Origin of the sequence: [Clostridium] ultunense DSM 10521, assembly GCF_000511955.1 — a bacterium.
GTDB lineage: Bacteria > Bacillota > Clostridia > Tissierellales > Tepidimicrobiaceae > Schnuerera > Schnuerera ultunensis.
Genome location: NZ_AZSU01000006.1, coordinates 135561 through 183775, shown reverse-complemented (window position 1 = coordinate 183775; position 48215 = coordinate 135561). Strand labels below are relative to the sequence as shown.

General features: G+C 32.7%; 43 protein-coding genes, 1 pseudogene and 1 riboswitch. Of the genes and pseudogenes, 2 read left to right on the top strand and 42 right to left on the bottom strand.

Annotated features, from left to right (window positions below; all coding sequences use genetic code 11):
* Window positions 1-40: 40 nt before the first annotated feature.
* The 41 genes from hcp to CUL_RS18995 all read right to left on the bottom strand — a co-directional run bounded on the left by hcp (window position 41) and on the right by CUL_RS18995 (window position 44689).
* A complete protein-coding gene (hcp, locus tag CUL_RS0113980) occupies window positions 41-1699 on the bottom strand; it encodes a hydroxylamine reductase (RefSeq protein WP_025642290.1) in 1659 nt (552 codons plus the stop codon).
* Window positions 1700-1771: 72 nt separating this feature from the next.
* A complete protein-coding gene (locus CUL_RS0113975) occupies window positions 1772-2806 on the bottom strand; it encodes an ATP-binding cassette domain-containing protein (RefSeq protein ID WP_005585605.1) in 1035 nt (344 codons plus the stop codon).
* A complete protein-coding gene (locus tag CUL_RS0113970; RefSeq protein ID WP_005585604.1) occupies window positions 2799-3500 on the bottom strand; it encodes a GTP-binding protein in 702 nt (233 codons plus the stop codon). Before CUL_RS0113970 ends, CUL_RS0113975 begins: the two co-directional genes overlap by 8 nt.
* Window positions 3501-3511: 11 nt before the next feature.
* A complete protein-coding gene (locus CUL_RS17500) occupies window positions 3512-4738 on the bottom strand; it encodes an ABC transporter substrate-binding protein (RefSeq protein ID WP_005585603.1) in 1227 nt (408 codons plus the stop codon).
* Window positions 4739-4834: 96 nt separating this feature from the next.
* Window positions 4835-6691: an ABC transporter ATP-binding protein gene (locus tag CUL_RS0113960; protein ID WP_005585602.1), complete on the bottom strand. Its 1857-nt coding sequence runs from the start codon at window positions 6689-6691 to the stop codon at window positions 4835-4837.
* Complete coding sequence (locus CUL_RS0113955) at window positions 6688-8907, bottom strand: ABC transporter ATP-binding protein (protein ID WP_005585601.1); 2220 nt, start codon at window positions 8905-8907, stop codon at window positions 6688-6690. The genes CUL_RS0113960 and CUL_RS0113955 overlap by 4 nt, the downstream gene beginning before the upstream one ends.
* A gap of 133 nt (window positions 8908-9040) precedes the next feature.
* Window positions 9041-10162 (bottom strand): chromate transporter, encoded by a 1122-nt coding sequence (locus CUL_RS0113950; RefSeq protein ID WP_025642285.1) that lies wholly within the window; start codon window positions 10160-10162, stop codon window positions 9041-9043.
* A gap of 101 nt (window positions 10163-10263) precedes the next feature.
* Window positions 10264-12084, bottom strand: a complete 1821-nt coding sequence (locus CUL_RS0113945) for an ABC transporter ATP-binding protein (RefSeq protein ID WP_005585597.1) — start codon at window positions 12082-12084, stop codon at window positions 10264-10266.
* Window positions 12074-13816 (bottom strand): ABC transporter ATP-binding protein, encoded by a 1743-nt coding sequence (locus tag CUL_RS0113940; protein WP_005585595.1) that lies wholly within the window; start codon window positions 13814-13816, stop codon window positions 12074-12076. Before CUL_RS0113940 ends, CUL_RS0113945 begins: the two co-directional genes overlap by 11 nt.
* 131 nt (window positions 13817-13947) lie before the next feature.
* Window positions 13948-14175, bottom strand: coding sequence for a MoaD/ThiS family protein (locus CUL_RS0113935; RefSeq protein WP_005585593.1), 228 nt, complete (start codon window positions 14173-14175; stop codon window positions 13948-13950).
* A gap of 80 nt (window positions 14176-14255) precedes the next feature.
* A complete protein-coding gene (locus CUL_RS0113930; RefSeq protein ID WP_005585592.1) occupies window positions 14256-16088 on the bottom strand; it encodes an aldehyde ferredoxin oxidoreductase family protein in 1833 nt (610 codons plus the stop codon).
* A 174-nt stretch (window positions 16089-16262) separates the two neighbouring features.
* Window positions 16263-17609 carry a sigma-54 interaction domain-containing protein gene (locus tag CUL_RS0113925; protein ID WP_109840705.1) on the bottom strand — a complete coding sequence of 449 codons (1347 nt, stop codon included), beginning with the start codon at window positions 17607-17609 and terminating at the stop codon, window positions 16263-16265.
* 5 nt (window positions 17610-17614) lie between these two features.
* Window positions 17615-18073 carry an MOSC domain-containing protein gene (locus tag CUL_RS0113920; protein ID WP_005585589.1) on the bottom strand — a complete coding sequence of 153 codons (459 nt, stop codon included), beginning with the start codon at window positions 18071-18073 and terminating at the stop codon, window positions 17615-17617.
* Window positions 18074-18514 carry an MOSC domain-containing protein gene (locus tag CUL_RS0113915; RefSeq protein WP_005585588.1) on the bottom strand — a complete coding sequence of 147 codons (441 nt, stop codon included), beginning with the start codon at window positions 18512-18514 and terminating at the stop codon, window positions 18074-18076.
* 17 nt (window positions 18515-18531) lie between these two features.
* Complete coding sequence (moaC, locus tag CUL_RS0113910; protein ID WP_005585587.1) at window positions 18532-19005, bottom strand: cyclic pyranopterin monophosphate synthase MoaC; 474 nt, start codon at window positions 19003-19005, stop codon at window positions 18532-18534.
* A 1-nt stretch (window position 19006) separates the two neighbouring features.
* On the bottom strand, window positions 19007-19963 hold the full coding sequence (gene moaA, locus CUL_RS0113905) for a GTP 3',8-cyclase MoaA (RefSeq protein WP_005585586.1): 957 nt from the start codon (window positions 19961-19963) through the stop codon (window positions 19007-19009).
* 102 nt (window positions 19964-20065) lie between these two features.
* Window positions 20066-20359: a hypothetical protein gene (locus CUL_RS0113900; protein ID WP_005585585.1), complete on the bottom strand. Its 294-nt coding sequence runs from the start codon at window positions 20357-20359 to the stop codon at window positions 20066-20068.
* 238 nt (window positions 20360-20597) lie between these two features.
* Window positions 20598-21977, bottom strand: coding sequence for a dihydrolipoyl dehydrogenase (gene lpdA, locus CUL_RS0113895; protein WP_005585584.1), 1380 nt, complete (start codon window positions 21975-21977; stop codon window positions 20598-20600).
* A gap of 20 nt (window positions 21978-21997) precedes the next feature.
* Window positions 21998-23293 (bottom strand): dihydrolipoamide acetyltransferase family protein, encoded by a 1296-nt coding sequence (locus CUL_RS0113890; RefSeq protein ID WP_005585583.1) that lies wholly within the window; start codon window positions 23291-23293, stop codon window positions 21998-22000.
* A gap of 15 nt (window positions 23294-23308) precedes the next feature.
* The gene (locus CUL_RS0113885) at window positions 23309-24289 is read right to left on the bottom strand and encodes an alpha-ketoacid dehydrogenase subunit beta (RefSeq protein ID WP_005585581.1); all 981 of its coding nucleotides are present in this window, start codon (window positions 24287-24289) and stop codon (window positions 23309-23311) included.
* 1 nt (window position 24290) lies between these two features.
* On the bottom strand, window positions 24291-25373 hold the full coding sequence (pdhA, locus tag CUL_RS0113880; RefSeq protein WP_005585579.1) for a pyruvate dehydrogenase (acetyl-transferring) E1 component subunit alpha: 1083 nt from the start codon (window positions 25371-25373) through the stop codon (window positions 24291-24293).
* 370 nt (window positions 25374-25743) lie between these two features.
* The gene (locus CUL_RS0113875) at window positions 25744-26445 is read right to left on the bottom strand and encodes a hypothetical protein (protein ID WP_005585578.1); all 702 of its coding nucleotides are present in this window, start codon (window positions 26443-26445) and stop codon (window positions 25744-25746) included.
* A 131-nt stretch (window positions 26446-26576) separates the two neighbouring features.
* Window positions 26577-27914, bottom strand: coding sequence for a sensor histidine kinase (locus CUL_RS0113870; protein WP_005585577.1), 1338 nt, complete (start codon window positions 27912-27914; stop codon window positions 26577-26579).
* A gap of 2 nt (window positions 27915-27916) precedes the next feature.
* Window positions 27917-28627, bottom strand: coding sequence for a LytR/AlgR family response regulator transcription factor (locus tag CUL_RS0113865; RefSeq protein ID WP_005585576.1), 711 nt, complete (start codon window positions 28625-28627; stop codon window positions 27917-27919).
* Window positions 28628-28788: 161 nt separating this feature from the next.
* Window positions 28789-28914 carry a hypothetical protein gene (locus CUL_RS19970; protein WP_269077336.1) on the bottom strand — a complete coding sequence of 42 codons (126 nt, stop codon included), beginning with the start codon at window positions 28912-28914 and terminating at the stop codon, window positions 28789-28791.
* Entirely contained in the window at window positions 28874-29500 is a 627-nt protein-coding gene (locus CUL_RS0113855) for an accessory gene regulator ArgB-like protein (RefSeq protein WP_005585575.1), read from the bottom strand. The genes CUL_RS19970 and CUL_RS0113855 overlap by 41 nt, the downstream gene beginning before the upstream one ends.
* 191 nt (window positions 29501-29691) lie before the next feature.
* Entirely contained in the window at window positions 29692-31587 is a 1896-nt protein-coding gene (locus tag CUL_RS0113850) for a molybdopterin biosynthesis protein (RefSeq protein ID WP_025642273.1), read from the bottom strand.
* A 174-nt stretch (window positions 31588-31761) separates the two neighbouring features.
* Window positions 31762-32988 (bottom strand): molybdopterin molybdotransferase MoeA, encoded by a 1227-nt coding sequence (locus CUL_RS0113845; protein WP_005586328.1) that lies wholly within the window; start codon window positions 32986-32988, stop codon window positions 31762-31764.
* Between the two features lie 2 nt (window positions 32989-32990).
* On the bottom strand, window positions 32991-33623 hold the full coding sequence (locus tag CUL_RS0113840) for an ABC transporter ATP-binding protein (RefSeq protein WP_005586329.1): 633 nt from the start codon (window positions 33621-33623) through the stop codon (window positions 32991-32993).
* A 1-nt stretch (window position 33624) separates the two neighbouring features.
* Window positions 33625-34323: an ABC transporter permease gene (locus CUL_RS0113835; protein ID WP_005586330.1), complete on the bottom strand. Its 699-nt coding sequence runs from the start codon at window positions 34321-34323 to the stop codon at window positions 33625-33627.
* A 68-nt stretch (window positions 34324-34391) separates the two neighbouring features.
* Window positions 34392-35303, bottom strand: coding sequence for an ABC transporter substrate-binding protein (locus tag CUL_RS0113830; protein ID WP_025642267.1), 912 nt, complete (start codon window positions 35301-35303; stop codon window positions 34392-34394).
* Window positions 35304-35395: 92 nt separating this feature from the next.
* Window positions 35396-35515: riboswitch (molybdenum cofactor riboswitch) on the bottom strand.
* Entirely contained in the window at window positions 35484-36266 is a 783-nt protein-coding gene (fdhD, locus tag CUL_RS0113825) for a formate dehydrogenase accessory sulfurtransferase FdhD (RefSeq protein WP_025642265.1), read from the bottom strand. (Overlaps the previous riboswitch by 32 nt.)
* 10 nt (window positions 36267-36276) lie before the next feature.
* Window positions 36277-36882: a molybdenum cofactor guanylyltransferase gene (gene mobA, locus CUL_RS0113820; protein WP_025642264.1), complete on the bottom strand. Its 606-nt coding sequence runs from the start codon at window positions 36880-36882 to the stop codon at window positions 36277-36279.
* An 8-nt stretch (window positions 36883-36890) separates the two neighbouring features.
* The gene (locus tag CUL_RS0113815; protein WP_025642263.1) at window positions 36891-37379 is read right to left on the bottom strand and encodes a MogA/MoaB family molybdenum cofactor biosynthesis protein; all 489 of its coding nucleotides are present in this window, start codon (window positions 37377-37379) and stop codon (window positions 36891-36893) included.
* A gap of 4 nt (window positions 37380-37383) precedes the next feature.
* Entirely contained in the window at window positions 37384-40062 is a 2679-nt protein-coding gene (gene fdhF, locus CUL_RS18500) for a formate dehydrogenase subunit alpha (RefSeq protein ID WP_081722870.1), read from the bottom strand.
* Between the two features lie 12 nt (window positions 40063-40074).
* Complete coding sequence (locus tag CUL_RS0113800) at window positions 40075-41010, bottom strand: NADH-quinone oxidoreductase subunit G (protein WP_005586339.1); 936 nt, start codon at window positions 41008-41010, stop codon at window positions 40075-40077.
* A gap of 16 nt (window positions 41011-41026) precedes the next feature.
* Window positions 41027-42814, bottom strand: coding sequence for an NADH-quinone oxidoreductase subunit NuoF (locus CUL_RS0113795; protein ID WP_025642258.1), 1788 nt, complete (start codon window positions 42812-42814; stop codon window positions 41027-41029).
* 117 nt (window positions 42815-42931) lie between these two features.
* A complete protein-coding gene (locus CUL_RS0113790; protein ID WP_005586340.1) occupies window positions 42932-43417 on the bottom strand; it encodes an NADH-quinone oxidoreductase subunit NuoE family protein in 486 nt (161 codons plus the stop codon).
* Between the two features lie 283 nt (window positions 43418-43700).
* Window positions 43701-44132, bottom strand: coding sequence for a hypothetical protein (locus tag CUL_RS17495; protein WP_005586341.1), 432 nt, complete (start codon window positions 44130-44132; stop codon window positions 43701-43703).
* Window positions 44133-44144: 12 nt separating this feature from the next.
* On the bottom strand, window positions 44145-44492 hold the full coding sequence (locus CUL_RS0113780) for a hypothetical protein (protein WP_005586342.1): 348 nt from the start codon (window positions 44490-44492) through the stop codon (window positions 44145-44147).
* A 29-nt stretch (window positions 44493-44521) separates the two neighbouring features.
* On the bottom strand, window positions 44522-44689 hold the full coding sequence (locus CUL_RS18995) for a hypothetical protein (protein WP_157752670.1): 168 nt from the start codon (window positions 44687-44689) through the stop codon (window positions 44522-44524).
* An 824-nt stretch (window positions 44690-45513) separates the two neighbouring features.
* Here CUL_RS18995 and CUL_RS0113765 point away from each other — a divergent pair.
* The gene (locus CUL_RS0113765; RefSeq protein WP_025640462.1) at window positions 45514-45765 is read left to right on the top strand and encodes a hypothetical protein; all 252 of its coding nucleotides are present in this window, start codon (window positions 45514-45516) and stop codon (window positions 45763-45765) included.
* Between the two features lie 511 nt (window positions 45766-46276).
* Window positions 46277-47518 (top strand): IS110 family RNA-guided transposase, encoded by a 1242-nt coding sequence (locus CUL_RS0113760; RefSeq protein WP_025642256.1) that lies wholly within the window; start codon window positions 46277-46279, stop codon window positions 47516-47518.
* Between the two features lie 516 nt (window positions 47519-48034).
* Here the strand turns inward: CUL_RS0113760 and CUL_RS19190 are convergent.
* Window positions 48035-48215: pseudogene (locus CUL_RS19190) on the bottom strand (ATPase); the annotation flags it as partial.

The window sequence follows — 48215 nt, the reverse complement described above, 5'->3', positions numbered from 1 at the left end:
CCCTATTACTTATTACTTACTATAGATGGGGTTTTATAGATTAAGCTTCCATAAACATCTTTATATCATCTTCGACATTTGAAATCGTTCCAATTCCAAAGTTTTCTACCAGTACATTAGCCACATTTGGTGATAGGAAAGCTGGTAGTGTTGGTCCTAGGTGGATATTCTTTACCCCTAAGGACAATAAAGCTAATAATACTATTACCGCTTTTTGTTCATACCAAGCAATATTATATGCAATTGGTAGTTCGTTTATGTCATTTAGTTCAAAGATTTCTTTTAATTTTAACGCTATAACTGCTAATGAATAAGAGTCGTTACATTGTCCTGCATCTAATACTCTTGGAATTCCTCCAATGTCTCCTAAATTCAATTTATTGTATTTATATTTAGCACATCCTGCAGTTAATATTACTGTATCTTTTGGAAGAGCAGCTGCAAAATCTGTATAGTAGTTTCTTGATTTCATTCTTCCATCACAGCCTGCCATTACGAAGAATTTCTTAATAGCTCCTGACTTTACTGCATCTACTATCTTGTCAGCTAAAGCAAATACTTGAGCATGAGCAAATCCTCCAACGATTGTTCCTCTTTCTATTTCAGTAGGTGCTGGCAATCTCTTAGCATGTTCTATAATTTCTGAGAAATCTTTAGGTTGCCCATCTACTCTGTCTGGAATATGTTTAAATCCAGGGTATCCAGTGGAACCTGTAGTATATACTCTATCTGCATAGGATTCCTTTGGTGGTACTATACAGTTAGTTGTAAATAGTATTGCTCCATTGAACTTTTCAAATTCTTCTTTTTGTTTCCACCAAGCATTACCATAGTTTCCAACAAAATGGTCGTATTTTTTGAATGCTGGATAATAGTTTGCTGGTAACATTTCACTATGGGTATACACGTCTACTCCTGTTCCTTCTGTTTGTTTCAATAGCTCTTCAAAATCCTTTAAATCATGTCCTGAGACAAGAATTGCAGGGTTATTTCTTACTCCTATATTTACTTCCGTTATTTCTGGGTTTCCATAGGTTGAAGTATTGGCTTCATCTAACAATGCCATTACTTTAACTCCATATTCTCCTGTTTTTAAAGTTAAAGCCACTAAATCATCTACAGTTAAACTATCATCCATTGTAGCTGCTAAAGTTTTTCTCATGAATTTAGCAATCTCTGGGTCATTATATCCTAGGTTATCTGCATGTTCTGCATAGGCAGCCATACCTTTTAATCCGTAAGTAATAAGCTCTCTTAATGAACGAATATCTTCATCTTTTGTAGCTAATACTCCTACTCTATCTTTATCGTTATTTGCTTTATATACTATATCATCATCAGAGTTCACTGAAAAAGTAGCAGCATCTTTCAAATCATCTAAGTTTACTCCTTTTTCCCTTAAGTTTGCTTTTAGCTCATCCCTTATCTTAAGCCCTTCCTTAATCTTTGCTAAAAATCTCTCTTTATCGAAGTTTGCATTTGTAATTGTCATAAATAGACCATCCATGATAAATCTATCTAGACCTTCTACTTCATATCCTATTTCATCTGCTTTAACTCCTAATTTTGAAATACCTTTTAAGGTATAAATCATCAAGTCTTGTAAATTGGCTAAATCTGCTGTTTTACCACAGACTCCCACTTTTGTACAGCCCTTTCCTCCAGCTGTTTCTTGACATTGATAACAAAACATAGACATATTATTAACCCCCTTGTTTATTGTTGATGAATCTATTTTAATATACAATCCCTACTATTTCGGTAACCTATGTTACAAAACGAAAAATAATTGATAATATTTATCATTATTAATTGACAAACCATTTCTCAGATCATTTCTCATATTTTGCATTATGTGATCCATCTTTTCTAATTCTGCTAATACTTCCTTTTCTTCTTCACTGGTCTCAATGACCTTATCTATTCCACCATTTTTTATTACAATTCTTTTGTCTGCCATAAGAGCTAAAATAGGGTCATGAGTTGCCATTAGGACAATCTTGTCACTACTTACCAATAGATTTAATGCCTTCTTCCTATCAATTCCCGCATTTTCAATTTCATCTATTAAAACTATAGGTGAAGAACTTAAAATTGCAGTATCGGCTATCATCAAGGCTCTAGATTGTCCACCGCTAAGGCTAGTTATGGGCGTAGTTAATTTAAATTCTTCACCTGCTAGATTATTAGCCTCTTCTATTATCTCTTTTACTACTCTATCTACATCTTCTACCATTCTGCTTTCAGCATGGAGTTCTAAAAATTCTTCTACAGTTAAATCCATTACAAAATTCATATTTTGAGATAATTGAGCCACTAGTTTGTTATTAGATGAAAATCTCCATTTCATATCTGGAACTTCATTATTTATAAGGATTGTCCTTCCCGTAGGCGTATCTTCTTGTGCAGTCCACTCTATATCAGCTAAAAGTCTACTTTTACCAGAACCTGTAGGCCCTACTATGGACACTATCTCCGATTTATAAATTGTCAACTTTTCAAATCCTTCCTTGTTCCCATTTTTATCAGTACCAGCTATTATGGATAAGGATTCTATTCCAGCTTCGTCTTCCAACCCTAAAAATTCTACCATTTGTATAATATATGAGGATAAATCTTCTATTAATTTTCTAGTATCAATAGCCCATTCTTCTTTTTCCTCTTCAGTAAAATGATTTAGATATTCTTCAAAGGTTTTATCTTCATATCCTTCTATATCTAATCTATTTTCCTCAAAATAATTTATAATAAAGGGGTATTTTTGTTGTAATTCTTTTATTGTCATAGTATCTAATATATTATTCATCTTCATCACCTAGTTTTATCTTTCTTACATTCCCCATTTGATAGTCTTCTCCTATTCTAGTTTCTCCTAAACAATAAGAACATAAAGCAGAAGGCATAGGAAACCTAAGTTGTTTTCCTTGAACTGTTTCTATATTTTCATCTTCTCCATATAGTAAGGTACTAAGTTCAAAGGCTCCTTGACCAGTTAATCCGTTTATATGCATAGTCATAGCCCTTGGGTTTACAGAATTTACTCTAGAGGAGAAAACTTCCCTTTCCGCTTGGGACACTATATCCCCCTTAGTAATAACTACAATATCTGCCGATTTAAGCATAGGTCCAATTTTTTTAGGTGTATTTATGCCGGATAGATTATCTATTACACAGATGGATCTTATATCTTTAATATAAGGCGAACATCTATTACATAATCCTGCAGATTCAGTAATTAAAAGATCTAAATTTTCCTTTATTCCCCAATGTATCACCTCTTCAATATTGGATACGAAGAAATGATCTGGACAGAGAGAACCAGATAAACCTTTTTTTACAGGAACACCTGCTTTTTCATATAAAATATCATCATCTGTATAGAGACAATCAAATTTAACTACTCCTACAGTAATATCCCTTCGTTTCAATGCTTCTATTACTTTTAATATAATAGAGGTCTTCCCTGATGAAGGAGGACCTGAAACCGTAACTAAATTCATATATATTCCTCCTAAATTGATTCATTAAATATTCTTTCGCATTCTTTGATTGATCTTCCAATATCATTTTCTTTTATATAATCCCAACCGAGCCACATGTATTTTTGATCCTTTGGTATCTGATTGTCTACTTCTGGGTTAGTACTTGGAAATCTTCCATTGTGAGATAGAATTTCTCCTACTTCCTTGGAAGCAAATAGATTTACAAAGGGTTTCAATTTATCTTTTTTAGATCTTTTTGATAATAAAAATATAGGACTTACAATAGCACCATCCTTTGGCCAAATTGCCTTCATAGGTCCATCTTTTTTAGTCATCTTAGTAAAGAAATAAGGCATTATGGTAATTGCTGATCTTTCTATTTTCATATGGGATTTTACCATTTCTGAAGGATGCATCCCTTTAGACAAGGATTTCCCTAATTTTTTTATTCCATCTTCTCCATATCTTTTATATATATTTAATAAAATAGCATTAAATAAATCAAAATCTCCAATTGGCAAACTTACTCTATTCTCAAATTCCGGTTTTAATATATCTTCCCAACTCGTAGGAGCCTTTTGATCTTTTAATTCTTCCATATTTACTAGAAATACTGCAGGAACTACTCCTATAATGGAATACTCTTTATCTGGATCTTGTAAATTTATATCTTCATTTTGGAAATCTTCATTTAATTGTTCAAATCCTGTTATATCTTCAAAGGTTCCTTTAGATTTGAATTTCCCCATTAATCTGTTTTCAAAGAATAGATCGAATCCTGCAGATATGAATAAATCTGATAATTCTTTTTCTGTTTCTGCTTTTTCTATTTCTTCTTTCAACCAATCTACTCCTGCTGAAGCTGCTTTTAATTCATAATCTACAGTCATACCTAATTTACTTCCTTCCTCTTCCATCCATTCGTTAAAGGCATCCATTAAAGGTATCCTTACAGGGCAGGGAAGGACTCCATCTATTTTTACATCAGCCTCTTCTTTTTTATTTTCTAAAGTTAAAGTTTCATCTATGAAGTTTCTATTCTGTTCAATTACCTCTATTAATTTTTCAGTAAATAAATCTACATTAACCCTTTTACTTTTCAATGCCATTTCTAATGAAATAGTTTTTCCCATTAGTTTTCTCATCTTTTCATTGGCTAATTGAGTAAAACCATGGGTAACAAATACATCTATGGTTTCTGGATATTTTTCCGTTATATCATAAACTTTATCTTTTATATTAAAATATTTATTCACTATCAATTCCTCCTTATATAGATGCCGTTACTAATATATTTATTATAGTCTTAAATAACAAAAAAGTCGGTAACAATCGTTACCAACTCTAGTGTTTTAAGATGCTTCCGGTTCTTCAAACTGGCTATTATAAAGTTCTGCATAGAATCCATTTTTATCTAAAAGTTCTTTATGGTTACCTTGTTCTATTATATCTCCATCCCTCATCACAAGGATTAAATCTGCATCTCTTATAGTCGAAAGCCTATGGGCGATTACAAAGGAGGTTCTTCCTTTCATTAAGTTTTCCATAGCTTTTTGTATGAGTATTTCCGTCCTTGTATCTACAGAGGATGTGGCTTCATCTAATATTAATATTTTAGGGTCTGAGAGAATAGCCCTAGCAATGGTTAGTAATTGTTTTTGTCCTTGAGATATATTGTCTGCCTCTTCATTTATTACCATATTATATCCATTTGGTAAGGTTTGAATAAACCTATGAGCATAGGCTAGTTTTGCTGCATTTATAACCTCATCATCTGTTGCATCTAATCTTCCATACCTAATATTCTCCATTATAGTACCAGAAAAAAGCCATGTATCCTGTAAAACCATTCCAAAATTATTTCTTAAATCTTCTCTAGTAAAATCCTTTATATCCTGTCCATCAACTAATATTCTACCTTCATTTAATTCATAGAAGCGCATGAGAAGTTTAACTATTGTAGTTTTTCCTGCCCCTGTAGGTCCAACTATTGCAACCTTCTGACCTGGTTCAATATTAGCAGAAAAATTCTTAATGATTATTTTATCTTCATCATATCCAAATATCACATTTTCAAATTTAACCCTTCCCTCTATGTTCTTCAATTTTACGGGAGTTTCGCTCTCTTCAATTTCTTCATCTTCTTCTAAAAATTCAAATACCCTCTCAGCTGCAGCCACAGTAGATTGTAGTACATTACTTATTTGGGCTACTTGAGCTATAGGTTGAGTAAAGCTCCTTATATATTGAATAAAAGAAAGAATATCCCCTACTTCTATAGCCCCCCTAATGGCAAGCCATCCTCCAAGAATAGATACTACAACATAACCCAGATTACCTATAAACATCATAATAGGATGCATCATCCCTGATAAGAATTGAGCCTTCCAAGCTGAATTATAAAGATCTCCATTGATCCCTCTAAATTCTTCAATTTCTGTTTCCTCTGCATTAAAGGCCTTCATTATATTATGCCCACCGTATACTTCCTCTATATGACCATTTACCCGTCCTAATGATTCTTGCTGAACTTTAAAGTATTTTTGGGATCTTTTAACTATACTTAAAACTAAGAACATTGAAATAGGTAATATCAAAAGGGCTGCAATAGTCATTCTGATACTTATAGATATCATCATAATAAGTACCCCTATTAAAGTGGTAGCAGAGGTTATAATCTGACTCATACTTTGGTTTAATGTTTGACTTACCGTATCCACATCATTGGTAACCCTAGATAATACATCACCGTGAGTATTTGTGTCAAAATATTTAAGGGGCAGCCTGTTTATTTTCTTGGATATTTCCTTTCTTAAATTATAGGATATCCTTTGGGCTACTCCAGTAACTATGAATCCCTGAATATAGGAAAATAAAGCACTGATTAAATAAAGTCCTATAAGGATTGAAATAATATTTCCTATATATTGAAAATCTATACCAGAGCCGGGAATGCCAGATACCTTTCCTACAAGACCTTCAAATATCTTGGTAGTCCCTTTACCAAGTATTTTAGGACCTACTATTGAAAAGGCTGCGCTTCCTATTGCAAAGACTATTACTACAATAAGTTTTATTCTATAGGGTCTTAAATAATTGAGAAGTTTCCTAAAAGTTTCTCTAAAATTTTTAGGTTTATCAAACCTTCCCATCCCTCTCATAGGACCCTTAGGTCCTCTTCTATGATCTTGAATCTTTCTTTCACTCATATTGCAAGTTCCTCCTCTGATAGTTGTGATAGGGCAATTTGTCTATAAACATCAGAATTCTCTAGAAGTTCCTTATGGGTACCCATGCCTACTATCCTTCCTCTATCTAAAACGATAATCTTCTCAGCATTCTTTATAGTATTAATCCTTTGAGCTACTATAAGCACCGTCCTACCCTCTATTTCTTTATTCATAGCCCTTCTTAAAGCTGCATCAGTTTTAAAATCCAGAGCTGAAAAACTGTCATCAAATATAAATACCTCTGGTTTTTTAACCAATGCCCTAGCAATAGAAAGCCTTTGTCTCTGTCCTCCCGAAACATTAGTACCTCCTTGGGATATTTCAGATAAAATTCCTTTCTCTTTCTCTTCTACAAACCCCTTTGCTTGAGCTATTTCTATAGCCTTTATTATATCTTCATCCTTAGCATCAAAATTCTTTCCATACCTTAGATTGCTTTCAATATTTCCTGAAAATAATACACTCTTTTGAGGCACATATCCAATTTTCTCCCTTAAATCGTGAAGTTTTATATCCCTTATATCTATTCCATCAAGGGTAATTTGTCCTTCCGTAACATCATAAAATCTAGGTATTAAATTAATAAGAGTAGATTTTCCACTTCCTGTACTTCCAATGAAAGCAGTAGTTTCTCCTGGCCTTGCAGTAAATGATATGTCTTCAAGAACATATTCTTCTGCTCCAGGGTATTTAAAGCTAACATTTTTAAATTTTAATAATCCTTTTCCACTCTTCTTATATTCCTTAGCTGTTTCTGTATCCTTAATTGTCACACCTGCATCTAAAACTTCCACTATCCTTTGGGCTGATACAGAAGCTCTAGGAAGTATTATGGAAATCATTGAAATAATGAGAAAGGACATAATTATCTGCATAGCGTATTGCATAAAGGCCATCATATCCCCAACCTGGATAAAGCCTTTGTCTATTTCATGAGCTCCTATCCAAACTATAAGTAATGTAATACCATTCATAATCAACATCATAGTGGGCATCATTGTAACCATTAACCTAGATACAAATAGATTAGTTTTAGTTAAATCCCTATTGGCTTTATCAAATTTTTTCTCTTCAAATTTTTGAGTATTAAAAGCCCTTATAACCATCATTCCATTAAGGGCCTCTCTCATTACAAGATTAACTTTATCAACAAGTCTTTGTACCCTCTTAAATTTAGGTGTAGCTATAGAAAATAGTACTATAACGAGAGTTAGTATTGCTATCACACCTACACCGACTATCCATGCCATAGAAACATTGGTGTCTAAAGCCCTTATAACTCCACCTACTCCTAAAATAGGAGCATAAAACACCATTCTTAAAAGCATAACTATAAACATTTGTATTTGTTGTATATCATTTGTACTTCTTGTAATTAAAGAAGCTGTGGAGAATTTGTCAAATTCTGCATTTGAAAATGAAGTAACCTTTATAAATACTTTATCTCTCAAATTTCTTCCAAAGGAAGCTGAAACTCTGGCAGATAAAAATCCTACAAGTATAGACGCTGCCATACTTAGCAGTGCAATAAGCAGCATTATTCCTCCTGTATATAAAATATAGTTGGATTGAGTTTTGCCAATATTAACACCAATAGATTCATATTGGGATTTTATATAATTTATAGCAGATTGTTCTATCATACTATCTGGTATATTTTTAAATTCCTCATCAATTTTGTTTTTTACTAAATCAATTTGGTCTTTAGATAAATTATTAAAGGCTATAAAAGGGTCTGTTCCTTCTGGAAGATTTGGTATGATTCCTTGGGATGCACCTTTTTCTATATTTAATACAATAAACATAAATTTACCTAAAAAAGAATCTATATATTCAATATCTTCTTTAGAAGAAGTATTTAAAATATATAGATTTTCTTCTTCTAAAGCTGGATATTCATTGAAATACTTATTATATTCTTCATCTGTTAAATTTTCCTTACCTATTAATTTATAGCTCTCATCTATAAAATTCTTTTGATTTTCGTCTAAAAATATTTTTATTTTAGCCATACCCTCTTCTTTTATCACTTTAGGAACTGCATTTTCAATTCCACTCTGTTGTATGCCTACATTAACTATATTGGACATATAATCAGGTAGGGCTAGTTCTGTCATTGCTTGAAGAAAGAGTAACCCTATTATGATAAATATTAGTATGGTAAATGGCTTGAGTTCTTTTAATATCTTTAACATTTTTTCCTCCTATATTAATTTTCATTATTTGCATTAATAAGGTTATCCCTCATTTGCATAGATAATCTTCTAAGTATTATCTTTTCAATATCACCGCTACAGTAAATGAGATTATTCTAACTATTCTATCAAATTATATTAAACTGCTTATCCATCCAATAATACTACCCCCTATAATCAGCCAAAATGAACTGATTTTATATTTCATTATGGCAAATAAAGAAATAGCAAATATGAATATGCTTAACCCATCTATTAATGAGGCAATACCTAATTTAAATGTTACGACTGCCATCAATGATAAAGAGGCTATATTTATCCCATCTAACATAGACGAAACCCAAATAGATTTTCTCAATCTAGGTATAATAGGGTTTATTATTATGACCAGTAAAAAGGAAGGTATAAATATTCCTATAGTAGCTAATACTGCACCTAAAGTATTCCCTAGTAAATATCCGATAAAGGTAGCTGTAGTAAAGACAGGCCCTGGTGTAAATTGTCCCACCGCTACGGCATCTATCAACTGTTGGTTAGTAAGGACTCCTACCTTTTTTATAAACTCCGCCTCCAAGAAAGCCAACAACACATAACCACTTCCATAAAGAACTGCTCCTATTTTTAAAAAAGTTAAGAAAATTAAAGAAAGTGGCATAATAGAAAAACTAAAAAATTTATTATATATATTCTCTCTATTTAATATAACCATAATAACTAAGCCAGACATTAATAATAGTGGTATCTCTCTAATCCCAAGAAGAGATAAACCAGTTATAATTAATCCAAATACTAGATATAGTTTGTTTTTAATAACGGATTTCCCTAATCTAAGTAAAGCTTGTAGTATTATAGCTATAATTACAGATTTCATTCCATAAAACAAGGACTCCACTTGAGGTATACTCCCATATTTTACATAAGCTATCGCAAATAATAAGGTAATTCCCATGGCAGGTATAATGAAGGATATACCAGCTAAAAATAAACCTAGTATTCCTCCCCTATGATGTCCTATGAAAATAGCAATTTCTGTTGAGTTAGGACCGGGGATTAAATTAGTAGCTCCAATTAAATCCATAAATTTATCATGGTTAATCCATTTTCTTTTATTTATTATTTCTTCTTCCATCATGGCAATATGAGCTGCCGGTCCACCAAAAGCAAAGAAGCCTAATCTCAAAAATACTTTAATTATCTCCTTTTGCCTTTCCACCTTTTCCCTTATACTTAAACTATTATAATTGATTTCTTTCAAAATATCCCTCCTTTAGGCTTCTATTATATAGTACCCAAAGGAGGAATTCTAAAAACTTCTATTAGTTTCTTATGCTATTTCCAACATTATACCATACCCACTTATATATTCATAAACTGGCTTCTATAGAGATTATAATAAGCTCCTTTTCTTTCTATGAGCTGAGTATGGTTACCTTTCTCTACTATTTGTCCATTATTTATTACCATAATTATGTCTGCATCTCTAATAGTTGATAGTCTATGGGCAATTATGAAGGTGGTTCGCCCCTTCATTAGACCTATCATAGCCTCTTGTATTTTAAGTTCAGTTCTAGTATCTACACTAGAGGTGGCTTCATCTAATATTAATATAGAGGGATCAGCTAATATAGCTCTTGATATGGCTAATAATTGTCTCTGCCCTTGACTTAAATTCACTCCTCCTTCTATAAGAAGGGTACTGTAACCCTTGGGAAGCCTTTCTATAAATTCACTAGCTCTACTCATTTTAGCAGCTTCTTTTATTTCTTCATCTGTAGCATCTAATCTACCATATCTAATGTTGTCCTTTATAGTCCCCGAAAAAAGATAAGTATCTTGTAAAACCATACCAAATATCCTTCGTAGACTATCCTTTTTATAATCTTGTATATTTATTCCATCTATTAATATCTCTCCACTAGGAATTTCATAAAATCCAGAGAGTAAATTTACTATGGTAGTCTTACCAGCCCCAGTAGGTCCTACTAAAGCCACATTGGTTCCCGAATCTATTTTTAAAGATATGTTATTTAATACTTTTTCACCCTTCTTATACTCAAAGGATACATTTTTGAACTCAACATCTCCTTTGATTTCTTCTATTTCAATTGCATTATCCTTATCCTTCCTTTCTTCTTCCTCATCAAGTATTTCAAAAACCCTTTCAGCCCCTGCTATACCTGATTGCAAAGTATTAAAAGTACTTGCCAGTTCATTTAGAGGTCGTGTAAACTGTTTTGAGTAGGATATGAAACTAGCTATTACACCTACAGAAATTATTCCCTTAGCAGCTAAAGTTCCACCAAATATTGAAATTACTGCAAATCCAAAATTGCTTATAACATTCATTAAGGGCATAAGAAACCCTGACCAGATCTGTGCTTTAACACCTACATCCCTTAATTGATTATTTTGTTCCTTAAACTGTTCTATGACTGTATTTTCATTATTAAAAGCCTTTACTACATGTATCCCAGATATAGATTCTTCTATATGGCCATTTAGCTTACCTAAAACTCTCTGCTGCTCTACAAATAAAACCTTTGTTCTTTTAGCTATAATCTTAGTTAATAAAAATACCATTGGTACAGTTATTAGGCTGGCTAAAGTCATTAGTCTGCTCAAATATATCATCATGGCTAGAGAACCTAGTATATTTACTACTGAAGTCATAAGTTGTACAGTAGATTGGGATATGGTAATGCTTATATTATCAACATCGTTAGATAATCTACTCATTATTTCTCCGTGGGTATTGGCATCAAAAAATATAATTGGCAAAGATTGAAGTTTCTCATATAATCCTTCTCTTATCTTGTGGACTACACTTTGGGAAATTCCGGAAACCATATATTCCTGCAAAAATACAAGTCCATTACTAGATATATATACAAATAATAAAATTAGAGCATAGAATTTTAAATCTTTAAATTCTACAAGATATGGACCAGGAGCTATTGTGTCTACAGCCTTACCTATTAGAAAAGGGGTTAGTAGGGTTAATCCTACAGATATTAGAATTAATAAAAATATTATTGTTAACTGTCTTTTCTCTTCCTGAAAAAATTCCCAAAGTCTTTTTAAAGTGTCTTTCATATCTTTTGGTTTTTTAATAGGCATAATGGCATGCCTTCCACCAGCAATACCTGGCAATCCCCTTCTTCTACGTCTAGGGTCCAATGTCAACAGCCCCCTTTCCAATCTGTGAATGATAAATATCCTTATATACTTGACAACCACCTATAAGTTCTCCATGGGTTCCTAATCCTACTATTCTACCGTTATCCATAACAATTATTTTATCTGCATCCATTACCGATGTTATTCTTTGAGCAATTAATATGGTTGTAGTATTTCTTAAATTTTCATTTAATCCTTGTCTAATTTTCTTTTCTGTTATCATATCTACTGCTGAGGTACTATCATCTAAAATTAATATGGAAGGATTTCTTATTAGAGCCCGAGCTATTGATATCCTCTGTTTTTGACCACCTGATAAATTTACTCCTCCTTGACCTAGATATGTATTATATCCTTCATTAAAAGAGATTATAAAATCGTGAGCCTTTGCAATCTTAGAAACCCTTACCACATCCTCATAAGTGGCTTCTTCACATCCCCATTTTATATTATCCATTATACTACCAGTAAATAATAGGGGCTTTTGAATTACCATGCCAATATTTTGTCTTAATTGACTAATATCAATTTTTTTTACATCTATGCCATCTACTTTTACTTTTCCTCTATCTGCATCGTAAAATCGAGGTATTAAATTAACTAAGGAGGTCTTTCCAGATCCGGTGGAGCCAATTATAGCTAATGTTTTCCCAGGATTAATGGAAAAGTTTATATCTTCCAATACATATTTACTGTTTGAATAATATTTAAAGTAAACATGTTCAAATTCAATCTGTCCCTTAGCTTTATTTATAGAAACAGGCTTTCTTCTTTCCAATATAATATTCTCTTCTATAAATATCTCCCCCACCCTTTCTGCTGACGCTTTAGCCCTTATAAACATATTTAACACTCTTGTCATCATTCTAAGTGAAAAGTGTACCAATAACATATAATTGATAAAAGCCATAACCTTTCCAACTTCTAGATTACCATTGTTTACTCTAATTCCTCCAACCCATAAGATAATCACAATACCTATATCTACTATTAACCCAACTAAAGGATTAAAAACTGCTACTGTTCTCATACCTTTAAGGGTCCTTTCCTTTAAATTATCATTTACATCTTTAAAACGACGTTTTTCATAATTAAATCTATTAAATGCCTTTACCACTCTAATACCTGCCAAGTACTCCCTCATAACTCCATTAACCTTGTCTAGGGCAATTTGCATTTTCTTAAATATGGGGTAGGATATTTTAAAATTTAAAAATATAATTAATCCAGCCACTGGAATGGTGCCTATTAATATAAGGCCCATATTGAAATCCAATAAAAATGCCATTATTATAGCCCCAATTAGGCGAACAGGAGATTTAACAAAGATTCTCATCATGGCATGAGAAAAATTTTGTACCTGATTTACATCATTGGTAAGCCTTGTAATCAAAGAGGCATCTTGAAATTTATCTATATTATCAAAGGAAAAGCCCTGTATCTTTGTATATAAATCTTCCCGTAAATCAGCACCAAAACTCTGGGATACTTTAGACGAAACTATATTCCTAATGATTGCAAATATAGCCCCTATAAAGGTAATGGCAATCATTAATCCTCCTAATTTCAAGATATAATCCATATCTTTATTCTTTACCCCTTTATCGATTATCATTGACATAATGGTAGGATTAACTACATCTACTATAGTTTCAAGGACTATAAATGCAACGGCTATAAAATATTCTTTTTTATACCTATTAATATATTTTTTTAGATAGTTAAGATTCATAGACTTCTCCTCAATAACTATTTATTATACTTTATTATATCATATTGTTTAGACCCTCGAAGTATAATTAGATCAATTATATTTTATATAAAAAAAGATTGCCTAAGCAATCTTTGATAAAGGTGAATATTTTAGCCACCTCCTACAGGTGGAAATAGTGATACAATATCTCCATCTTTAGGTTCACGACTAGCAGGCCCATCTATCCCATTGAGTAAAAGTATACTTACTTCTTCTTCATCTATATTCAAATATTTAACAATATCAGAAAGAGTAGTCCCTTCTTCAAATTCTAAAGTCTTCTTTTTCCATCTTCCTTCTCTAAAATAGGCAAATAACCTAACTTCAACCTTAATCACTACAACACCTCCTCGATATTATTATATAGTAGTAGCTGAAACCTATCAACAAAATAAAAAGCCCCCAAAGGAGCTTTTTATTACTTACTAGCTAAACCCAAATACTTCTTATACTCTTCAAGACCTAATCTCTCTAATGTTTCTTCTGTTGGTATTCCTTTCTCATCCCAACCTCTTACCTCATAGTATTCTGGAAGTAATTTATCAAGATGATGTATATGTCCTTCTGTAGGTCCATTTACTACAGGTTCTTCCAACAATCTCTTTGGTAAAGTATCATGGGAACTGTCTATTCCTTCCCTTAGATTAAATAATTTTTCTAAATTCCATACCCTTTCTCCAGCTTCTAATAAAGAGTCGTCATCATATATATCTCCACATACTGCGTTATACATATCTACATAATCAGGTAACCCTAAACCAAAGGTACTAAATACACATAGACCTATAGAATCTATTACAGCAGTTAAATCATGGAACACCTTAGCATAAGCTGCTTTTCCTTCTAAGGATAATCTATCTAATTTTTCTGGATAACCTAGTATTTCAGGACTTATCATATATCCTTTTATATGACATCCTCCCCTATTATTCACTGCATAGGTAATACCATGCCCTTGAACTCCCCTTGGGTCATAAGCAGGTAATTCTTGTTTTTTAACTGACATAGATAATTCTGGTACCCCATAGGATTCCGCCAATCTATAGGAACCGTCAGTTAATTTATCTCCAAATCCTTCTCTTAATGCCATCTTCTTGGTCCATCCTACTATAGCTTTTGCATCTCCCCAATTTAAACTTAAACCATCTTTTTCTATATCTTCATCTTTTATATACCCTTTTTCATAAAGTTCCATGGCTGCAGCTATGGTTGCACCTGCCGAGATAGTATCTAAACCATAGTCATTACAAAGCATATTGGCTTCATTTATAGCATCATAATCATATACATCACAGTCTGCACCATAGGACCATACAGTTTCGTATTCAGGTCCTCCAACTACTGAGCCATCGGCTAGTTTAACTACTCTACCACAAGCAATAGGACATCTGAAACAAGCCTGTTTTTTTACTAAATGTTTTTCAGTCATAGTCTCTCCAGATATTAAGTCTGCATTATCTGTATAGGACTTCTGGAAGTTCCTTACTGGCAATACTCCAGATTCATTAATTATATTTACTAAAACAGCACTACCATAGGATGGAAGCCCTCCTCCTGCTACTGGATCTTCCCTTAATATTCTAATCTTTTCCGATGAAACTTTCTTAACCCTTTCTTCATCAAATAAAGAAACTTTTTTGCTTCCCCTTACTACAACTGCTTTTAAGTTTTTAGAACCCATTACTGCACCTATTCCACCACGACCAGCAGCTCTATCTAAATCGTTCATTATAGACGCCATTAAAGATAAATTTTCTCCTGCAGGACCTATAGATAATACATTAACCCCCTCATGGTCTCCTTTAATAATTTCTGTAGCTTCTGATACGGTTTTACCCCATATATGGGAAGCGTCTCTTATTTCTATCTTATCATCCTCAATATATAGATATACTGGTTTATCAGCCTTACCCTCGAATATTATGGCATCATGACCTGTGGCTTTAAATTTAGGCCCCCAATATCCACCAGAATTAGCTATAGCAATAGTTCCTGTTAAAGGTGATTTACTTATAACCATATACCTTCCACTAGTAGGAACAGGTGCTCCAGTTAAAGCTCCAGTTGCTATTATAATCTTGTTTTCTTCACTAAAGGGGTCTACATTAGCCGGAACTTCATCCACCATAATTTTTACCCCAAGACCTCTAGATCCTAGATACTTCTGTGCTACTTTTAAATCTAATGGTTCTACTTTCACAGTCCTATCCGTTAGATTTACTCTTAATATCTTCCCCATATATCCACTCATATTTCATACCTCCCTATTAATTTATAAGAACTTAAAATAATTTTACTTATCAGCGTTAACTCTTTGCCTACGCAATATAGATAATGCATAAGTTATGCCAAAAAATTAAAAGCCTTGATATCAAGCTTATATCAAGGCTTTAATAATAAATGTTCCATAATAGAGCAAATATATTTATTTGTTTTGTTCCATAACAGACCACTGTTCAAAATCGGAGCAATCTATCCCATATTTATCCATCTTCCTATAAAGGGTATTCCTACCAATACCAAGGGCCTCTGCTGATTTTGTAATATTGCAAGAAAAAATTTTCAATACCTTTATTATATGTTTTTTTTCCATATAATCTAACATTAGATTTTCATATTTATATTCCTTTAGCCCCTTTAATTGTAGCCCATCTTCATCCTCTTCTCCATTTGCTATATAACCTAAGTTTATTGACAACTCAATAAAATTTTCTAATTCCCTAACATTACCTGGCCAGTCATAGTCCATTAGTTTATCTAATTTTTCCTCAGATATGAGAATCTTTTTCTTGTTTAGCCTATTAGAAATTCTCTCCATAAAATAATCTATTAATAAGGGAATATCTTCTTTTCTTCTCCTTAAAGGTGGAATCCTTATAGGTAATACATTTAATCTATAGAATAAATCCTTTCTAAAATTACCCTTTTCCACTTCTTCTTTTAAATCTTTATTACTAGCTGCTATTATCCTTACATCAACAACTTTTTGCTCTAGTCCACCTATTCTGGAAACTACACCTTCTTCAATTACTCTTAAAAGTCTAGTCTGCATATCATAAGGCATCTCTCCTATTTCATCTAAAAATATAGTTCCTCCATGGGCTATTTCAAACTTTCCAGGCCTACCTTCCTTCTTTGCACCAGTAAAAGCCCCTTCTTCATATCCAAATAATTCAGATTCAATTAAACTTTTAGGAATAGCACCGCTATTGATAGCGACGAAAGGTTTATCTCTTCTATTACTATAATTGTGTATGGATTGTGCAAATACTTCTTTCCCAGTACCTGATTCTCCTGTAATAAGTATAGTAGATTTTGAATCTGCTATCTCTTTAGCAAAATAGATTAATCTATTGAAACTTTTGTCTTGAGATATAATTTTATCGAAAGTATAAATTGCTTTATTGTCTATTATCTTGTTAGCTAATTTTCTTTCCCTTTTTATTTCGTTAAAAATATATATTATATCAACTTTTTCATTATCAATCCCATGAATAGGATATGCTGATACGTTAAACCTAATCTTATTCGTCCTTGCCTTAACATATACTTCTTCTTCTATTATACTTCTCCCTTTCTGCAACAGTTTTTCTACCCTATCTGGATATTTAAACAAGTTGGATATGGGGTTTCCCATTACTTCTGCTAATTTATAACCAAACATATTTAATAATTGATCGTTTGCATTTTTAACATATCCATCTATACCTGTAATAGCAATTCCTAAAGGTATATTTTTTAAAATATTATTCACATATTCTTTATAATCCATGTTTATCACCTAACTCCATCATCTGTGTTGTTATAATTCATTATACCCACTTTATCTCCTACTTTTACAATTCCATCTTTTAATACTCTAGTAAATAATACTTCCTTAAACAAGGGACATGGATTATTTGAAATAAATAGATTACACTCAGGAAAGCACCTTTTCCCCATATGAGTTATTTCTTGTATGGTTTCACCTATAATAACCTTTTGGCCTATAGAAAGTTCTTCTATATTTAATCCTTCAATTGTTATATTCTCATAAAACCTTTTTACACAAATCCCTTTGGATTTCCCTTCTTCTATATATTTTCTCACTTTATCAGTAGCAATAGAAACTTGTCTATCTCCACCTATTCCATTAATATCTCCAACTAAGCCTTTTTCTCTTTTAAAGAAACCTTCTTCAATCCTTTCAATGTTCCCATCTTTTTCCCTCTTTATAAATAGAGATTTTACCTTCATCTAAAGCACCTCTATACTATCTCCTGGTTTAACTACTCCGCCTTTTATTACTCTTGTAAATATGCCTTCTTTAGGCATTATACATTTTCCCACTTTTTTTGAAATAGCACAACCTACGTGACACTCTTTTCCTATTTGGGTTACCTCTTGAATAGTTTCACCTATTCTAAGTCTAGTCCCAATGGGAAGTTCATATAATATTATTCCTTCTGTAGTTATGTTTTCGGCAAAATCTCCATGGTTCAAACCCTCTATGCCCAACTCTTCTACCTTCTTAAAGCTTTCTATTCCAAGTAAACTAACTTGTCTATGCCATTTTCCTGCGTGGGCATCTCCTTCCAACCCATAATCTTCAATAAAAACTCCTTGTTCTACAGGTTTTTTAACTACACCCTTCTTTTCAGATATATTTATATCAATTACCTTACCAATTGTTTTCATATAGACACCTCTTCCTATTAATCCTCTTTCCTAATATATTCGCCAGATTTACCACCAGACTTTTTTAATAGTTTAATATCTTCAATAATCATATCCTTATCCACTGCTTTACACATATCATATATAGTAAGGGCAGCTATTGACGCAGCTGTTAAGGCTTCCATTTCTACTCCCGTCTTACCTATGGTTTTTACTTCTGATTCTATTTCTATGGCATCCTCTAGTATATTAAACCTGATATTGGATCCTGTTATAAAGATATTATGGCACATGGGAATAAGTTCACTAGTCCTCTTAGAACCCATAATACCTCCTATTTGAGCTACGGATAATACATCTCCTTTTTTTATCAACCCATCTTTAATTAACTGTATGGTCTCTCTTTTCATCTTTATCCTTCCATAAGCTTTAGCTACCCTTTTAGTATCTTCTTTATTTCCTACCTCCACCATATGAGCTCTACCTTCTTCATTGAAATGAGTAAAATCCATTTTAGCCTCCTATTTGGTACATTTTCTTAGACACATATTCTCCATCTTCCAAATGATGAGATTCTGGTTTTTGTCCTATAGCATCTATTATTATTTTCTCTATATCCTGTCCTTTTCTTAAAGCTTCCTTTAAATCTATTTCATCCTTGGAATGAAGGCATAATTTCAATTTACCTTGTGCTGTAAGTCTAACCCTATTGCAGTGTTCACAAAACTTACAGGACACTGGATTGATCAATCCAATCCTTCCCTTAGCATTAGGTAATTTATAATAAACTGCAGGAGAAGATATATCCTTTCTCTCTACTGGAATTAATTCTGGTAATTTTTTTAAAACAATTTGATTTGATATGAAGTATTTTGATTCATATTTTATGGCTTCTCCTATAGGCATTAATTCAATAAACCTTATGTCTATATATTCCTTTTCCGTTAACTTTACTAAATCTACTATTTCATCATCGTTAAATCCACCTACTAAAACTGCATTGATTTTAATAGGAGTTAACCCTACCTCTCTTGCAACTTCAATCCCTTCTAATACATCTTTTAGCTTTCCAATTCTGGTTATATTGTTATACTTATCTTCATCTAATGTATCCAAACTTATATTAACCCTTTTTAGACCTCTAATTTTTAATTCTTCAGCATATTTCTTTAATAAAATTCCATTGGTAGTCATAGCAAAATCCCTTAATCCTTCTAGTCTACCAATTTTTTCAACAATATCCAATATACCAGATCGTAATAAAGGTTCTCCGCCAGTAAGCCTTATCTTATTTACTCCTAATCTCACAAAAACTTTTGCTATTTCTTCTATTTCTTCAATGGACAATATATCTCTATGATGAACTTTAGTCACTCCTTCTTCTGGCATACAATATTTGCACCTTAAATTACATAAATCCGTTACGGATATACGTAAATAAGTTATATCTCTCCCAAATGAATCCTTCATAGCATCCACCTTCTTCCTTGGTTTACAAACTTTTAAAGAATATTATCATCATTATATCATAATAAAAAGCTGTTCCAAAATATAATTTTGGAGCAGCTTATATTATCCTTCTATTAGGTTAAAAGGGTCAAACCAAACATTTACTGGTAAATACTTAGAATATAGTTCGAAATTATATACCCTACCATCCAAAGCTTTAAATGAAACAAAATAACTCTCATGAATAGGTGAATAATCAATAGCTAAAAAAACCAAATTCTTATCAGGATAATTTTTTTTAACATAATTTATTGCAATAATCTTTCCTATTTGTTTAGGCACGATTCCACTTATCCACAAAGTAATTATTAGAACAATTATATAAATAATTATCAATTTTCTAGTATCCGATATCATTGGCCTCTCCCTCGTCTCCTTATTTGCCTTTCAAAATATATAACAGAATTAGGAGCTGATTTGTAACGATTTATTTAAAATTTTAAAAATATGAATATAAAATTTTTTTATTATTTATTACAATATCATATTTAATCTAAGTTTTGTTTAAAATGGTATGAATGGTAGGAAAAATGGTACGAATAGTAAAAAAAGAGAAGTTAGGTTTTTGTAACCTAACTTCTCTTACAGAATAACCTTAGATGTGTATAGGTTTATCTACGGCACCAAAGGCCGCTTCCATAACTATTTCAGACAGGGTAGGATGAGGGTGTATTGCTTTCGCTACATCATAAACCGTACCTTCAATTTGCATTGCAACTATAGCCTCTGAAATCATATCTGTTGCGTTGCTAGCCATAATATGGACTCCTAGAATTTCTCCATATTTATTATCAGATATTATCTTAGCAAAACCTAAAGTTTCTCCTTCTGCCAATGCTTTACCATTGGCAGCTAATGGGAATTTGCTTACTGTAATATCATATCCCTTTTCTTTAGCTTCTTCTTCTGTCAATCCAACGGAAGCAAGTTCAGGGAATGTATATATACAGGAAGGAACTATATTGTAGTTCATAGTACTATCCCTCCCCATAATATTCTCTGCAGCCACTATTCCCTCTGCAGAAGCAACATGAGCTAAAGCAAATTTACCATTTAAGTCACCAATAGCATAAACTCCTTTTATATTAGTCTCCATTCTTTCATTGGTTTTTACGAATCCTTTGGAATCCAACTCTAGGTTTAAATTTTCTATTCCCTTTAATTGAGGTTTTAATCCTAGAGATATAAGGTATTTGTCCCCTTTAAATAGCTTTTCTTCTCCTTTATGGTCTATTAAAACTCCATCTTCCGTTACAGACTTTAATTTTGTATCCGTTACTATATTTATCCCTTTTCTAATAAGATATTTTTGTAATGTAGTTACCATTTCCTTTTCTGTAGAAGACAATATACGATTTGATCTTTGTATTAATGTTACTTTTGAACCTAAAGAATTGAATAGAGTAGCAAATTCTACAGCTATAACTCCACCACCGACTATCACTAAATCTTTAGGGATTTCTTCTAACTGTAAAGCTCCTTTACTATTAATAATCTTTCCTGATTCTAAAACAGTTTCTAAACCATCAATAGGTGGTAAATTATCCTTAGCTCCCGTTGCTATAATAAGATTATCACCTATTATAACCTCTCCATTGACTTCAACCTTATTTTTATCTAAAACCTTTCCCATGCCCTCAAAAAGATCGACTTTGTTCTTCTTAAAGAGCATATATATGCCAGATACTAATTTTTTTACTACCTTATCCTTCCGTTTAGATAAAAGGTTCCAATCTACCTTTACATCTGAATTGTCAATGCCTACAATCCCAAATTCTTCTCCTCTTAATATATCTTCGTACAATTTAGCAGTTTTTAATAAAGTTTTAGTAGGTATGCAACCCCAGTTTAAACATACTCCACCAAGCTTTTCTTTTTCAACTACTGCAACCTTACCCCCAAGTTGGGCTGCCTTTATGGCAGCCACATAACCTCCAGGGCCTCCTCCTATAACTATAAGGTCATATTTATTCATATTATCACCTTCAATCCTTTCTATGATTTCAATAACAGTATTTCTGGATCCTTCAAGAGTTCTGATAGTAGATTTAAAAACCTTGCCCCACTAGCTCCATCAATTATTCTATGATCATAGGATAAGGATAAAGGTAACATTCTAGCAATAACAATTTCATCATCTTTTACAATAGGTTTTTTAACAATACGGCCTATGCCCAAAATAGCAGATTCAGGATAATTGATGATTGGAATCCCAAATTGACCACCTATAGAACCATAATTAGTTATAGTAAAAGTACTACCTTTTAGTTCACGAAGTTCAATTTTATTATCTTTAGCCCTACTACTTAAATCTTCTATTTCCTTGGCAATTTCCACTATACTCTTTTTGTCCCCATCCCTTAATACAGGAACCATTAAACCCCTGTCAGTATCAGTAGCTATACCAATATGGTAGAAATGTTTTAATATTAACTCATCATTTTCTTCATCTAAAGAAGAATTAAATTCTGGGAATTCCTTCAATGCTACTATGACAGCTTTAAGGATAAATGGCAGGAAAGTTAAATTAACCTCTTCCTCTCTTAATCTTTCTTTATATTTTTTTCTAAATTCATATAATTCAGCCACATCTATTTCATCCATTGCAGTGGTATGGGGTATTGTAAATCTGGAAACTGCCATCTGTTCTGCAATAGTTTTTCTTATTCTAGTAAGAGGAATTCTCTCTATCCTTTCATCCTCTATTAAAACCCTCTCCCTATGCCCTAATTCAATTATTTTCCTTTCCTCTTTAGATTTAACCATAGCTTCTTTGGCTTTTTTAATATCTTCCTTCATAACTCTACCATTTGGTCCTGTACCCTCTACTTCCCTAATGTCTACACCTAAATCCTTAGCCATTTTTCGTGCAACAGGTGTAGCAAGAACTTTTACTTTTCTCGATTCTTGAGAAAAATCCCCTTGCCCTTCTCTACTCGGTGGTATTTCTTCTGAAGAAGCTATTACTTCACCTACCACACCAGCAGTCTCTTCCTCTACAATTTCTTTCTTTTCAGGCAATTCTTCTTTTATCCCTACTTCGTCAATATCTCCTAAAATGTCTATGGTAATAAATACATCTCCTACGTTGATTATATCTCCTTCTTCTGCTTTTAACTCCGAAACCTTTCCCGTTCTTGGAGAAGGTATTTCTGTAGTTACTTTATCCGTCTCCACTTCAGCCACTGATTGGCCTTCTTCTACGTCTTCTCCTTCCTTTACCAACCATTTTATGAGGGTTCCTTCTGCAATGCCTTCACCTATATCTGGAAATCGAAATTCAAATTTCATATTATTGCCTCCTCCCTAAAATTTCACCACATCTTCTATAGTCTTTGCAATTCTTTCAGGAGATGGAATATAATGCTTTTCTCCCCTAGGTAATGGGAAAGTAGTATCAAAACCCGTTACTCTAGTTGGAGGTGCTTCTAAATATAGAAAGGCTTTTTCATTTATAATAGATACAATTTCAGCTCCCACTCCTAAAGTCTTTGGAGCTTCATGAACTATAATTGCCCTTCCTGTTTTTTTAACGGAATTTATAAAACTCTCTCTATCCATTGGAGAAATAGTCCGTAAATCTATAACCTCAGGATAAATTCCCTTATCCTTAACCATCTCACTAGCTTTTTGTACATCTCTTACCATAGCACCCCAGGTTATTATAGTAATATCTTCCCCTTCTTCTACCACCTTTGCCTTACTAATTGGTAGTCCATAAGCTTCTTCAGGTACCTCTTGTCTGAAAGCCCTATAGATTCGTTTTGGTTCTAAAAATATAACTGGATCTGGATCTCTAATAGCTGCTATGAGTAAACCCTTAGTATCATAAGGAGTAGAAGGTATTACTACCTTTAATCCTGGAATATGGGCATATAATGCTTCCGTACTTTCAGAGTGATGCTCTAAAGCTCTTATACCTCCGCCATAAGGTGCCCGTATTACCATTGGAAGTGTATACCGTCCTCGAGATCTGTTACGCATTCTTGCCACATGGGATATTATTTGGTTAAAGGCAGGATAGGAAAAACCCATAAATTGCATTTCAACAACTGGTTTTAACCCATTAATAGCCATACCCACAGCTGTACCTACAATAGCAGATTCAGCAAGGGGAGTATCAAAGGCTCTCTCTTTACCAAATTTCTTCTGTAGATCTACCGTAGCTCTAAATACTCCACCTTCAACACCTACGTCTTCGCCATAAACTATTACGGTTTCATCCTTTTCCATTTCATTCATAAGAGCCTGATTTACGGCTTCAACTATATTCAACTTATTAGCCATATTATTTACCCCCTTCTAAAAAAGATTTATAATCCTCTAATTGTTCCTCTAAATGTGGAGGCATAGTTTCATAATGGTATTGAAATATGTCTTCAATTAAAGTATCCGATTTATCCTCTATTTCTTCAAAAGTTGATGTTACTTCTTTTTCTATTTCCTTCTTAGCATTTTCCTCCCATTCATCCGTCAATATTCCTTTGTTTTGGAGATATTTTTTAAACCTCACTATAGGATCCTTTTCCTTCCACTTTTCTACTTCTTCATCTTTTCTATATTTAGTTGGGTCATCAGAAGTAGTGTGAGCCCCTAATCTATAGGTAAAGGCTTCAATTAATGTTGGTCCTCCACCTTTTCTTGCCCGTTCTATAGCTTCCTTTGTTGCAGAATATACTGCAAATATGTCATTCCCATCTACTAAAATTCCAGGCATGCCATAGGCAATTGCCTTTTGTGCAAGGGTTTTACTGGCTGTTTGTTCTTTTCTAGAAACGGAAATAGCATATTGATTGTTTTGAATTACAAATACTACTGGAGCCTTAAATACTGCAGCAAAGTTTAAAGCTTCATGGAAATCCCCTTGAGAGGTCCCTCCATCTCCAACATAGGCTACTACTACACTCTCTTCACCTTTTATATTATTAGCCATTCCAATGCCTGTAGCATGTTGTAATTGGGAAGCAATAGGAACTGAAACAGGTAATACCTTTACCCCTTCTGGCATATAGCTTCCCCACTCGTTACCGTACCAGTAGAGGAAAATGTTTTTTAGCGGCACACCTTTAACCAGCCATGCCCCTAGTTCTCTAAAGGATGGCACCAACCAATCATTCTTTTCCATAGCATATGCACTGCCTATTTGGGCAGCCTCCTGGCCTATATTTGGTGCATAGGTTAGCATACGACCTTGTCTTTGATAAGATAGATTTTTCTCGTCCATGATTCTAGAAAACAACATGGTTCTATAAAGGTATAATAATTCTTCATCAGAAAATGAAGGGAGATTTTCTTCTGTAATAACATTCCCATTAATATCTAAGATGCTATAATGTTTATCCTCTAATGGGCTATAATCTTCAAAACGCATATTTTTACCTCCTTTTATGGGTAGAATTTATATGAAAATTTTAGCAACTTAAGTTTTCGATTTTGATAATCATTTTCAATATATATATTGCCAAAATTCCTTTATTTAAACATAATGATATTTTATGAACAATGATTCCTTTTATACTAAAGAGGATAAGGTTAGGGCATAAAAAAATACTGGTATAATTTAATTTTAAAATTAAATTATACCAGTTATCTAACAGTTATCTGAAACTCATTTAACTTCCTTGTATATTTGAACCCACCATCTAAGGAATAACTCCATATGTCTATAATAACTAATTTTTAATAGATATAATAATTTATAAGTTATATTTTTTCATAGAATAACCTATAAAGCAAAAGAATCAATCATCATAAACAACTGTACAGAATCCAAAGGTTTCCATAGCATTTCCATATCCTACTTTTTTATCTCTAAAAATTGAAGATTGCATAACATGAAAACTGTAAACATCCCAGTAAGGGAATGCAACTACAGTTACTCTTTGACCTGGTTCTAATTCAACTTGTGTAGGATCCATCATTGTCCAACTTCTTTCTATGTTAAATCCTACTGCCGCAGAAATAGAAGCGATTTCAACATCAATACCAGCATCTACACTTAAACTATGACTGTTTGAAACAGTACCGGAAAGAGTTATTGTTTTTACTACAGGGTCTTTTGCATGATTAACAGCAGAATTTTCACATATTCTCTTTGACCCACAAGCTTGTCTTGGCCCAGTTATATTAGCGATATAAATATTTGCAAATGGAGTAATATCACTGTTATTTAAATTAGATTCCTTTATAATATAATTTGGTTTAGTTATCTTAATATTTCTTATTTTATCTATATCAATTTCTAAAAAGTCTGCAACTTGTTCTTTGTTTTTTACATCATATTCTATACTACCATCTTTTAATATTTTTTGACTAGAATAATCAATTTCAATATCTATCATTTCTATACTTTCATCATTATAATAACCATTATTAGCAAAAGCCACTGTAGTCATTACAAACAAAAATGCCATTATTAAAGCAAAGATAGTGTTTTTTTTCATAATGGAATCACCTCCTCAAATAAGATTCTCTATTCTCCATCATTATTAACATACCATATTTATACTAAATTTTGTTTAATATGGTACGAATGGTAGTAAAAACGGTACAAATAGCATAAAAAAGTTAGATTTTAAAATCTAACTTCCTCTATAGGTAACATTATATTTAATATAAACTTCCCTTCATCATATTCATAATTCAGTATTCCATTATATTTTTCTACTATGGATTCTATGCTTTTCATGCCAAAACCATGGTTTTCTTTATCCTTCTTGGTGGTTTTAAGTTTGCCATCTTCATCCATTGGATTAGCTGATGAAGGATTTGATATTTCTATAAATAGATAGTCTTTATATGGGTTTATCTTTAAATCTATATTCCTTCTATTTTTCTCCTCTATCTTCTCATTTGCTTCTATGCTATTGTCTAGGGCATTTCCTAAAATTGTACATAGATCAAGGGGTTTAACATTTAGATCTTCTGGAATACTTACTTTCATATCCATATCTATATTCTTCTTAACTCCTTCTGATTTCTTTTGATTCAATATAGCATCTATCGCGTCATTTCCAGTTTTAATCCATGTATAAGTTTCAACTACTTCATCCTTTAGACCTTTAATATATTCACTTGCTAATTGAAGCTTTTCTTGTTCTAATAATTTTTCAATACAGATTATATGATTCTTAAAATCATGGTGAAGTTTTTTAACCCCTTCATACATTATTTCCTTTTCTTCCATTTCCTTCTTAAGCATTCGATTCTTTATTTCCACTATCCTATAGCTGCTTTTTTCTTTATAAAAACTATTTAACTTTACAAATATATAATAGGTTACAGCAACTATCAACAATGAACCTAAACTAATAGCTATTGTTAAATGTTGAATCTCAATATTTAATTCATTCAGAATTAAACCTATATTGAATATTACTAATAAATTTATTCCAGATATTAAATAGACAAACAATATCCAGTACCAATAATATCTAGGAATGTCTGAATCCCTCTCTTTATAATTACTTTTTACCATTCTCAGAATTAGGAATAATAATAATTTAGAAATCTGAGATAATAATAATCTAGGCCAAGCCTGGGTTTCTATAATACCCTGTAGGTCTTTTCTAATAAAGGAGCTTAAAATATTGACTGCCAAAATATCACTAAGTATCAAGAAAAAATAAAACATGGTAACAAAAAATATTTTTTCTTTTATATTTCCTTTAAATAGTATGTAAGCTACTAAAAGTAAAATAAGATATAGTAAAATAGTTCGTACCATGGAATATATATTGATTTCTGTCAATGCTAATGTAAAAACCGATAACAACATAATAGATAGGTAGTAATATCCTTTTTTTACCCTTTTATCTTTTTTTAATATGAAATTTAAAAAATCATAAAAGAGAAGTATTTCTACTAAACAAAGAATATATTCATATATAAGCCATAGTGTTGATTGAGGCATTATTATCCTCTCCTTGCTACTTTAATAAAACTTCTTTTAACTTCTTCCATTCTATATCTACTAACGGGTAGTTTTTCATCATTATCCAAGATTATATCTAAGTTACCTAGACTTTTTACATAATTTTCATTTACCATACAGCTCCTATGTATTGAAACAAATCCTTTATGCCCAAATATGTCTTCAATATCTTTAAATCTTCTAATATTCGTCTTATATATCCCATCAAAAGTTTTTATATATACAGCTCTATCCATAAATTCAAAATAGAGTATATCACTAATATATAAGGATAGATCACCATTGGTGGTTTTAAATATATGCTTTTCATCTTTTAGTTTTTCTAATGAACTTTGTAATGCTTCTTCTAATTCTTTATCCATATGGCTTTTTCTAATAAATCTAAAGGTATCGTATTTAAAAGCTTTATATACTACATCTTCCATGGAAGTTAAGAATATTAATATAGTTTCTTCATCCTTTTTTCTAATAATTTCAGCTACTTCCAAACCATCCATTTTAGGCATATCTATATCTAGGAATATGATATCAAAAGGCTTGTTCTTCTTATCATAAGCCTTTAACAAATCTATTCCATTGTTTATCTTATAGATTTTAGCAACTATATTTTCTGCTTTTACAATTTCTTCTATCCTATTTTCAATGTAATCTAAAAAACATCTATCATCATCACAGATTCCAATATAAACCATTAGTATCATCCCTTTAAGATATATCTGTTTTTAGACTACCATAAATTGTATTTCATAGCAACACAAAAACCTCCTCGGCTAATACTGGAGGTTTTTGTATTTCTATTTATAATATAAATCCCAATACCCACAAACTACCCACACACATCTACCTTATTTCTTTACTTCTTCTCCGGCTTCTTTGGTTCAAAGGTTAAAAATATAGACTGCTTCCCTTCTGATAATACAACTGCCTTTTTTGACATCTTAGCGATATTCTCCAATACTTTTATCTTTACGTTCTTCACTTGGTTCCCTCCTTTCTAAAAATTTTTGCTTAAGTATTGAATATGCTATTGAAAGCTCTGTTATAGCTAGCATAAACCACAAATCCATTAGCTCAGCTTTTACTATATATCCTAAAACTACAATTATGCCCAAAAGTAATATTCTTCTTCTGGCTATTTTCTTGTTTTTAGCGACTTCCTCTTTTGTTTTTGGGTTATTCTTGTTTACAACTGGAGCAAATTTGAATACGATTATTGTAGAAAAAAACAATGAAAATAATCCAATAATTGGTTGACAATTTAATAAAGTTATATTCTTTATAATTATTAAAACGATAAAAACTAATATGGAATAGATATAGCATTCATAATAGTGTTTTGCATGATATCCTCCTGTATAGGATTTTAGAAATATATATACGGATAGATATGCTACTCCTGAAACCCATTCTCCTGTGAAAAATCCTAGGATTAATATGCTAATAGATGTAAATAAGGTAGAAATAAGCAATTCCAGGCCATATATATAAATATCCCTATCCTCTATATCTATTATCTTATTAATTATCAAGTAAAAACTTATATCCTCAGCTAACTTATGTAACATCTAAGCCCTCCATAAAACTTAACTTTATTTATCAAAAATATACCATATTTAACCTTAATTTTGTTTAATATGGTACGAATGGTAGGAAAAATGGTACGAATAGTAAAAAGAAAACCCCTATTCGTAAACTTCAGGGGTATATTCTGTAAAATAAAAATGACGAGCATCAAATGCCCGTCATCTTTACTTTATTATTCAACTACAATTATCTTTCCAATATTTTCAAATCCATATCCTCCTAAGACTTCTACTCTTTCCTTAAATTCATCAGATTTTAAAGTTTTAATAAATTCTTTCACCCTATCATCTTCAAGTAATTCAAAGGGTACTAGGAAGTCATAGTCTTCATAGGCTATATCGATAAAATCTAAATTCAAAGCTTTAGCTGCTGAATATGTGCCTAATCCCGTAGTGGCAGATCCTGTTTTAACTGCTGTGGCTACTGCCATATGGGTAGTCATCTCCCTGTCGTAGCCTTTTATATTTGATGGATCGATATTTTCTTTATTCAAATGATAATCTAAAAGTATTCTAGTACCTGCTCCCCTTTGTCTATTTATATAGACAATATCTTCCCTTATTAAATCTGAAAAATCCTTTATATCTTTAGGGTTTCCCCTTCCCACTATGAAACCTTGATGCCTTTTAACCCCTTTTATAATGGCCATCTTTTGTCCAGGAAAGTATCTTTTTACATAAGAAACATTGTATTTCCCTGTTTCCATATCCAATAGATGGATTGGGGCAATATGGCATTCCCCCCTTTTCGTGGATAGGATTCCACCCATGCTCCCTACATGGCCAGAGGTTAATTTCATCATATCCCCTATTATATCCATTATTATATCATGACTACCGATGGAGACTAAAGTTTCTTTAATTTGATTTAATGGCTTAAGCAATCTTACATTTACAATGCCTCCTGCATCTATTCCTTCTAAAGATTGAGGTATTATAGCTATACCATCAGCCTTTACTAAACTCATGGTAACCCCTGCACCACTAGATAAAGGGGTTGCAATTAATTTATCATTTACATATCCTAAATTAACCCTTACTAACTCTCTATTTTTTAAGGAAGATGTTATTTTCTTCGATATAATTGCATTTACAAAAGTATCCTTTTCCTCTTTTAATCCAATATATTTTAATATTAAAGGTGTAACAAAAGTTTCAAATACCAAATAAGCAGATACAGGGTATCCAGGGATACCGATTACTGGTTTTCCTTTTATTATCCCTAGAATCGTAGGTTTCCCTGGTTTTAATGCAACACCATGGATTACTACTTCTCCCAATTCCTCTATTATATTTACTGTATAATCCTTAGATCCAGCAGAAGAACCTGCACCAATTATTAGAATATCGTTTTCTTCTACCCCTTTCAAAACCGCCTTTTTGAGTTTTTCATAGTCATCTTCTATAGGACTATATCTATTAGGTATGCCACCATCTTCAATAACTAATGCTTCAAATACCCTAGAATTTGAATCTATTATCTTTCCAGTTTCAAGTTTCTTAATGTCTTCTATTATTTCCGTTCCAGTTGGAAGGATTCCTATTCTAGGCTTTTTATATACTTTTACTTTTTCTATACCTCCAGATATTAAAGCACCTATATCTATAGGTCTAACTTTATGTTTAGAAGGTACTACCATCTCCGTAGCCACTATGTCTTCTCCAATAGGCCTTACATGTTGCCAAGGATGAGCAGCTTTTAGTATTTGTACCTTTCCTTCTCCTAATTCGATAACATCCTCTATCATTATTACCCCATCATAAGGGTCTACTACTGGATTTCCTGTATTTATGTATAAAAATTCCTTCCCTTCTTCTAATATCTTAGGATTTACTTCTGTAGCACCTAAAGTATTAGAAGAGTCAACTAAAATTCCATCCATTGCTGCAGCATTATAATTTGGGGACGAAACCTTTGCATATATGGCTTCAAAGGTTACCCTACCTAAGGAATTTACTACATCTATTTCTTCCCATTGAGGTTCTATATTTAATTTATCATAGTATACTTTCTTAGCTTCCTCTACATCTATATTGTCTATATAGATATTTCTTTTGTTTTTGTCCATTATGATTTGCCCCTTTCTTTTAGTAGAGTTCATCATTGCCATTCTGAAGCGCAACTGAAGAATGTCGCTTTTAGTCTTTATATCCTTTAACAGGAGGCCCTTCGTGAAAAGATCCTTCGTCGGTAAGTTCATTCTACTACTCTCAGGATGACATGTAAAATGTTAGTTATACTATTACAGCAAATATACTTCCCTTTCTTCTCCCTTATATATTCCTTCTTCATAAGGTTTGATTATTATATATCCATCAGAGTTTGACAATAAAGTAATCATACCAGATTTACCAAAACTAGGAGTAGCATATATTTTACCATCCCTATTTTCTAATTTTACCATTTGATAAGTCTCCTGCCCTGGTGATGAAGGAAAGTTGAAATCCATTATAACCTTGGTTTTTAATTTATAATCTATAACTCCCATCTTTTTGTAAATATACTCCTCTACAATAGTTTTAAAAACTATAATGGAAGATACAGGATGGCCTGGAAGACCAACTATTAATTTACCCTTACCTTCTCCTAAAATTGTTGGTTTCCCTGGTTTTATAGAAATTCCGTGAACAAATACTCCCTTACCATTAAAAGAATCTATTACTTTACCAGTATAATCTCTAGTTCCTACAGAACTTCCTCCAGAAATCAGTACAATATCTGAAATAGCAATAGCTTTATCCACTTCTTTTCTTAAAAGCTCATAATCATCCTTTACAATAGTTTTTCCAGTAATTTCTCCTCCTAGTTTAACTATAGTAGAATAAAGGGTATAGCTATTTATATCTCTAATTTTACCTAGTTCTAATTCTTCATCTATATCTATAATCTCATCTCCCGTTGAAATTATATAGAATTTAGGTCTTTTATACACTTTAACCTTAGGTATACCTAAAGCGGCTAATACTCCTACTACCTCGGGATTTATCCTCCTTCCCTTTTTCAGAACCATTTCCCCTTTCTTTATATCGTCACCTTTTAAAACAATATTTTCATTAAAGGATATAGGTTTATATACCATAAGGTTTTCTTCATCTAGTTTTTCAGTATACTCTATCATTACCATTCCATCTGCTCCCTCAGGAATCATTCCTCCTGTTGGAACATACATAGTCTCTCCAGATTTTATGCTGCTTTTAGGAGTTTCTCCCATCTTAACTTCTCCCAAAATATTAAATAGGCTTGGCACCGATTCACTTGCCCCTTGGCTATCTTTAAACTTAATTGCATATCCATCTACGGTGGAACGGTTAAACTCTGGCACATTTATATTAGAATATATACTTTCTGCTAAAATTCTGTCTGTCGCCTCTAGTATAGATATTTCCTCTATTTTAAATTCATATTCTTTAAAATTTCTCATAATTCTATTCCTTGCTTCCTGGGTCGATACAACATCAAAAAAATCCATATTTAATAACCTACCTTTCCAGATTTTAAATAAATAATATTATGACATAATCTTTTAGATTGCTCTATATTATGGGTAACTATAAGTACAGTCCCCTTAGTTTCCTTATTAAATCTTAGTATTTCCCTTTCCATTATCTTTATAGATTCTGGGTCTATGTTAGATGTAGGTTCGTCTAAAAATAATAAATCAGGTTTAAAAACCAATGCTCTTGCTAAGCTAACTTTCTGAGATTCTCCTCCAGATAAAAGATGCCCTTTCTTATCCCTTAGCTCTTCTATTCCAAACCTTTTCATTATCTTCTTTACTTCTCTTTTCCTTTCATCCTTGTTTATACCCCTTACCTTTAAAGGGTATTCAATATTTTCATATACCTTCCTTCTAAAAAGGTAGGGTTTTTGCGATACTAAGGTCATCTTCTTATAAATACCTCCATCTAAAAGCTTTCCATCATATCTAATAATGCCAGAAAAATCCTTATCTAAACCAGACAAAATATTTAATAGAGTAGTTTTCCCAGAACCATTGGGACCTATTAGTCCTGTAATCTTTCCTCTTTCGATCTTTAAATCTTCTATATTTAATATTTCTCTTTCAGAATAAGTTTTTTTCAAATTAAAAATAGTGATTTCCATGCTAATCCTCTCCACTATAAGAATAGATTAAACTATTTATGACAAAAGAAATTATGAGTAAAACTATGCCTAAAGCAATTGCCATAGGATAGTCTCCCATAGAATTCATCATGGATATGGTAGTGGTAATAACTCTAGTCCGATTTTTAATATTACCTCCCACTATCATAACTGCTCCTACTTCCGATATGGCCCTAGAAAAGGCAGTAACTATATTGACTATTAAATCCACTTTAAGCTCTTTCATAGTCAATATTATAATATCCCTTTTGCTAGCTCCTAGGGTTATCCCTATTTTTTCTATTTCCTTTCCCCTATTTTTCGAAATACTATAGGTAAGCCCTAAAACCAACGGTGTTACTAACAAAACTTGCGCTATTACCATTGCTTTTGGAGTATATAGAAGATCAAATTCCCCAAAAGGACCTCTCCTTGAAAGTAAAATAGCAACAATTAGTCCTACAATTACCGAAGGAATACTCATAAAAGTATATAAAATCCGTGAAAAAGCTTTTTTTCCTTTAAAATTTTTTATCCCTAAATGTATTCCTAGTGGGATACAGATTAAAGAAGCTATTACAGTAGCTGTAGTAGAAACAAATAGGGATAATGTTATTATACCGTATACTTCCTTATCAAAACCTATTAATAACCTAATGGCTTCTTTAAATCCTTCTGCTATATAATCTATAATGATCACCGCCTATAGTTTAAAGCTGCATATTTTATCAACTGAATAAAATATGCAGCTTTAACTTCATATATTAATTATTTTGCATTTGGCACAAATAGAGGCATACCAAATTCCTCCACGCCATATTCTCCAATTAAGTTTTGTATATCCTCTGATAGCAACCAATCCATAAATATTTGGGCGCCTTCTTCATTAATTCTATCCTTCACTTTGTCATCAAATTTTTCTGGGTTTACTGGTATTATACCATATTGGTTGAATAGATTCTCGTCTCCTTCTATTATTATATCTAAATCTAATGTATCTCTCATGCTTAGATAGGTCGCTCTATCAGTAATAGTATATCCTTCCTTTTCATCTGTAATCTTTAATACATCTCCCATACCAGCTCCTGCCTCTAAATACCATTCTCCAGCTGGTTCAATTTCTGCTTCCTTCCATATGGAAAGCTCTTTTTTATGTGTCCCTGAATCATCCCCTCTAGATACAAAGATAGTTTCATTATCAGCAATATTCTTTAATCCTTCCAATATGTTATTTGGTGAATTTTCCTTTAATTTTAAAGGATCGTCCTTTGGCCCTACAAGAATGAAATCATTATACATTACGTCTTGTCTTTCCTTTCCATAGCCTTCTGCTACAAACTCTTCCTCAGATTCTTTAGCATGAACTAAAAGAATGTCTGCATCTCCATCTTTACCCATCTGTAAGGCCTTGCCTGTTCCTACAGCCACAACATCTACTTCTATACCAGTTTCTTCTTCAAATACTGGCAATATGTAGTCTAAAAGTCCACTGTCTTGAGTACTGGTAGTTGTGGATAATATTATTCTACCACCTGTCTTTTCTTCTGAATTAGTATCTTCTACCTTACTAGTATTTTCTTCAAGCTCTCCTAGGTCTTGTCCATCATTCTTTGGTGTACAACCTACCAAAATTGTAAAAATGAGTAAGATACTTAAAGATAATGCTAAAAATCTTTTCACAAAACCATCTCCTTTGTTTTTAAGTTTGTTATTTGTTAGTTTTCTCAAAATAAAAACAGCCCTCGAAAGGACTGTTAAAAACCATAAATAATTTATGGTTTTATAATCTTCCTTTCCAAACACGGGAGGCATAAGGGTTTCCCTTTATACCTAACGGCTTAATATCCATGGCATAAAGCTTTAGAAAATTAAGCTCGGAAAATTTGTGTAGATATTCATTTTTTGTCCTCTGGCAAATCCAATAAGGGTAATGCCCAGTTCTTTGGCTAACTCTACCGATAAACTAGTGGGAGCAGACCTAGAAACTATTACTGGAACCTGCCTTTTAGCTGATTTTATAAGGATTTCAGAGGATATTCTACCACTGGTTAAAATTATCTTATCCTTAGTATCAATTCCTTCTAGTAAAGCTTTTCCAAATATTTTATCTAGGGCATTATGTCTTCCTATATCTTCTTCAAATAGAATTATATCATTAGCACTACATAATGCACAACTATGGACCCCACCTGTATTCAAAAAAAGCTCTGATTTTTTATTAAACTTACTTATAAGCCTTTTTATATTTTCTACTTCTATGGACAAAGGTTCTTTTATCCTTTTGGATTTAAAGGAGTCCAATACATTATAGAATAGAGTTCCTTTTCCACAACCTGAGGTAATGGTCCTCTTTCCTCTAAGTTTTTCATTAAATTGGTTTATATTTTTAAGATAAATATAACCTATGCCCTTATCCTCATCTAACCTAATTCTATCTATATCTGAAAGAGAAGATATGAATTCTTCTGAAAAAAGAAAACCTACCATTAATTCTTTGAGAGAATTAGGACTACATAGTAATGTTATTATCTCTTCATCGTTTACAAATATGGTGAAGGGGTATTCCAATATTACTACATCCTCTTCTCCTTTGAATTCTTCACCCTTTATCCTGAGAATATCAACCCTTTTAATAGTATCCATCTTACCAACCTCAATTTTGACTATTGATTATTTTTAAATAGTCATTTAATTCTTCTTTAGTATTTAAATTCAAAAACATATCCCAATTAGGACTAAATTCTCTAGCTTTTTCTTCTTCTATATAATGAACAGGTAGTTTAGATATTAAAGAATTCACGGATCTTCCATTATTAGATAGATGCTCTTCTATGTCCTCTATCATATTCTTAGAGTAAAATGCATTAAAAGGCTCTATCCATTCTCCATACCTTGTCACACAAGCCTTTACCTTTAAATCTTTTAATTCTTTCTTCATATATTCAATATAATTTAAATTAATATTTGGCATATCACAGGCGACAAAATAAACATATTGGCTATAAGATGCCTTTAACCCGGCATGAATTCCTGATAGAGGCCCTTTCCCTACTATTATATCCTTAGTTATTTTGTCTGGAAATCCCAGGTAATATTCAGACCTATTAGTTACTACAACTATATCATCAAACATTTTATTTAATTTCCTTCTTAGATTATCTATAAGCCTTCTCTCGTTTATCTTTAGCAATTGCTTATCAAAACCCATCCGAGTGCTTTTTCCACCTGCAAGTATGACAGCTGTACCAAATTTTTTCATATTTTCACCTACCTAGCACAATCGCCAGTTTGGCCTGTTAGTATTTCTAAACCATGGTGAAGACTATCCATTATATATTCTAAGGATTCTTTGACTGCCTTAGGACTTCCAGGAAGATTTATTATCAAAGTTTCTCCCCTTATTCCTGAAACTGCTCTAGATAGCATTGCACGTTGGGTAATGCCAAGGCTATAGTATCTAATAGCCTCAGCTATACCGTTGGCCATCCTATCACAGGCTTTAATAGTAGCTTCAGGAGTTACATCTTTTGTACTAAATCCAGTTCCTCCTGTAGTTAGGATTAAATCTACTTTTAATTCATCAGCCATATATATCATCTCATCTAAAATGGTTTTTTCATCATCAGGAAGAATTATAGACTTTTCAACCTTATATCCTTTTGACTCTACTATCTCCCTAATAGTCTTTCCACTAATGTCTTCCCTTTCTCCTATAGAACCTTTATCACTAGCAGTAATTATCCCAACCCTAAACATAATTTCAACTCCCCAATTTCTCTATTCTAACAGCAGCTACTTTTAATTCTGGAATCTTCGCAATAGAATCCAGTTCGGTATTAGTAAGGTAGTTAGCTGCACCCTCAGCAAAATGGAAAGGCATAAATAGCACATTTTCATCTATTATATCCGTTACCTTTGCCCAGGTTGTAATGCTACCTCGCCTTGAAGTCAGCCTTACTTTTTCACCGTGAGAAATGCCTAACTTATTAGCTGTTACTTCATTTATCTCTACATAGGATTTAGGCGATAATTTGTTTAACCCTTCCACTCGCCCCGTCATAGTTCTTGTATGATAATGGTATAGTACCCTTCCTGTAGTAAAAATAAATGGGTATTGGGTATCAGCCAGTTCAGCACTATCTCTATGGTCTATAGCCATAAAGAGGCCTCTACCTCTAGCTATAGCAGCTTTATGAAGATATTTGGTTCCTGGATGATCTATATCTGGACAAGGCCATTGAATACCTTCTTTTTCTATCCTATCATAGGTAATCCCTCCATATTGGGGCACTACAGTTCTAATTTCCTCCATTATTTCGGAAGGATGTAAATATTTTTTATTGTAACCAAGTCCATTCATAAACTCCATCAATATCTGCCAATCGGGTTTAGAATTACCTACTGGTTCTATGGCTTTTCTTACCCTTTGGACCCTTCTCTCCGTATTAGTGAAAGTCCCATCCTTTTCTGCAAAAGATGCTGCTGGCAGTACTACATCAGCTAATTCTGCTGTTTCTGTTAAGAATATGTCCTGTACCACCAAAAAGTCTAAATTAGTCAAGGCTTTCCTTACATGGTTTATATCTGGGTCGGATACCATAGGGTTTTCTCCCATTATATATATAAATTTAATATCTCCCTTTTCTGCTTCATCGAATATTTCCGGTATGGTCAGGCCTACTTTATTTGGAATATTTGAATTCCACATCTCTTCAAACTTTTCTTGGACTTCTGGTTTAAATACCTTTTGGTATCCTGGTAAATCAGCTGGAAGTCCACCCATATCACAGGCACCTTGAACATTGTTTTGTCCTCTCAATGGATTTACTCCTGCTGAGACTTTCCCAATATTTCCGCAAAGTAAGCTTAAATTAGATATACTCATTACAGAATGGGTTCCTGTAGTATGTTGGGTTATTCCCATGGCATAATAAATTCCTGCTTTTTCTGCTTCTGCATATATAAGGGCCGCTTTTATAATATCTTCTTCATCTACTCCACATATTTCTGCAACCCTCTCTGGAGTATATTGTTTCATTACCCTTTCAAACTCTTCAAAATTCTCCGTTCTTTCTTCAATAAACTTCTTATCATGTAAACCGCGATCTAAAATTACATTCATCATTCCATTTAATAGGGCTATATTAGTTCCTGGCTTAATTTGTAGAAATACATCAGCATAGTCTGCTAATTCAATCCTCCTTGGATCAGCTACTATTAGTTTTGCCCCCTTTTTCATTGCTCTTTTCATAACCGTCCCTATTACTGGATGGTTTTCAGTAGTATTAGAACCAATTACAAATATAGCGTCTGTATTGAGTATCTCTTCAATACTATTAGTCATAGCACCACTTCCTAATGTTGTTGCAAGACCTGCAACGGTGGAAGAATGTCAGAGTCGGGCACAATGGTCTACATTATTGGTTCCTATTACTGCTCTGAATAACTTCTGGAATAAATAGTTTTCTTCATTAGTACATCTAGCGGAAGTAAGGCCTGCGAAGGCTTCTGATCCATACTCTCCCTTTATTTCTTTTACTTTGCTCACTATTAATTTATATGCATCATCCCAACTGGCTTCTTCAAACTTGCCATTCCTCTTTATAAGTGGAGTTTTTAATCTGTCTGGATGATTAATAAAGGGATATCCAAACCTTCCCTTAACACAAAGTAGCCCATTATTGGCCTTACCTCTTGCTGGTTCTACACCTACAACCCTGTCTCCTTTTACCAACAATTCCATCTGGCAACCTACGCCACAGTAGGAACAAGTAGTTTTTACTTTTTTCACTTCCCAAAGTCTAAACTTTTCCTTCCTCTTTGGCATTAACGCTCCTACTGGACATGCTGCTACACAGTTTCCACAGGATACGCAATTAGAAGTAGCTAATCCCATATCGAAAGGGGTAACTACCTTAGTATGGAAGCCCCTGTTTTCTAGTCCAATAGCATCGGTACATTGTAGTTCAGAACATACCCTAACGCATTTACCACATAAGATACATTTATTAGGGTCATAGGTATAAAAATGATTGGAATAATCTATAGGATAATCCTTCTTATCTCCTTCATAAGTTCCCATTTCCACTCCATATTCAAAGCAATAATTTTGCAAATCACATGCTCCCGATTTATCACAAATAAGGCAATCATTTGGATGGTTTGAAAACAATAGATCTAATATATCCTTTCTTGCATTAATTACTTTTTCACTATGGGTTTCTATGACCATTCCATCCCTTACCTTAAGGGAACAGGAAGTTTCAAGCTTTCCTTTTCCCTTTACTTCAACTAAGCATAATCTACAGGCAGCATGGGGTTCTAGTCTATCATCATAACATAAAGTTGGAATATCTATACCTATTTTTCTACAGGCCTCAAGTACTGTAATATGGTCTTCCACATTATACATCTTACCATTTATGGTTATTTCAGCCATCTTATTCAACTCCTACTTACTTTTCTCTTCTTCCAATAGTTTTTCAAATACACCGTCTAGCTCTAAAGCTTCCTTCCAACTAGTTCCTACGAACTTTCCATTTTCCTTTTTATAAGGGGTTTCTGGTTCATCTACATACAGTAATTCGGTAGTAAGTCTTCCCTTTAAGCATAAAGGTCTTCCCTCAGAAGGAGCTTTCGCCCTAACGGCAATATTTTTACCCTTTTTAGATAACACCTCAAAATTACATCCATAATTACAAGCTTTACATTTTATACTTTTTATTTCACTATCCCAAACTCTTGTCTTTCCTAAAACCCTCCTATCTATAAGGGCACCTACAGGACATGCTACTACGCACCTATTACAGGAGACACAAGTGGATTCTTCTAAAGAGAAATCTGCATCTGCAACTATCCTTGTATCAAATCCTCTTCCTGCAAAAGATAAGACTTTTCTGTCATGTACTTGAGAGCAAGTTCTGACACATTTGCCACAGAGTATACATTTGCTATCATCTTTTAAAATATAAGGGCTTGACGTGTCTACATAGTTAGGTCTTCTTGCTCCATCGTGTTCTCTAAATTTTACATCATATCTATAAGCATATTGTTGTAGCAAACATTCCCCTGCTTTTTGACAAGTTAAACAGTCATTAGGATGGTTGTCTAAAAGCAATTGAAGGATTTCTCTTCTTATGGCTACCACCTTTTCAGACTCAGTATATACTACCATTCCTTCTTTTACTTTTGTAGAACAGGAAGTTTCTAATTTCTTTCTTCCCTCAATCTCCACTAAACAAAGCCTACAAGCGGAAACCACCTCCAAATTAGGATCATAGCATAATGCTGGGATATCTATTCCTACCTTTTTAGCAGCTTGAATGACATAATAATCCTTAGGCACAGTTACTTTTTTCCCATCTATAGTAAGAGTTACATTTTCCATAATAAACCTCCCATTTCTATCTCTTGATTACAGCGCCAGTCGGGCAAACTTCCATACATGTACCACATTTAATACATTCATCAGTATTTATTACATGTCTTTCCTTTACTTTGCCACTAATACATGAAACAGGACAGTTTCTAGCACATTTAGTACAACCTATACAGTCCTCTGTAATGAAGAATTGTAAAAGGGCCTGACATGAACCTGCAGGACATCTTTTCTCATAAACATGAGCTTCGTATTCATCTCTAAAATATTTCATAGTAGATATTACTGGGTTTGCAGCTGTTTGCCCTAAGCCACATAGGGACCCATTGGTTATGGTTTCAGATAAGGATTCGAGCCTATCTAAATCTTCCGGTGTTCCTTCTCCATTAGTTATCCTTTCTAATATTTCCAGCATTCTCTTAGTTCCTTCTCTACATGGTACACATTTACCACAGGATTCCTCAACAGTAAAATCTAAGAAAAACCTTGCAATGTCTACCATACAATTGTCTTCGTCCATTACTACCATTCCACCAGAGCCCATTATAGAACCTAATTTTGCTAAAGAAATAAAGTCAACAGGAGTATCTATATATTCTTTAGGTATACAGCCACCAGAAGGCCCTCCTGTTTGAATTGCTTTAAATTCCTTTCCTTTAGGAATACCTCCGCCTATATCATATATTATATCTCTTAATGTAACTCCCATGGGTACCTCAATAAGTCCCGTATTTTCTATCTTTCCTCCTAATGCAAATACCTTTGTTCCAGGTGAATCTTCCGTTCCAATGTTTTTAAACCATTCTACCCCATTTTGGAATATAGCAGGAATATTTGCAAAAGTTTCTACATTGTTTATTATAGTTGGCTTTCCCCATAATCCTTTATGAGCAGTCCTATTGATTTTGGTTCTAGGCATTCCCCTTTTTCCTTCAATGGATTCCATTAAAGCCGTTCCTTCTCCACATACAAAGGCTCCTGCACCTAGCCTTAACTCTATATCGAAACTAAAATCAGTTCCTAGAATGTTTTTGCCTAGTAACCCATTTTCCTTAGCTTGCTCTATAGCCACTTCTAATCTGTGTACAGCTATTGGATACTCTGCCCTTACGTAGATATAGCCTTGGTCTGAGCCTATTGCATAGCCACATATAGCCATAGCCTCTAAAACGGAATGGGGGTCTCCTTCAAGGATAGATCTATCCATAAATGCACCTGGATCCCCTTCATCTGCATTACATATTACATATTTTTGATCTGCTGGATATTTAAAAGCCGTTTCCCATTTTCGACCTGCTGGGAAACCTGCTCCACCTCTTCCCCTTAAGTTAGATTCCTTTACAAATTCAATAACTTCTTCTTGAGTCAATTCAGTTATAACCTTAGCTAAAGCTTGATATCCGTCAAAGGCAATATATTCATCAATATCTTCTGGATTTATAAGTCCACAGTTTCTTAAAGCAACTCTTGTTTGCTTTTTATAAAAATTAACCTCACTTACTGGCATAATAGCCTCTTCTTCAATAGCTCCCTGGTATAATAATCTTTTTACGATATGTCCTTTTTGGAAATGTTCTTCTACTATTTCATCAACATCTTCTAACTTCACATGACTATAGAATATACCCTCTGGATATATAACTATATTGGGGCCAGCTTCACAAAGACCAAAACAACCAGTTAATGTTACCTGAATATTGTCTAATCCTCTTTCCTTAACCTTTTTTTCCAATAACTCTCTGATTTCATCTCCTTCAGATGAGTGACAGCCTGTACCACCACATACTAAAACATGAGTCAAATGGGCCTCCATATCCTTCTGATCAAAAGATATTGTAGACTGTTCTTTTTGTCTTAAGCTAATTTTTTCTAATGTTTCCTCTTTAATTCTATTTAATTCACCTATGGTTTTCAAATTTCCACCTCCAGATTATCTATATTTCTCTATAATCTCTTTTACATCATCAGGATTTAACTTTCCATATACATCTTCATTGACGGTCAATACTGGTGCTAATCCACAAGCTCCCAAACACCTAGTTGCATCAATGGAGAATTTTCTATCCGGTGTAGTTTGTCCCACACCAATTCCCAGTAATTCTTCTACCTTATCCAATATTTCCTGAGCACCCTTTACATAACAGGCAGTGCCTAAACATACTCCTATTTTATATTCTCCTTTTGGTATTAGGGAAAATTGGGAGTAAAATGTAGCTACTCCATAAATTTCAGATAAGGGGATTCTAAGTTCTTCTGAGATCATCTTTTGAACTTCAATAGGAAGGTAGCCGAATAAGTTTTGAGCTTCATGTAAGACTGCCATCAATGCTCCCTTCTTCCTCTTGTTTTCTCTCATAAAAATTTTTAAATCCTTTAACTTTTCTTCGTTTGCTTCCAAGTCAAATGCAAACTCCATACAAAACCCTCCTTTTTTGCCATAATAATAAAGAAGTAAATTAAATTTTAAATATTAAAATAATTGAAATGAAAAATTTTATGCTAAAAATATTAATTTTACAAGAATGGCATTTTATAAAAGCACCTTAAAACAATATTAATTTAATGTTATTTTATTTGTTTATATTTGTCAATGTTAATAATACCTAAAATAAAATATAACAAATCGACCTAAATTTTACTTGATGTCATTGGCTATTAGGTCGATTTGTTATAGCTTTTTACATTTTGAATGAACAACATTAATTGTTTCTAATATCCAAATCCTTAGGCTTTCCATTCCCTTTAAACATAATATTGCCAGAAAGTGTTTTTATACCATATAGTGCCATAACTGAAATGCAAGCCATTGTCCCAAGTTTTCCTCCTATTCCTATAAAAACATCATTTGAAATAACAAATAGTGTACTTAAAAAAATAGATGCTACTATAATTTCCATAGAATTTTGGATCTGCTCTTTTCCCGACATCCCTATATAAGAGCCAGCAGCAGTAGCCGCAGCCATAGTCAAACCAGAATCCTTAAATAAAAAAGGTAAGACTATACCACTAAAAAAGGTCACTATTGCAGAAGCAAATACTGGACCCTTTTTCAATTTATGATTTATATAGAAAGTAGAAACTCCTCCTAATATTACCATAATAAATATTTTAAAAACCATTACCTTATCCACATATCTGCCTCCTTAAAACAATTTAAAAATTCCTAAAGTAATTAATACAGACAAAGCTGCAATAGTTCCTAGTTTACCTCCATACCCATTAAAAACAGCCTGTACTAGCATAAATATAATACCTACTAATAATCCAGCTAAAATAGCCATTAAATAATTAGTCAAGATTGCAGAAGAAGACATGCCTGCAAAAGATGCCGTATAAGTTACTAAGGCTAAATCCTTAGGTAAAAGAAAAAAGGATACTAATCCTACCAATCCTGAAGCTGCCATAGGATTAATATTTAAAGTGACATTTAAAAAATAAGTGGCAACTGTTCCAACTAATGCGGCAATTAATACCTTGAAATCTTTACTCATAGCAATCTACTCCTTATGTATGTATGCATTTATTTAATTTCTTTAATATGAGAATAAACTCCTGTTAGGTAAAACAATAATATACCAATTATTAAAAAGTTTATCAATACATTATTATTACTGGTAACAATAGATTGATAGATCAAATATATCCCTGTAGAAATTAGTAATAAAAGAGATAATGCATTTTTAATCATAGTTTCTAACCCCCTTAATTATTCAAAATACTATTAGTTTGTTTATTATTTCACATAGTGTGGCGCATTTTGTTTCTTTAAATTAACATATTCCATTAGTTTAAGAGATTAAAATCCTGAATATTAATTTTTAATTAAGTATCCTTTAAAAATAATAAAATATTTAACAATTGAATAATACCATAAATCCAATATTTATTCAACACTTATTAGAATTTTTTTATAATTAGCACACATATATTTATTTAATTTTATTTCAATATCTTTGCAATTTTAACTGAATTACTTAATATCAACTATAATTATATTGTCTAAATATTAACAATATTTTATAGTTTTCTATTTTCTTAATTTCTTTTTCATTTGTAAAAACATATTCATCTTCTGGATGAATTCGAATTAAAATCACAGGTATGCGCAATAAATTTATGAAAGGTATATAAAAAGCAGCATAAAGATGAACCGACCCCATTAGTTAGATTTTGGTCCACTTTTGGGAATCGGTTCAAGAAACGGCTATTTTATTATATATACTTACTTATTTTAGAAGTATTATAACATACTAGTTATTATTATTCTATTGTATCGCTATCTTACTAGCATATTAGGTATACTAAAATATCCTTCTCTTCCAAATATAATGTTCTCCCTACTTATTCTAGTATATACTCCAGCAAATTCCCCATTATACATATAAACTCCAATATTTAGCTTNCTGGGTTATCACCAGGCTGCAATGAGAGTGACAGGAAAAACTAAATACTACAAAAACAAGACATGGAAATCCGTATATAAAAAGTATTCTATGTGAAGTAGCTTGGACAGTGACACGAAGAAAAGGAACATATTTATCAAACTGGTATTGGAAGGTAAAGCAAAGAAGGGGTACTAAAAAAGCTATTATTGGATTAGCACGCAAGATATTAGTAATTATCTATACTCTTTTAAAAGAGAACTTATCATATGATGAGGACAAATTTACAGAAATACAAGTGAATCATGAAAAGCAGAGAGAAAAGAAACTTATCCGAGAATTAAAAAAACGAGGATATATGGTTGAACCTCTAATTGCTTAATTGTTTCACCTAAAATCACCTAAAAATTGTACATAAAGCATATATAAGTAGCTTGGGGAAACCCTAAAAGGGCCTCCCGGGCATTTTATTGCTCAAAAAACAAGGGATAGATTATTCATAAGAAGTAAAGAAGAAGGTGGGATCTATTAAAGAGGAGCCTACTAACTAAATCATTTTCGTGTGAAATATATTAAAAGCTTACTAACCATCATGACTTGAAGACACAAAGGGGAATGAAAATGTAGTGACTACTAATAATCGTTCCCCTAAATTATGTTGAAGATGTTTATAACTACTATTAAATGGATATCTTAAAAACGGGACAAGAAAAAAGGATGATAATAAGAATGGCGGTTGATCCCCGGGTACTAACCTATCTTGATAGCCCAAGAGTACAAAGGAGTGTTGCATTAGTTTTACTTCTTAGGAATAAAACTGATAGCACGTGTGTGAAATTTTAGATTTTCTCAGGCTATCAATCTTGTCACTAAAACATATTGGAGTGAAGGTAATGGAAGCAATATTAGAAATATGTTGCGGGTTGGATGTTCATAGGGATAACATAGTAGCATGTATCACCAAGGGTGCCTTGAATTGCAAACCAACATCAGAAATAAGGAAGTTTTCAGCTCTTCAGCATGGCTTAAAAAGTCTTAAAGAATGGCTAGAAAAAGAAGATTGCCACCATGTAGCGATGGAAAGTACAGGAGTATATTGGAAACCAGTATATGTAGCACTTGAAGATGCTTTTGAAGGTGATATAGAAATATTGCTAGTAAATGCTCAAAAAATAAAGAATGTGCCTGGTCGAAAAACAGATGTAAAGGATTCGGAATGGATAGCGAGCCTATTAAGATCTGGGCTACTTTCAGGAAGTTTTATTCCAGAAAAAGAAGTAAGGAAACTAAGAGACCTTACCCGATATAGAAAAAGCATAGTTCACGAAGTAAGTAATCAAAAGAATCGAATAGAAAAGTTTCTTCAGAGCTGTGGTTTTAAGTTGTCTACATTTATGTCAGATGTTTTTGGAGCATCAGGTAGATTAATAATAAATCACCTCATTGACCATGGCAATGTAAATGTCGAAGAATTAGATTCATTAATAAAAGGAGTTCTCAGAAAGAAACAATCAGATATAGCATTAGCTATAAATGGAAGCTTAAATGAACATGAGAGAAGTTTTTTGTCTATGCAAATGCGTCATTTGCTACAGATGGAAGAAAACATAGAGGAACTAGATAATAGCATAGATAAATATCTTGAGAAGTTCAAGGAAGCTGAGGAAACACTAGACGGAATACCTGGGATAAGTAAGGTAGCAGCAGCTGCCATTATTGCTGAAATAGGAATAGATATGAGCAAATTTCCTGATCCAGAGCATATTTGCTCGTGGGCTGGGTTATCACCAGGCTGCAATGAGAGTGCAGGAAAAACTAAATCTACAAAAACAAGACATGGAAATCCGTATATAAAAAGTATTCTATGTGAAGTAGCTTGGACAGTGACACGAAGAAAAGGAACATATTTATCAAACTGGTATTGGAAGGTAAAGCAAAGAAGGGGTACTAAAAAAGCTATTATTGGATTAGCACGCAAGATATTAGTAATTATCTATACTCTTTTAAAAGAGAACTTATCATATGATGAGGACAAATTTACAGAAATACAAGTGAATCATGAAAAGCAGAGAGAAAAGAAACTTATCCGAGAATTAAAAAAACGAGGATATATGGTTGAACCTCTAATTGCTTAATTGTTTCACCTAAAATCACCTAAAAATTGTACATAAAGCATATATAAGTAGCTTGGGGAAACCCTAAAAGGGCCTCCCGGGCATTTTATTGCTCAAAAAACAAGGGATAGATTATTCATAAGAAGTAAAGAAGAAGGTGGGATCTATTAAAGAGGAGCCTACTAACTAAATCATTTTCGTGTGAACTTTTTAATCGGTTGGAGCGGTTTATCCATCCATAGCCAAGCTCTAAACTTTATTAACGGTACAGATATTGATAGTAAAATTTATATATTTGCCAAATTTCTTCATGGTATTTTTTCTTCTATCTATGGACTAATACTATATTTAATAAAGTATAAAAATATAATCAAGCCCTCCTTTATGCCAGGCCTTCCTTGGCAAGAATCCCTATACCCTTTAAGTTGGCCTTATTTATTTTTTAACTCTTTTAAACTTGCAATATTTATAACGGTCTACATGTTAATATGTTCTTTGATCCTATTGATAATATACTATTTACTTCCACAGGATTGATTATTTATCCCCTCTTAACTCCTGCCTATTTTTGTTTAATAGGTCAATAATCTCTTTTAAATCTTCTTGGGTTTCATGCAAAATATTATCTGCATATTCTAAAGCACCTAAACGAATGCTCTTAGCATTGTTTTGAGCCTTAGTAATAATCTCTTCAGCCCTTTCTTTGGCTTTTTTTGTA

Bases quoted from the DNA above. Each gene is read 5' to 3' on its own strand.
- CUL_RS0113845 (WP_005586328.1), bottom strand. From the start codon at position 32,988: ATGGATTTTTTTGATGTTGTATCGACCCAGGAAGCAAGGAATAGAATT.
- CUL_RS0113760 (WP_025642256.1), top strand. From the start codon at position 46,277: ATGGAAGCAATATTAGAAATATGTTGCGGGTTGGATGTTCATAGGGAT.
- CUL_RS0113900 (WP_005585585.1), bottom strand. From the start codon at position 20,359: ATGATATCGGATACTAGAAAATTGATAATTATTTATATAATTGTTCTA.
- CUL_RS0113850 (WP_025642273.1), bottom strand. From the start codon at position 31,587: ATGGACAAAAACAAAAGAAATATCTATATAGACAATATAGATGTAGAG.
- CUL_RS0113875 (WP_005585578.1), bottom strand. From the start codon at position 26,445: ATGAAAAAAAACACTATCTTTGCTTTAATAATGGCATTTTTGTTTGTA.
- CUL_RS0113795 (WP_025642258.1), bottom strand. From the start codon at position 42,814: ATGGAGGCCCATTTGACTCATGTTTTAGTATGTGGTGGTACAGGCTGT.
- CUL_RS0113940 (WP_005585595.1), bottom strand. From the start codon at position 13,816: ATGAATCTTAACTATCTAAAAAAATATATTAATAGGTATAAAAAAGAA.
- fdhD (WP_025642265.1), bottom strand. From the start codon at position 36,266: ATGGATACTATTAAAAGGGTTGATATTCTCAGGATAAAGGGTGAAGAA.
- CUL_RS0113855 (WP_005585575.1), bottom strand. From the start codon at position 29,500: ATGTTACATAAGTTAGCTGAGGATATAAGTTTTTACTTGATAATTAAT.
- CUL_RS0113885 (WP_005585581.1), bottom strand. From the start codon at position 24,289: ATGGCTAATAAGTTGAATATAGTTGAAGCCGTAAATCAGGCTCTTATG.
- CUL_RS0113930 (WP_005585592.1), bottom strand. From the start codon at position 16,088: ATGAGTGGATATATGGGGAAGATATTAAGAGTAAATCTAACGGATAGG.
- pdhA (WP_005585579.1), bottom strand. From the start codon at position 25,373: ATGCGTTTTGAAGATTATAGCCCATTAGAGGATAAACATTATAGCATC.
- CUL_RS0113920 (WP_005585589.1), bottom strand. From the start codon at position 18,073: ATGAAGGTAAAATCTCTATTTATAAAGAGGGAAAAAGATGGGAACATT.
- CUL_RS0113955 (WP_005585601.1), bottom strand. From the start codon at position 8,907: ATGTTAAAGATATTAAAAGAACTCAAGCCATTTACCATACTAATATTT.
- moaC (WP_005585587.1), bottom strand. From the start codon at position 19,005: ATGGATTTTACTCATTTCAATGAAGAAGGTAGAGCTCATATGGTGGAG.
- CUL_RS0113970 (WP_005585604.1), bottom strand. From the start codon at position 3,500: ATGAATTTAGTTACGGTTTCAGGTCCTCCTTCATCAGGGAAGACCTCT.
- CUL_RS0113790 (WP_005586340.1), bottom strand. From the start codon at position 43,417: ATGGAGTTTGCATTTGACTTGGAAGCAAACGAAGAAAAGTTAAAGGAT.
- CUL_RS0113890 (WP_005585583.1), bottom strand. From the start codon at position 23,293: ATGAAATTTGAATTTCGATTTCCAGATATAGGTGAAGGCATTGCAGAA.
- CUL_RS0113975 (WP_005585605.1), bottom strand. From the start codon at position 2,806: ATGAATAATATATTAGATACTATGACAATAAAAGAATTACAACAAAAA.
- lpdA (WP_005585584.1), bottom strand. From the start codon at position 21,977: ATGAATAAATATGACCTTATAGTTATAGGAGGAGGCCCTGGAGGTTAT.
- CUL_RS0113915 (WP_005585588.1), bottom strand. From the start codon at position 18,514: ATGAAAACAATTGGTAAGGTAATTGATATAAATATATCTGAAAAGAAG.
- CUL_RS0113780 (WP_005586342.1), bottom strand. From the start codon at position 44,492: ATGAGTAAAGATTTCAAGGTATTAATTGCCGCATTAGTTGGAACAGTT.
- CUL_RS0113840 (WP_005586329.1), bottom strand. From the start codon at position 33,623: ATGGAAATCACTATTTTTAATTTGAAAAAAACTTATTCTGAAAGAGAA.
- CUL_RS0113815 (WP_025642263.1), bottom strand. From the start codon at position 37,379: ATGTTTAGGGTTGGGATAATTACTGCTAGTGATAAAGGTTCTATAGGA.
- CUL_RS18995 (WP_157752670.1), bottom strand. From the start codon at position 44,689: ATGATTAAAAATGCATTATCTCTTTTATTACTAATTTCTACAGGGATA.
- CUL_RS0113800 (WP_005586339.1), bottom strand. From the start codon at position 41,010: ATGGAAAATGTAACTCTTACTATAGATGGGAAAAAAGTAACTGTGCCT.
- moaA (WP_005585586.1), bottom strand. From the start codon at position 19,963: ATGAAGGATTCATTTGGGAGAGATATAACTTATTTACGTATATCCGTA.
- CUL_RS0113925 (WP_109840705.1), bottom strand. From the start codon at position 17,609: ATGGATTATAAAGAATATGTGAATAATATTTTAAAAAATATACCTTTA.
- CUL_RS0113870 (WP_005585577.1), bottom strand. From the start codon at position 27,914: ATGCCTCAATCAACACTATGGCTTATATATGAATATATTCTTTGTTTA.
- hcp (WP_025642290.1), bottom strand. From the start codon at position 1,699: ATGTCTATGTTTTGTTATCAATGTCAAGAAACAGCTGGAGGAAAGGGC.
- CUL_RS0113960 (WP_005585602.1), bottom strand. From the start codon at position 6,691: ATGAGTGAAAGAAAGATTCAAGATCATAGAAGAGGACCTAAGGGTCCT.
- mobA (WP_025642264.1), bottom strand. From the start codon at position 36,882: ATGAAAAAATTTGGTACAGCTGTCATACTTGCAGGTGGAAAAAGCACT.
- CUL_RS0113865 (WP_005585576.1), bottom strand. From the start codon at position 28,627: ATGGTTTATATTGGAATCTGTGATGATGATAGATGTTTTTTAGATTAC.